The sequence below is a fragment of the Pseudomonas sp. PAMC 29040 genome (genome assembly GCF_003994535.1).
GTDB classification, from domain to species: domain Bacteria; phylum Pseudomonadota; class Gammaproteobacteria; order Pseudomonadales; family Pseudomonadaceae; genus Aquipseudomonas; species Aquipseudomonas paraversuta.
Genome location: NZ_RZAA01000005.1, coordinates 169,910 through 226,239 on the forward strand (window position 1 = coordinate 169,910; position 56,330 = coordinate 226,239).

The window sequence follows — 56,330 nt, forward strand, 5'->3', positions numbered from 1 at the left end:
CAAGCCAGCGAAAATACCGCATGGGCCAAAACCCACCACAATCGGGCGTTCGCGTAAATCCTGGGGCGCGTGGCCGACAACTTTGTAGCTGACGTCCGGAGCAGGATTGACGTTGCGGTCATCCGCGAACCGCAGCAACAGCGGGGCTTCATCGCGCACGCTCAGGTCGATGGTGTAGATGAAGCACAATTCGGAGGTTTTTTTGCGCGCATCGTAGCTGCGCTTGAACAAGGTGAAATCGAGCAGGTCATCGCTGGCGATGCCCAGGCGCTGCACGATGGCAGGGCGCAGGTCTTCTTCGGGATGGTCGATCGGCAACTTGAGTTCGGTAATTCGTAACATGACAGTGTCCAATAGAGGGGCCAGGCAAACCCCGGCAGCCTTAACGCGAACCGGCGATTATAAGCTGCCTGGAGGTCAGACCGTCAGCAACATTTGTCGTTTAGTCGTTACGTGCGCCACCGAAGTAGCCACAACCACGCTGTACCTGACCGTTGACCCGCAGTTCAGCGCCCAGATGCTGAATGCTGCCGTTGACACTGTCCGTGCAGCGTTGCGGGGCGACCCAGAGTTCGATGTGTTGGTTGTTGGCTTCTGTGGACAGGGAGAAGCGACCGTCGCCGACCTGTTCCTCAACAAAAGGCAGTGCCAGTTGTGGCTGGCCTTCGCGTTTTAGCACCATGCCCTTGGCGCCTGCCTGGACTTCCCACGCCGGGCCATTGCCGTTGGCATGCACGGTGATTTGTTTGAAGTTGGGGTCTTTGCAGGCGGAACTGTTGCGCTCCAGGCGATACAGTTGTTGCAGCTGAACTTCGCCGTCAGTGCCGGGGACTTTACCGGTGACAAAGCTGCCGCGAATGTCGGCGAACAACTTGCCGGGCTTGTCAGGCATGTCCGTGGCGTCTTGCACCAGGGTGGTACTGGCACTGTCACGCACCACATAGCGCTGTTGCCCGACGCATGGCTGAAAAATTAACTGGCCATTGGCCGAAACCAGCTCACCTTGCAGACGGGTCATGCCGGCATTGCTGTCAGCGGGTTTACTGTTGAACATTTGGCAGCCCGCAAAAAGGGGCAACAGGGCGAACAAAACCAAGGAACGAGCAGCACGCATCATTGAGACTCCTGACTAGTGCTGCCACGTTACTTAGGCGCGAAGTGCTGCACAAGGGGCGATCTTTTTTTCCGCCGGGCAGGCCCTGCGCGAGCATGCCCGTTCGAGATTTTTTGATCCGCAAAGCCCGCCCCTGCAAAGAGACTGGTCGATTAGCCGACCTGATAGGTTTGCCCGGTGTGCAGGCCTTCTACGCTTTTGGCGTAGGCCAACGCCACCTCAGCTGCTGCGACCGACTTGAATCCGCGGAAGTATGCGGCATATTTGCCCATGGCTTCGGTCAGCACGGTAGGGCTCACCGAGTTCACCCGCAGGCCGCGGGGCAGTTCGATCGCCGCGGCTTTTACGAAGCCATCCAGTGCGGCGTTTACCAGCGCTGCGCTGCTGCCGGTACGAATCGGCTCACGGTTGATTACACCGCTGGTGAACGTAAACGAAGCGCCGTCGTTAGCAAATTCACGACCGATCAGCAGCAGATTGACCTGCCCCATCAGTTTGTCCTGCAAGCCCAGGGTGAAGTCTTTTTCGCTCATCTCGGCCAATGGCACGAAATTGACGTTGCCTGCAGCGCACACCAGGGCGTCGAAGCGACCGGTCTTTTCAAACAGTTGCCGAATCGAAGCGCTGTTGCTGATATCAACCTGGAAATCGCCACTGCTGCGACCAATGCGCACGATTTCATGGCGGGGCGACAACTCGCGGTCAATGGCTGAGCCTATGGTGCCCGTAGCGCCGATCAACAGAATCTTCATTGCCATGTTCCTTCAGTGATGGGGTGTGGGTTGAGTCTAATGCTGGTGTTTTAAGGTGATAAGCGCACTAATGGGCAACCTTTGGTTTTCATATGGAAACAATCAATGAGCGAAGTGGATGACCTGGCGGCGTTCGCGGTGTTGATCGATGCCGGCAGTTTTACCCTGGCGTCCCAGCAGCTGGGGTGCAGCAAAGGGCAGTTGTCCAAGCGCATCAGCCACCTTGAAGCGCAGTTCTCGGTGGTGTTGCTGCACCGCACTACCAGGCGCCTGAGTCTGACTGCAGCCGGCGCTGCATTGCTGCCCCAGGCTCAGGCGCTGGTAGTACAAGTGGAGCGTGCGCGTCAGGCATTGGCACGGCTCAAGGATGACATGGCAGGTCCGGTGCGTATGACTGTGCCCGTGTCACTGGGTGAAACCTTCTTTGATGCACTGCTGCTGGAGTTCTCCCGGGATTACCCGCAGGTGCAGATTGAGCTGGAGCTCAACAACAGTTATCGCGATTTGGCGCGGGACGGTTTTGATCTGGCGATCCGCTCGCAAGTGAGCAGTCACGAGCGGTTAGTGGCCAGGCCCGTGCTGACCTGGCATGAAGTCACTTGCGCCAGCCCGGCCTATCTTGAGCAACACGGCGAGCCGGATACTCCGCAGCAACTGGTGGAGCATCAGTGCTTGCTGAACAGTCACTACAGTGGGCGTGAGGAGTGGCAGTACCACCAGCAGCATGATTTGCATCGGGTTCGGGTATCGGGGGTGTTCGCCAGTAATCACTACAGTTTGCTGAAAAAAGCCGCCCTGATCGGTTCGGGAATCGCCCGTTTGCCGTCTTACATGCTCCAGGCTGAGCTGGCGGACGGGCGTTTGCGCGGCTTGTTGCGTGATTATCAGACCCGCAGCAATCCCATGTATCTGGTGCATCCCTATCAGGGGGGCTTGCCCAGGCGCACCCAGGTGCTGGCGGACTACCTGACGGGCTGGTTTAAGCGTAGCGGTGAGGCATTAGACCGGCTTCAGCCATAGCGGCGCGCAATCAGCCGGTCAATTGAACAGGCGCCCGGACCTCTTGCCATCAGGTACAACAGAATTGCGATCCAGGTGCCGTGGGTCGGGTAAGCATCGGGGTAGACGAACAACTGAATGGTCAGGGTCATGCCCAGCAGGGCCAGCGCCGAAAAGCGGGTAGCGAAACCCAGCAGGATCAACACCGGGAACAGATGCTCACTGAGGGTCGCCGCGTATGCAGCTACATCAGGGGGCAGCAGTGGCAGCTGGTAATCGGTGCTGAACAGGTAGGTGGTGGACGCGGCCAGGTGCGGTACGCCGAGCTGGAACGTACCGTTAACCAGGTCGATGGCAAAACCTTCGACTTTGGTCTGGCCTGACTTCCAGAACACGGCGGCAATGGAAAAGCGTGCGATCAAAGCGATCAAACTGTGGGGGATGCGCTGCATGAGTGCAATTGCGTACTCGATCCAACGGCGTAACAGGCAGGAGGTTGCGACAGGCGTGTTCATGGTGAAATCTCGGGAGCAGGGGACAAATCAGTGATGGCGTCATGGGTAATCAGCAGCGCCAGGGCCTGGCTCAAGTCAAAGTAAGGATCAACCTGCAGGGCATGTTCCGCGGCGGGCCCCAAGGCATGGCCGCTCTGCAGATGCCTGATAAAGGCCGTGTAACCGGGTCTGACGGCGAATACCTCGACAGATAATCCATAACGCAGCACCACGGTGCTTTGTGGCAGGCTCAGGTCAAGTCCCTGGCTTAGTTCCTCGTTTTGATGTGCGGCCCATAAATCGGCTACGGCGTAAGGCGAGTCCAGGGTTGCAACGCCGGGGTGCAGCTGCAGGTGCAACTGACCGAGACTTTCTGGCACCTTGAGCATCCGGGCCAGTACCTGCGGATCCACCGCGCAGGCGTCTGCTGCGTGATAGGCCGCTACACACAAGCGCTCAAGACGTGCGGTATCTGCCAGGTAGGGCAGGCTCCTGGCGGGCTCGAAATCGCCAATGAAGTCAGCAAAACGGACGCCATAGGTGCTCATTATCGGACTGTCAGGCGGGCTTTTTTTAATGAATAGCCGTGCCATTTCCTGAAAAAAATACTCGCCCACCAACCTGGCCACTACGGGATAACTGAATGCCAGCGCATTGATCAACCCTCTCTGGACATTGTTGCGATACACCGCGAAACGGCTCTCGATGTGCCCGTTGCGCGATACCAAACCTCGCGGGCATGGCTGTTGGGAGTCAAGCACGGCTGCGCTGAACGCTTCTTGTAGTCTCATGTTCGCTCCCGGGTCGTTAGCAGGTAACAGTCAGCGAGCTCGGCCTGGGCGAGCAGTTCGCTGAAAACAGGCAATTGGTTGTCGCGCTCGATCAGCGTGGCCACCGGGCCAACGCATTCCAGTACCTGCTGGTACAACGCCCAGACAGCCTGGTCGACGGGGGCGCCATGGCTATCGATCAGCAAGCGCTGCCCTGACTGGTCGATATCTTCTGCAAAGCCTGCCAGATGAAGTTCGCCCACCGCGTGCAAGGGCAGTGCATTGATATAGGCCAGGGGGTCGCGGTCATGGTTGACGCAGGACACGTACACATTGTTAACGTCCAGTAACAGGCCGCAGCCGCTACGGGAGATGACTTCATGAATGAAGCTCGCTTCGTCGAAATGTGTCTGGTCGAACTCCACATAGGTCGCGGGATTTTCCAGCAGTATCTGGCGCTGCAAGGTGTTTTGAACCTGATCTATATGTGCGCAGACCCGCTGCAGGGTGCTCAGGTCATAGCGCAAAGGCAGCAAGTCGTTGAGAAAATGCGGCCCGTGGCTGGACCAGGCCAGATGTTCTGAAAACACCCGGGGCCGGTAGCGGGCAAGTAAAGTTTGTAAACGTTGCAGATGCTCGATATTGAGTGGGGTGTCGCTGCCAATCGACAGGCCGACCCCATGAATCGACAACGGGTAGCGTTCTCTGATCAGACCCAGGTAATGATGGAAGGGGCCGCCTGCCACCATGTAGTTTTCTGCATGTACTTCAAAGAACCCGACATCAGGCAGGGATTCCAGTACATCCTTGAAGTGTTCGGCCTTGAGCCCCAGGCCCGCACGCGGCGGGAGCTGGGAGATACGAGGCGCGATGAGCGAAGCAGTTGAACTGTGCATCATCAGGACCCATGGCTGGATATCAGGATTTGGCAGTGAAAGCGGCAAGTTGGCCAAAGCCGGTGGATGAGGTGTGGCTGGCCGTTTTATCGCAGGTACCTTTAGGCACGAGTTTCCAGGCATCGCCCTGGTAGTCGGTTTTGGAGGTGCCTGCGCAGGTGGTGCCCGCGCCTGCGGCACAATCGTTTTGGCCTTTCAAGGCAACCCCGAAGCACTTCTCCATATCGCCGGCCGCCTGGGCTGGCAAAGCGGCAACGGTCAAAGTAGAGCCCAGGGCAAGAGCCAGGGCTGCAGCGGAAAAAGTGCGGGTGGTTTTGTTGTTCATGGTGAGTCTCCAGGGGTGATATTTACTACGCCGGCCACTGAATGCTGCCGGCTTACCCCACTAGAGAGAGCAGCCCGGGATTTGTTACAGGCGACTGAAAAGAAGTTAGGGTTCCGGTCGGCGCAGCCTTTTCCGGCGCCCATGAAAAACGGCCCCGAAGGGCCGTTTTGTGTCGCAGGCAGCGTCAGCCGCCCAGATAGGCATCACGCACTTTTGGATCGTTGAGCAATTGCTCTCCGGTGCCTTGCATCACCACCCGGCCGTTTTCCAGCACGTAGGCGCGGTCAGCAATTTTTAGCGCCTGGTTGGCGTTCTGTTCCACCAGAAACACCGTCACGCCCTCATCCCGCAGTTGTTCAATAATGTCGAAAATCTGCTGAATGATGATCGGAGCCAGCCCAAGTGATGGTTCGTCGAGCAACAGCAACTTGGGTTTACTCATCAGCGCCCGGCCGATCGCAAGCATTTGCTGCTCGCCACCGGACATGGTGCCGCCCCGTTGATTGAAACGCTCTTTCAGGCGCGGGAACAGGTGCAGAACCTTGTCCATTTGCTCCTGGTATTCGTGCTTCTCAGTAAAGAACCCGCCCATGGCAAGGTTCTCTTCCACGGTCAGGCGGGCAAATACCCGCCGGCCTTCCGGTACCACGGCAATGCTCTTGCGCATGATCTGCGCCGAAGTCAGCCCCACCAGTTCTTCGCCCAGATAGCGAATGCTGCCGCTTTGGGCCTGGGGCGAGCCGCACAGGGTCATCATCAAGGTCGACTTGCCAGCGCCGTTAGCGCCGATCAGGGTCACGATCTCGCCCTGACGTACCTCGACATTCACCCCGTGCAGTGCCTGGATCTTGCCGTAAAAGGTAGAGACGTTTTCAAATTGCAGCATTTACGCTTCCCCCAGATAGGCTTTGATCACTTCAGGGTTATCGCGGATCTGCTCCGGAGTCCCGTCGGCCAAAGGTGTGCCCTGATTGATCACTACGATATGGTCGGAAATGCTCATGACCAGTTTCATGTCATGTTCAATCAATAGCACCGTAGCGTTGTGCTCGTTGCGTAAAACGCTGATCAGCGCCTTGAGGTCTTCGGTTTCCTTGGGGTTGAGACCGGCTGCCGGTTCGTCGAGCATGAGGATGCGCGGGCGCGTCATCATGCAGCGAGCGATTTCCAGGCGCCGTTGCTGGCCGTAGGCCAGGGTGCCCGCCGGGCGGTTGGCGAACTCGGTCAGGTTGACCTTGTCCAGCCAGTACGCGGCGTAGTCCATGGCATCGCGCTCGCTTTTACGGAACGCCGGGGTTTTGAACAGCCCCGCGAGGAAGTTGGTGTTGAGATGGCGATGTTGAGCAATCAACAGGTTCTCAACGGCTGTCATGTCCTTGAACAGGCGCACGTTCTGGAAGGTACGCACCACGCCCTTGCGGGCAATTTCATGGCCTGCCAGGCCTTCAATGGGTTCGCCATCCAGCAGGATGCTGCCCGACGATGGCTTGTAGAAGCCGGTCAGGCAGTTGAACACCGTGGTTTTGCCGGCGCCGTTAGGGCCGATCATTGACACTACCTGTTTTTCCTTGACGGTCAGCGCGACGCCATTCACCGCCAGCAAGCCGCCAAAGCGCATGCACAGGCCACTGACTTTCAGTATCTCGCGGCTCATTTTCGCAGCTCCAGATGAGGACGTTGCATTGGCAGCAGACCTTGCGGACGCCAGATCATCATCAGCACCATCAGGGCGCCGAACAGCAGCATCCGGTACTCACTGAAATCACGCATCATTTCCGGCAGCAGGATCATCACCACGGCTGCCAGAATCACGCCCAGTTGCGAGCCCATGCCACCCAGTACCACGATGGCCAGAATGATCGCCGACTCGAGGAAGGTGAACGACTCCGGGGTCACCAGGCCCTGGCGGGCGGCAAAGAAGCTGCCGGCAAAGCCTGCAAAGGTGGCACCCAGGGTGAAGGCCGACAGCTTGATGATGGTCGGATTCAAGCCCAGTGCACGGCAGGCAATTTCGTCTTCACGCAGGGCTTCCCACGCGCGACCGATCGGCATGCGCAGCAGGCGGTTGATCACGAACAGTACGATAAGCACCAGCACCAGCGCGATCAGGTACAGGAAAATCACCTTGTTGATCGAGTTGTACGCGATGCCAAAGTATTCGTGGAACGTCTGCATGCCCTCGGCTGCGGTTCTGTCGAAGCTCAGGCCGAAGAGGGTCGGTTTCGGGATGTTGCTGATGCCGTTCGGCCCGCCGGTGATGTCCGTCAGGTTACGCAGGAACAGGCGGATGATTTCACCAAAGCCCAGGGTCACGATGGCCAGATAGTCACCGCGTAAACGCAAGACCGGGAAACCCAGCAGGAAACCAAAGGTGGCTGCCATCAAACCGGCCAGCGGCAAGCAGATCCAGAAGCTCAGGCCGAAGTAGTGCGCCAGCAATGCATAGGTGTAGGCACCCACTGCATAGAAGCCCACGTAACCCAGGTCGAGCAGCCCGGCCAGGCCGACCACGATGTTCAGGCCAAGGCCCAGCATCACGTAGATCAGGATCAGGGTGGCGATGTCCACGGCACCGCGGGAACCATAGAACGGCCAGATCAGGGCCACGATCACCAGACCCAGAATGATCCAGCGCTGGGTGCTGGGCAGGGTCAGGAAGTCAGTGGCTCTGGACGGCACTTTTGGCATGTTGGGCGAAGCCTTCCAGGCCGCGCTCAGTTGCTGGTTGAACAACACGCGCACAAACATCAGCAGCGAGCAGATCGCAATCACGCTCAGGGTAAAGGTGCTGGTGTTGTGAACTTCGATGTTGATTCCGACGATAGTCAGTTTCAGACCGAGTACCGGGTAGGCGACGGCCCATACCAGCAGGGCGCTGAAGAACGCCGATTTAAGATTCCTAGTCATACTTTTTCAATCTCCGGACGTCCCAGAATGCCGGTCGGACGGAACAGCAGTACCAATACGAGCAGGCCGAAAGCCACTACGTCTTTGTACTGGTCGCCAAAGATATCGGCACCAAAGGCTTCAGCCACACCAAGCACCAGACCACCAAGCATTGCGCCGGGGATACTGCCGATCCCGCCCAATACTGCAGCAGTGAAGGCTTTAAGCCCCACGAGGAAACCGGAGCCGGGGTTGATCACGCCGTATTGCACGCTGATCAGAACGGCGGCAACGGCTGCCAGAGCGGCGCCGATCACAAACGTCAGGGCAATCACGTTGTTGGTGTTGATGCCCAGCAGGTTGGCCATCTTCATGTCTTCGGCGCAGGCGCGGCAGGCGCGGCCAAGGCGTGAACGGGAGATGAACAGGGTCAGGCCGAGCATGGCCAGGAGGGTGACCACGAAGACTACGATTTGCATGTAGGAGACAACGACTTCGCTAGCCCCGCCCGGACCGAAGGTGAAGCCGCCGGGGATCAGGTTAGGGATCGATTTGTCTTTCGAGTCCTGGGACAACAGCACCATGTTTTGCAGGAAAATCGACATGCCGATGGCAGAAATCAAGGGGATCAGGCGGTTACTGCCACGCAGAGGACGGTAAGCCACCCGTTCAATGCTGTATCCATAAGCACTGGTGACCACGATGCTGGCGATAAACGCCCCGGTCAGCAGTAATGGCACGCTGTCCAGACCCATCATGGTCAGGCCGGCGATGGCGATAAACGCAATGTAGGAACCAATCATGTACACCTCGCCGTGGGCGAAGTTGATCATTCCAATAATGCCGTAAACCATCGTATAGCCGATGGCGATCAGGGCATAGGTGCTGCCAACGTTGAGGCCGTTAACCAGCATTTGGAAGAAGTGATAGATGTCAGGCATTACAAAGCTCCTAAAAACCTGAGACGCATTTCACTGGTGGAGTCATTTTCCGGCCTGGGTCATGGGGTTTTTCACCCACTTTGAGCGCAGGTCTTCTGCCAGCGAACCGCTGGTGACGGTTTTAAAGATTTTCAGGTGGGCAGACTTCCGGATCACGAAAGCGCGGCCCCTTTTCTGTGAATCCAGGGTTCGTAAAACAAAACCCACTGCTCGCGCAGTGGGCTTCGTTGTCAGATCAGGAACCGGGACTTACTGAGGGCTAACCTCTGTTTTAGGTTTGCCGAAGTGCCATTCGTAGACCACGAACTTGAAGTTCTTCAGGTCGCCTTTGTCATCAAAGCTCAGGTCGCCCATCGGGGTCTTGAATGTCCCGTCATGGATGGCTTTGGCCACTTTTGCAGTGTCTTCGCTTTTGGCTTGTTCAATACCCTGGGCAATGACTTCAACTGCGGTGTAGGCAGGGAATACAAACGGACCGGTCGGGTCTTTTTTGTCTGCGACGAACTTCGCTACCAGTGCCTTGTTTTCAGGCTGTTGGTCGAATGCTTGTGGCAGGGTCACCAGCAAACCTTCGGAAGCGCCCTGGGCGATTTGCGAGATGGAGTCGTTACCCACGCCTTCCGGGCCCATGAACTTGGCGTTCAGGCCTTTTTCCTTGGCCTGACGCAGGATCAGGCCCAGCTCAGGGTGGTAACCGCCGTAGTAAACGAAGTCGACATTGGCTTGCTTGAGCTTGGCAATGACCGCCGCGAAGTCTTTATCGCCAGCGTTGACGCCTTCAAAGACTGCGACTTTGACGCCTTTGTTTTCCAGAGTCTGTTTGACCGCGGTGGCGATACCTTCACCGTACTGCTGCTTGTCGTGCAGCACTGCGACGACTTTCGGTTTGACGTGATCGGCGATGTAGTTACCGGCCGCAGGGCCTTGAGCGCTGTCCAGACCGATGGTGCGGAAGATGTTCTTGTAACCACGGGCGGTGATTTCCGGCGCGGTGGCGGCGGGGGTAATCATGATGATGCCTTCGTCTTCGTAGATGTCCGAAGGAGGCTGGGTAGAGCTGGAGCACAGGTGACCGACTACAAACTTGACGCCGTCGTTGACGATTTTGTTGGCTACTGCAACGGCTTGTTTTGGATCGCAGGCGTCGTCGTATTCCTTGGCTTCAAGCAGGAGCTTTTTGCCGTCGACGTCAACTCCGCCTTTGGCGTTGATGTCTGCAATAGCCTGTTTGGCGCCAGTGAACTGCATGTCGCCATACTGAGTAACAGGGCCTGTTTTAGGACCCGCAATACCGATCTTGATGGTGTCTGCTGCAAACGAATGGCTGGCAACCCCGGCCAAAACCATCGCGGCAAACAATTTGGTAATTTGCTTAGTAGCCATCTCTATTGGTGCTCCACTCTTCTGTTGTAATTTTTATAGTCCTGGAAGCCAAGGCAGCCGGACCGGGTCTTTTCTAGCGAAATTCCCGGCCAATCCCCCCTGCAACTGTACCGGTACAGTGTAGAGCGCCGGTTTAGCGCTTGAATAGCGTGTATCCGAGGGGAAAAGCAGGAAATGTCGCTTAAACGAAAGAAAGAGACAGAATGGCGGCGGAATATGCTGATGTTTTTTATCTGAATGTTGCCAGATCAGCCTTGCCGTCCTTAGCCCTTACTCTTTCTTGACGTCTCCACCTTTATTCGGGTTTTTCTACCCGGTGAGCGGCGCTATCATTACGCCGATTTTTTACCAGGTGAAACCCATGAACCAAGAACCTAGCACCCTCTATGCCAAGCTGCTTGGCGAGACCTCAACTATTGAATGGGATGCCTTGCAGCCGTTCTTCGCCAAAGGCGATCTGTTGTGGGTTGATCCTGCACTGGACCTGATCGAAGCGGCGCAGGCCGTGACTCAGGATGATGCAGAGAAAGTGGCCGCCTGGATGGCGTCCGGAGTGCTTGGAAAGATGACCGAAGCGCAGGCGCTAGACGTTCTTGAGCGTAACCCGCAGTTGTGGGCAGTGGTGGTTTCCCCCTGGGTTATGGTCCAGGAAAGGGCAGAGAAATAATATAAAGCACCAAGTTAGAGCGTTTTTTGCCGTAGGCATTTCAGGTCGTGAGTGTGTAGGGCAGTAACTGGTTTCGCCGTAGTGGCCAGTTGCCGTAGAGAAACGCCACAGTCCCGACTGTGGCGTTTTTTTGTGCCTGCCAGATGGGTTCGGGCTTACTGGCTCGAGAGTTGAAAGGCTGTGTGACCGGACTCGGGCAGGGAGCGTTTATTCAGTTCATCGAGCAACTCATGCAGAGCCTCAAAAGGTACCGGGCGGCTTAGCAGAAAGCCCTGGACATAGTCGCAGCCGTATTGCCTGAGGAACTCGAATTGCTGATTGGTTTCAACGCCTTCGGTGACCACCTGCAAGTGCAGGGTGTGGGCCATGACGATAATGGCCTGGACGATTTCCATGTCCTGGCTGGAGGCCGGGATTTCCTGAATGAATGAACGGTCAATTTTTAACGTGTTCAGAGGCAGGCGCTTTAAATAGGCGAGGGAGGAATACCCGGTGCCGAAGTCATCAATCGACAGTGACACGCCGAGGGCGCGAATCTGCCGAAGCAGTTGCGAGGTGCTGTTGATATTTCCCATCAAGGCGTTTTCTGTGACTTCCAGCTCCAGTCGATGGGGGGCGATGCCGGATGTTCGCAGGGCATTTTCAATCTCGTCGGCCAGCTCTACCCGTACCAGATTCAGTGCCGAGCAATTAACCGCGACCCCCAGTTGCTGCCAGCCCATGCGTGACAGGGCAGCCAGGTCCTGACAGGCCTTGCGCAACACCCAGTGGTCCAGTTCGGCGATCAGACCGTTGGCTTCGGCAATGCTGATGAAACGGTCCGGGGCGAGCAAGCCATGCTCAGGGTGCTGCCAGCGCACCAGGGCTTCGAGTTTGGCGACACGGCCTGTCTTAAGGTCAAAGATGGGTTGGTAATGCACCAGTAATCCGCTGCCATCGATCAGTGCATTGCGCAGTTCTTCTTCTATCTGCAGTTCCAGCGACGCGCGGGCTTTCAGGTTCGAGCTGAAGAAGGTCAGGCTATTGCGACCATTGCCTTTGGACTGGTAGAGCGCCAGATCTGCGTGTTTGAGCAACTCGGTACTGGTGGTGCCGTCGTCCGGAAACACACTGATGCCGATGCTGGTGGTCATCACCATGCGTCTGCCGGCCAACTCGATGGGCTCTTTGAGTTTAAGCATGATGCGCTGGGCCATGCTTTGAGCTTCATCGCGGTGGTTGAGGCTGACTAAAATGCAGAATTCATCGCCGCCAAAACGCGCGACCACATCATCATGGCTGCGGGTGGCACTTTTGATTTGGGTGGCGATGGTCTTGAGCAACTGGTCCCCGGCATCATGGCCCAGGCTGTCGTTGATGCGCTTGAAGTGATCAATGTCGAGAAACATCACCGCCAGCTTGCCGTTGTGTGCCGTGCGCTCGATCAGCTTTTCGGCAAAAATCTGGTTGAACCCGCGCCGGTTGATCAGATTGGTCAGCGGGTCGTAAAGCGCCACCTGCTGCAAGGACACGCGGGCCAGGTCAAGTTGGCTGAGCAGGGCGTTGACCCGTTTCAGGTCATGCTCTTTGTGCTGCAGTTTCTTGTCGACCAAGGCTGCGCTGATGCTGCAGCCAATCAGCAACAAGCTGATCAGGGCCACCATCAAGGCCAGTTGCCAGTGGTTGTTTTCAATGAGTGCCTGACCGGTGTCGCCAGCAGGCGAGTAGGTGTGCATCGCCCACATGCCGATGAAGTGCACGCTGAGCAGGGCTGCACCGGCAGCGAGGCTGATGGCGTATTTGAAAAGCTGATGGGGCAAACCGCTGGTGGAGAGCAGGCAAGAGGTCATCAGCAGCGCGCCATAGCTTGCTGCGACGGCCGTGAACAAGGAGAGAGCGATCAGCTGCGGTTGATAATGGCTCAGGTTGTTGGAGTGCATGGCTGACATGCCGACATAGTGCATGCAGCAAACAGCCACCCCAAAAACCAGCGCCGCCAGCTGTAGCCGGGCACGACTGGGGGCAGGGGTATTGAGGATTTGCATGGCGATGAGGGTACCAATCCATGCAATGAACAGCGAGACGCTGGTGATGCCAAGGTCGTAGTGGGTTTCGGACCGGGATTCAAATGCCAGCATGCTGATGAAATGCATGGCCCAAATACCGCCTGCCAGGCAGCTGGCGCCAAGCCATCGCCACACGGTTTTTGCCATGGTTTTTTCGCTGTTGGCAGTACGTTCCACCATGTGCAGCACAGCTAAAGCAGCCGCGCAGGCCACCAGATAGGCGAGAAATACCAGATAAGGGTTATGGCTGCTGTAAAGCAGTTGTCGCCCGTTATCCATGTGCGGACCAAAAAACTGCAAGTCCAGCCATTCCATAGCGCGCCTCGGCACTGATTGCAGATTTGCTAGTCGTCAGGCGCTAGCTCGGTCTCAAGTATAGAGGCTGGAATTTTGGCTGCAGCAATGATGGCAAGATGATGTCTATCATTTTGTTATGAGGATTACGATCGCTATTCCTCTTAGCGCTAAGGCGGTAAGGGGCAAGCCTCGCGCTGTTGATCACGAGGCTTGAAGCCTGCTGCGTGAGCAGGTTGGGCTCCTGCTCAGGGGGAATCAATAAACCCGCTTGCCTTGCGCAAGCGGGTTTTCAATCAGCCTGCGACCAATACGCGAATGGCTTCAAGACGCAGGGCGGCTTTCTCAAGCATGGCCAGGCTTTGTTCCCGTTGCTTGCGCAAGGCAACCAGTTCGCTGTCACGAACGCTCGGGTTAACCGCTTGCAATGCTGTCAGGCGTGCCAACTCTTCTTCAGTATCGGCGGCCAGGCGACGCTGTGCTTCGGCAACACGTTCTGCGTGGCGTGGCGCGATCTTGGCTTCACCGGCGTTGATCTTCGGCGTGAGGTTGTCACGCTGGGCCTGAATGAACTTGTTGGCGCTGGCACGGGGCACGCTTTCCAGTTGTTCGTTCAAGGTTTCGAAGGCCACGCGTGATGACAGGTCATTGCCGTTGGCGTCCAGCAGGCAGCGCAGAGCGGCAGGTGGCAGGTAACGGCCCAGCTGCAGCGAGCGCGGGGCAACCACTTCGCTGACGTAAATCAGTTCAAGCAGTACGGTTCCGGGCTTGAGTGCCTTGTTTTTGATCAGTGCGACAGCGGTGTTGCCCATCGAACCGGACAATACGAGGTCCATGCCGCCCTGCACCATCGGGTGTTCCCAGGTGATGAACTGCATGTCTTCGCGCGACAGGGCCTGGTTGCGGTCGTAGGTGATGGTCACGCCTTCGTCGTCGCCAAGGGGGAAGCTGGCGTCGAGCATTTTTTCGCTTGGCTTGAGGATCAGGGCGTTTTCCGAGTGGTCTTCACTGTCGATGCCAAAGGCGTTGAACAGGGTTTCCATGTAGATCGGCAGGGTGAATTGATCGTCTTGTTCAAGGATCGCTTCAACCAGCGCTTCGCCTTCGCCCGAGCCGCCGGAGTTCAACTCCAGCAGGCGGTCGCGACCGGTGTGCAGTTCTTGCTCCAGACGCTCGCGTTCGGTGCGGGCTTCGTCGATCAATGCCTGCCACTCTTCATCGTCAGCAGCTTCAAGCAACGGCAGCAGGCGCGGGCCAAACGTGTGTTGCAGTGCGTTGCCGGTAGGGCAGGTATTGAGGAAGGCGTTCAGCGCTTCGTGGTACCACTGGAACAGGCGCTGTTGCGGGCTGGTCTCAAGGTACGGCACGTGGACTTCGATAATGTGTTTCTGGCCGATCCGGTCCAGACGACCAATTCGTTGTTCCAGCAGGTCCGGGTGGGACGGCAGATCGAACAGCACCAAATGATGAGCAAACTGGAAGTTACGACCTTCACTGCCGATTTCCGAGCAGATCAGTACCTGGGCGCCGAACTCCTCGTCTGCGAAGTAGGCCGCTGCGCGGTCGCGCTCAAGAATGTTCATGCCTTCGTGGAAGACCGTTGCAGGGATGCCGGAGCGCACGCGCAGGGCGTCTTCCAGGTCCATTGCGGTCTCGGCGTGGGCACAGATCACCAGCACTTTTGTGCGTTTGAGCATCTTCAGCGTGTCGGTGAGCCACTCTACCCGAGGGTCAAAGCGCCACCAGCGTTCTTCTTCACTGGCGTCCGGCTGGGACTGGAAGCTGACTTCGGGGTAGAGCTCGGCATGTTCGCCCAGCGGCAGTTCCAGGTATTCGTCCGGGCATGGCAGCGGATAAGCATGCAGCTTGCGCTCCGGGAAGCCCTGAATGGCTGCGCGGGTGTTACGGAACAGGACGCGGCCGGTGCCGTGACGGTCGAGCAGTTCGCGCACCAGGCGTGCGCTGGCTTCGGCATCGCCATCGTTAACGGCAGCCAGCAAGGTATCACCCTCGGCGCCGAGGAAGCCGTGAATGGTTTTGTGGGCTTCAGGCGACAGGCGGCCTTTGTCCAGCAGCTCCTGCACGGCCTGGGCGACCGGGCGATAGTTCTCGCTCTCGGCACGGAAGGCGGCCAGATCGTGGAAGCGGTTGGGGTCGAGCAGGCGCAAGCGGGCGAAGTGGCTGTCCTGGCCCAGTTGTTCCGGGGTAGCGGTCAGCAGCAATACGCCCGGGATCACTTCTGCCAGTTGTTCAATCAAGGCGTATTCCGGGCTGACCTGGTCTTCGTGCCACACCAGGTGATGGGCCTCGTCGACCACCAGCAAATCCCAGTCCGCTGCAAACAAAGCGTCTTGAGCCTTGGGGTCGTCGACCAGCCATTCCAGTGCAACCAGCGCCAGCTGGGTATCTTCAAACGGGTTGCTGGCATCGCTTTCGATGAAGCGCTCTTCGTCAAACAGCGCGACTTCAAGGTTGAAGCGCCGGCGCATCTCCACCAGCCATTGGTGCTGCAGGTTTTCCGGCACCACGATCAGCACGCGGCTGGCGCGGCCACTGAGCAGCTGGCGGTGGATGACCAGACCGGCTTCGATGGTTTTACCCAGGCCTACTTCGTCAGCCAGCAGGACCCTTGGTGCAATCCGGTCGGCAACTTCGCGGGCGATGTGCAACTGGTGGGCAATAGGTTGTGCACGCACACCGCCCAGGCCCCACAGTGGCGACTGCAACTGGCGGCTGGTGTGTTCAAGGGTGTGGTAACGCAGGGAGAACCAGGACAGCGGATCGATCTGGCCGGCGAACAAGCGGTCGCTGGCCAGACGGAACTGGATGAAGTTCGACAGTTGGGTTTCTGGCAGGGTAACAGGCTCGTTTTGCTCGTTGAGCCCGTGATAGACCATCAGCCCGTCGACATCGTCGACTTCGCGCACGGTCATCTTCCAGCCTTCGAAGTGGATGATGGTGTCACCCGGCGAGAACCGTACGCGCGTGAGCGGTGCGTTGCGCAGCGAATATTGGCGGGTTTCGCCAGTGGCCGGATAGAGCACGGTCAACAAGCGACCGTCCTGTGCCAGAACGGTGCCTAAACCTAGCTCTGCTTCGCTGTCACTAATCCAGCGTTGCCCCGGTTGATACTGCTGCGCCATGCTGCCTGACTCCCGCTTCGAAAAAGCCGAGTATATTAACGGATCAGGGGCCTCAGTCCAAAGGACTCTCATAAAAAGCTGTTCGGCTTTACTTGGGCCGGTAGCGGTTTTCGATGAGTGGCTCACGTTGATCGAGCATCAGGAATAGGAGAACAATCGCCATGTTGCCGCCCATCCTGCCTCTGAGTGTAGTCCCCGTGACGTCTCAACAAGATCCGGTGCGCCCACGGCCGGACATTCCACCAGTAGTGCCCGCCCAGGCAGCTGCGGGTGAAAGCGCGATCAACCTGAGCGATCATGATAGTGAGCAGGCCACGCTGTTGCTGCGCGAGGAGCAGCAGCGTCAACAGCAAAAGCGTCGCAGTGAAGCAGAGGAACAGGAGACTCAAAGCCCCTCTGATGCTGAAGATGCAGGGCCGCAATTGCCAGCGGTCGATGGCACACAGCGCTTGGGTTTGTGGGTTGATATAAAGGTCTGAGGCGATTTTTTCTGGTCAGGGGTGGCGCGGCGTCGCATTATTGGCCCATTGCCTGAGACCTTTGCGGTCTGCGGTGCACCGACTCAAACACTGACAGTGACCTGATTGCGCTATGAGCCAAGACAACAAGCTGGTCGACCTGGGTGCCGAACGCGCCAAACGGGTGCACGACCTTAAAGAAAAGAAGCTGAATGAAGTACGGCAAGCCTTCGAGCAAGCAATGCCGTTGGCAAAACCCGCAAAAAAGCCGAAGAAAAAACCTAGAAAGCGCTGAACAGCGGCGTTTTAGATGATCTGTGTCAAATATCCCGTCCAAGTCCCTGTCGCCGTGGATCACTATTGATCCTGGTCAAGTTCTACGCCTGCGCGTCTGGTTAATCTAGCTGCAACACACAACAGACCCGCAGGAGGCCGTCATGTTTCTCGATAATGTGGTTATCGCTGGAGTATTTACCGTCGGCCTCATGGTCTTGTTTTTCGCGGGACTGGGCATTTTTATCTGGAAAGACTCCCGCAAGCGCAAATAGCGCAGGTCTTTTCGGGGTATGAGCACGCAAGGCATTTTGGGCGACTTCGGTCGCCTATTTTTTTGCGTGGGTTTTTTGCCCGTACCCCAGGCATAAAAAAAGGTACGACCCGTGAGGGGCGTACCTTTTTTGTTCGACGCTAAATCAGGCGAGCATTTTCGATGCCAGCCAGAACAGCCCCGCAGACAGTGCGATGGTGGCCGGTAAGGTCAGCACCCACGCCATCAGGATGGTTTTGATCGTACTGCTTTGCAGGCCGCTCTTGTTGGCGACCATGGTGCCGGCAACACCCGATGACAGGATGTGTGTCGTCGATACCGGCAGGGCGAAGACATTGGCCAGGCCAATGGCAAAGGCCGTGGTGATCTGGGCCGCCATGCCTTGTGCATAGGTCATGCCTTGCTTGCCGATCTTCTCGCCGATGGTTTTCACCACGCGCTTCCAGCCAACCATGGTGCCCAGCCCGAGAGCCAGAGCAACTGCCAGAATCACCCAGAATGGCGCGTATTCAGTGGTGGCGGTCAGATCTTTGCGCAGTTTTTCGAGGTCCGCTTTTTCACGGGCTTCAAGTGCTGGCAACTTGCTGACTTTCTTCGCGGTGTCGTCCAGGCAAAGCAGGTAGCGACGGATCTCGATACGCTTTTCAGACGGGAGCGAGTGGTAGTCTGCTACGCCTTTAAGCGAGCTCAGTAGCGCGGCGATGGTCGGCTCGGTTTGCTGCGGGTTGCAGCTGAACTGATCCGGCAAGTCGTCTTTTACGCTTTTGCCCAGTGCCAGGAACTCGCTCAGGGAGGCGTTGTTACGCTGATAGAACTGGCTCAGGTGCAGGGTTGCATCGCGAGTCCGCTCGATCTGATAGGTGGTGCTGTTGAGGTCCAGAACGAACGCACTTGGCACGATGCCGATCAGAACCAGCATGATCAGGCCGATGCCTTTCTGGCCATCGTTGGAGCCGTGAACGAAACTCACCGCCATGGCCGAGATCACCAGAACCAGACGGTTCCAGAACGGCGGATGCTTTTTGTCGTCCAGTTTGCGGCGTTGCTCCGGGGTCTTGTGCATCTTGGAGTTAGGACGCCACCACTTGAGACCAACCAGCAACAGTCCCGCAATCACGAATCCGGCCATTGGCGAGAACACCAGCGAGGCGCCAATGTCGATGGCCTTCTGCCAGTTAACACCTTCACTCACCGGAATTCCGTTGATCAGGGCATTGGCCAGGCCGACACCGAGGATAGAGCCGATCAGGGTGTGTGAACTCGACGCGGGAATCCCGAAATACCAGGTTCCCAGGTTCCAGGTAATGGCAGCGGCAAGCAGCGAGAACACCATGGCCAGGCCATGTCCGGTGTTTACATTGACCAGGAGCTCTACCGGAAGCAGGTGGACGATGGCATACGCCACACCGACCCCGCCCAGCAGAACGCCGAGAAAATTGAACACACCGGAAAAGAACACCGCCAGATGAGGCGGCATGGCTTTGGTGTAGATGACTGTTGCTACCGCATTCGCGGTGTCATGAAAGCCGTTTATGAACTCAAATGCGAGAACAAAGGCTAGGGCGAAGAAGAGGCTGATAAGAACCCAGGCGTCCAATCCGCTTAATAGATCGATCATGAAGGTTTTCTGACACGGTCATAAAGGGGTGCGGATTATGCCAGAAAACCCCGCTAATCGATGCACTAGCTGTCCGTTGGTAACATCTATAAATGAAAAAACCAGTGAGGGCTATTCCCGGCAGAGAACCTGAACTCCTCTCCAAGCCGCTGATATCAAAGGCTGTACGCGTTCTTGCGGGGCTGATACCTGCCCTTGTGAAGGCTACGACTGAAGGATGAAATTTCTTCAATCCGGCCCGTGAGAAGGGGTAGTTTCAGCCTCGGCGTCACAAACCACTGCAAAGCGCGCGCGAATGGCCAGTCGTCAGGGACCTCCAGCCGCGCTCAATAGCTGCATTCAGGCCAAAGGTTCAGGGTTCCTCTGGCTTGAGCTCTTGTTCAATTTTTTGAATTTCCTGGGAAAATGCCTGATCCAGCAGGCTGGCCCGTTTGCGCCAGGGTTTGCGCTCCGGTTCTGGCTGGGCAGCGTAGATAGTCACTTCGCCACCGTAAACATCCTTGTAACGTTGCTCCTGACGCTCAAGTTCTGCGCGCAGTTCGTCTTTCGTCACAGTATTACCTAATTGAGTTGAGATTAAATCCGGTGAACCATCGTGTACGAGAGGGCGTTCGATTTAACGTGTGTGCTCGCCTTGTGCACGGCCTGTAAGCAATGACAAGGTTAAACAAGCCGTTCTTTGCACGCCGCATGTCATCAACTAAAAATGCAGATCGCCACGGTAAGTGTTCACCCTCGAGGGGGACAACATGCAGTGCACTTGAATGTTAAGCCGCGGGGCTTGTTGAATTCACTCAGCGACTTGGATCCAATAACTGAGGGTGCTTGATTCTGTGCACTCACTTACTTAGGAAGCATGCTGGCCCAAGTAATGTTGCTACTATCGCCCAATAACTTCGGGCGCGTCAACTTTCGGGTGATCGGCGAGTCACGGCACTAAAAGCTTAACTAGATATGATACGAACCTTATCTATTAGTTGAGGGGGCGGGGAGTTGGCTGCACAAGTTTCAAGTCGGCGCCCGGGTTTAATCTGTGCGCTTTATACAGACGGTTTCTATCTGTGTCGGGCGCTTGACACATGAAATGTGAAAGGGCTGGTTTTTTAATAAAGACCGCAGGCGTTGATTAAGTGCGCTGATTGAAGATCATCGATCGGCATGTAAATGATCTCTCCATTACCCGCGCGGGCAATGGCAGGGCAATGCCGAGTCGATTGCGATTATCGCCCGACAGTTCGATAATCGCCCTCTGTTGTGTGGGTCAAACGCGTTCTGCGGGTTGGACAGGTGGTTAATAACAATAAATTCAAGCAGGGGGATTGAAGATGAATGATGTATTGCGCAATGCCGCTACCTGTATCGCGCCTCCGATTGTGGCGTCGCCCGCCAAGCGTATCCAGGCGTTCACCGGCGATCCCGATTTTATGGCGTCATTGGCCCGGGGGCTGGCGGTGGTGCAGGCCTTTCAGGAGCGCAAACGCCATCTGACCATTGCCCAGATCAGCCATCGCACCGAGATTCCACGGGCCGCAGTGCGCCGCTGCCTGTACACCCTGATCAAGCTCGGTTATGCCACTACTGATGGCCGTACTTATTCGTTACTGCCCAAAGTACTGACTCTCGGTCATGCCTACCTGTCATCGACACCTTTGGCGGTGTCGGCCCAGCCGTATCTGGACCGCATGAGCGAGCAGCTGCATGAGGCCTGCAACATGGCGACCCTCGAGGGTGACGACATTCTGTACATTGCCCGTTCGGCTACCACTCAGCGTCTGATATCGGTAGATCTTTCCGTGGGCGGGCGGTTGCCGGCGTATTGCACCTCCATGGGCCGCATCCTCCTGGCGGCACTGGATGATGTGACATTGCACGAGTACCTGGCCCATGCTGAGTTTCAGGCCAAGACCAGCCGTACTCTGCATACGCCCGAAGCGTTGCTTGAGTGTTTGCAGCAGGTGCGGGAACAAGGCTGGTGTGTGGTTGATCAAGAGCTGGAGCAGGGCCTGCGCTCCATTGCAGTTCCGGTATATGACGCTTCCGGGCAAGTGCTCGCAGCCTTGAACGTCAGTACCCATGCTGCAAGAGTGAGCCGTACCGAACTGGAGCAGCGCTTTCTGCCGATCATGCTGAGCTCCAGTCGCGACCTGAGTGCCCAGCTGTTCAGCTGAGGTGGGCGCACTAAGCGTTCGATAAACGCACAGTTAAGCGTTTATCGAATTGCATGCCGGCGGCGGGCTGATTATTGTCCGGGAGCGCCCTGGAATGCAGTCTGCCCAAGCATTCAACCAGGATTCGCCCACTATAATAAAGAAGAGGCCGAACGCCATGAACACCCCCCACTTCCTGATCTGGAAGCAGTCTTCGACGGTCCTCCCAAGACCGGTTTGACATCCTCTTTTAGGTTTCTTGTGTGAGCAGCCGCTCCTTGGCAGGCTTTCGTTCACCTGCGTTTTCCCGGAATAAAAATAATGAATTCGTCTCAGTCTGCAGCAGGAAACTGCCTTGATGTGCAGTCCTTTATCAATACTCAGCCGCTCTCGCGTTACCAGTGGAGAGTAGTCATTCTGTGTTTTCTGATTGTCTTTCTGGATGGTCTGGACACCGCAGCCATGGGCTTCATCGCTCCGGCCCTGTCGCAGGACTGGGGGATAGACCGCGCCAGCCTTGGCCCGGTCATGAGCGCGGCGCTGATAGGCATGGTATTCGGAGCCTTGGGTTCGGGGCCGCTGGCTGACCGTTTCGGGCGAAAAGTGGTGCTGGTGGGGGCCGTGCTGGTGTTTGGCGGGTTTAGCCTGGCCTCGGCCTACAGCACTAATGTCGATCAACTTCTGGTCTTGCGCTTTTTAACCGGCCTGGGCCTTGGCGCCGGGATGCCGAACGCCACCACCTTGCTGTCTGAGTACACACCGGAGCGCCACAAGTCGCTGTTGGTGACCAGCATGTTCTGCGGTTTCAATCTGGGCATGGCAGGCGGAGGTTTCATCTCGGCCAAATTGATCCCGATGTACGGCTGGCACAGCCTGTTGCTGATCGGCGGGATCTTGCCGTTGCTGCTGACATTGGTTCTGGTGGTGTGGCTGCCGGAATCTGCGCGTTTTCTGGTGGTACGCAATCGAAGTATTGAGCTGATTCGTAAAACCCTGGCACCCATTGCTCCGGCCATTGTTGCCGGCGCCACCCGCTTCAGCGTGCCCGAGCAGCAGACCGTCAAGGCGCGCAATGTATTTGCCGTGATCTTCTCCGGGACCTATAGCGCCGGCACCTTGTTGCTGTGGCTCACCTACTTCATGGGGCTGGTGATTGTGTATCTGCTCACCAGCTGGCTGCCGACCCTGATGCGTGACAGCGGGGCCAGCATGGAGCAGGCCGCGTTTATTGGTGCGCTTTTCCAGTTCGGCGGAGTCTTGAGTGCCGTGGGTGTGGGATGGGCGATGGATCGATTCAATCCGCACAAGGTAATAGGTGTGTTCTACCTGCTGGCTGGGGTGTTTGCCTACGCAGTAGGGCAGAGCCTGGGCAATATCACGATCCTGGCCACTCTGGTTCTGGTGGCCGGTATGTGTGTAAACGGCGCGCAATCTGCGATGCCGTCCCTGGCGGCGCGTTTTTACCCGACCCAAGGGCGGGCCACGGGCGTTTCGTGGATGCTCGGGATTGGTCGCTTCGGCGCCATTCTGGGGGCCTGGATGGGCGCAACCCTGCTGGGCTTGGGCTGGAACTTCGAGCAAGTGCTGACGGCGCTGGTGATTCCGGCAGCTCTGGCGACCACCGCGGTACTGATCAAAGGCATGGTCAGTCACGCCGATGCAACCTGATTGCGGGTTGATTAGTCAGCAAGCTAACTATGTGTTCGATTAGCGCACACATAGTCGATTATCGGATTGTTCAGGTTGAGTCGGCGGCTTAACCTGCCAGACATCATTTCGTTGCACTACGCCGTCAAGCATGTAATTGCCGCTCACCGCGGGCCGCTCGATGTTGAACTCAGCGGCTTGCGTGACCGCGCCTACAGCGCTGGCCCGTGGCCAACACCAGGAGAAGCCTGATGCGTGAAGTTTTTATCTGTGATGCGATTCGCACCCCCATTGGCCGTTTTGGCGCAGGTCTGGCCGCAGTGCGTGCCGATGACCTGGCGGCAGTGCCGATCAAGGCGCTGATCGAGCGTAATCCCGGGGTTAACTGGAACGAAGTTGATGAAGTATTTTTCGGTTGTGCCAACCAGGCCGGCGAAGACAATCGCAACGTGGCACGCATGGCTGCTCTGCTGGCCGGGCTGCCGGAAACCATTCCGGGCGTGACCCTTAACCGGCTGTGTGCCTCGGGTATGGATGCCATTGGTACAGCCTTCCGGGCGATTGCCAGCGGCGAGATGGAGCTGGCGATTGCTGGCGGCGTCGAGTCGATGTCCCGCGCGCCCTTTGTGATGGGCAAGGCGGACGCTGCCTTCTCGCGCAACATGAAGCTCGAAGACACCACCATCGGCTGGCGTTTTATCAACCCGCTGATGAAAGCTCAGTACGGTGTCGACCCGATGCCGCAAACCGCCGATAACGTTGCCGATGACTATCACATCTCCCGCGCCGATCAGGACGCCTTCGCCCTGCGCAGCCAGCAACGCACAGCCGCAGCCCAGGCTGCCGGCTACTTTGCTGAAGAGATAGTGCCGGTGCGTGTTGCGCACAAAAAGGGTGAAACCGTCGTTGAACACGATGAGCATCCGCGCGCCGATACCACCCTTGAAACCTTGAGCAAGCTCAAGCCGGTCAATGGTCCGGACAAAACCGTGACTGCCGGCAATGCTTCAGGGGTGAACGATGGTGCCGCGGCACTGATTCTGGCCTCGGCTGATGCCGTCAAACGTCACGGCCTGACCGCCCGTGCCCGGGTACTGGGCATGGCCAGCGCCGCAGTGGCACCGCGGGTAATGGGTATCGGTCCGGTGCCTGCAGTGCGCAAGCTGGTTGAACGCCTGGGCCTGGCCGTCAGCGATTTTGACGTGATTGAACTCAATGAAGCCTTCGCCAGCCAGGGCCTGGCGGTTCTGCGCGAGCTGGGGCTGGCGGACGATGCGCCACAGGTCAATCCCAATGGCGGAGCAATTGCCCTGGGCCATCCTTTGGGCATGAGCGGTGCGCGAATTGTACTGACCGCATTGCATCATCTTGAAAAAACCGGTGGCAAAAAAGGGCTTGCCACCATGTGTGTTGGTGTCGGGCAAGGTCTGGCACTGGCCATCGAGCGGGTTTGACAGTCAGGCATTGAGCACAGGGCCGAACCACTGTCTCAGTCGTTCGGCTTACTTGTGGTTGCGGTGATAGTTGTTGCAAGGTATGTCTAACTGCAACTAAACCTGATGAGTAAAAAACATGACAACAGAAGCTCACTACACGGGAGAGGAACGTAGAAAAAGGATTTTTGCGATTGTCGGTGCCTCCTCCGGCAACCTGGTCGAATGGTTCGACTTCTACGTTTATGCCTTTTGCGCAATCTACTTCGCCCCGGCTTTTTTCCCCTCCGATGACCCGACCGTGCAGTTGCTCAACACTGCTGGCGTGTTTGCGGCAGGCTTTTTGATGCGTCCCATCGGTGGCTGGCTGTTTGGCCGGGTTGCCGACAAGCACGGGCGCAAGAACTCGATGATGATTGCGGTACTGATGATGTGCGCCGGCTCGCTGGTGATCACCTTCATGCCCACCTATGACACGATCGGTGCATGGGCTCCGGCTTTGTTGCTGGTGGCCCGACTCTTTCAGGGCTTGTCAGTGGGCGGGGAGTACGGCACCACCGCCACTTACATGAGTGAAGTGGCGCCCAAGGGCGAGCGCGGTTTTTTCGCCTCCTTCCAGTACGTGACCCTGATCGGCGGGCAACTGCTGGCAGTGTTGGTGGTGGTCGTGCTTCAGCAACTGCTGTCAGAGGACGAACTGCGGGCCTGGGGCTGGCGCATTCCGTTCTTCATTGGCGCCGTGGCGGCGCTGATTTCGCTATTGCTGCGTCGTACCCTTAAAGAAACCACGAGCGAGGAGTCGCGCAAGAACAAGGACGCCGGGAGCGTTGGCGCTTTGTTTCGTGATCACAAAGCGGCATTTATTACCGTGCTGGGCTACACCGCCGGCGGCTCGCTGATTTTCTACACCTTCACCACTTATATGCAGAAATTCCTGGTGAACACTGCCGGCATGCAAGTCAAAACTGCCAGTTACATCATGACTGGTGCGCTGTTCTTTTATATGTGCATGCAGCCGTTGTTTGGCATGCTGGCCGACAGAATCGGTCGGCGTAACTCGATGTTGTGGTTCGGTGCGCTGGGTACCTTGTGCACGGTACCGATTTTGCTGACATTGAAAACCATCACCAGTCCATTTCTGGCCTTTGTGCTGATTACCCTGGCCCTGGCTATCGTCAGTTTTTACACATCCATCAGCGGGTTGGTGAAAGCCGAAATGTTCCCTCCGCACATCCGCGCGCTGGGTGTCGGTATGGCCTATGCCGTGGCCAACGCCCTGTTTGGCGGTACGGCCGAGGTGCTGGCTTTCGCGCTGAAAGCCAAAGGTATGGAAAACACCTTCTACTGGTATGTGACAGTCATGATGGCTATCGCCTTCCTGTTCAGCTTGCGTCTGCCGAGGCAGCCCAAGTATCTGCACCACGATCTGTGATGTACCGCGCGTGTCCATAACCGGCGCGCGCCTTCAAAGGAAGGCTTATGAGTGACCGAAGGAGCAATCAACTGTTCGATGCCTACTTCACGGCCAAGTCCATGGGTGAAGTGTTTTCTGATCATGGCCGGGTGCAGGCCATGCTCGACTTTGAAGCGGCGCTGGCCCGGGCGCAGGCGCGGGTTGGCCTGATCCCCCAGGCAGCCGTTGCGCCGATTGACCGGGCGTGTCGCGCTGAACTGTATGACTTTGCGGCGTTGGGCCAGGCGATCGCCAGCGCCGGCAACTCGGCAATTCCATTGGTCAAGGCGCTGGGCAAACAGATTGCCAGCGCCGCACCTGAGGCCGAGCGTTATGTGCATCTGGGTGCCACCAGCCAGGATGTGATGGACAGTGGCCTGGTGCTGCAATTGCGCTCAGCCCTGGGCTTGATTGAGCAGGATCTGGCGCAATTGGGAGCCGTGCTTGCGCAACAGGCTTTGCGCTATGCGACCACGCCTCTGGCGGGGCGAACCTGGTTGCAGCAGGCGACTCCGGTCACCCTCGGCATGAAAATCGCTGGCTGGCTGGGTGCGGTTACTCGCAGCCGTCAGCGCCTCAAGGAATTAAAGCCGCGCTTGCTGTGCCTGCAATTTGGCGGTGCTTCGGGAACCCTGGCCGCCTTGGGCGATCAGGCGATGCCGGTGGCGCAGGCGTTGGCCGAGGAACTGGGGCTGAGCCTGCCGGATCAGCCGTGGCACACCCAGCGTGATCGGCTGGTGGAGTTTGGCGCGGTGCTGGGGTTGATTGCCGGCAGCCTGGGTAAGGTGGGGCGTGATCTCAGCTTGCTGATGCAGACCGAAGCAGGGGAGGTGTTTGAGCCCGCGGCACCGGGCAAGGGCGGCTCTTCGACCATGCCGCACAAGCGCAACCCCGTGGGCTCGGCGGTGTTGATCAGCGCCGCCACCCGGGTTCCGGGCTTGCTGAGTACCTTGTTCAGCGCCATGCCCCAGGAGCACGAACGTAGCTTGGGCTTGTGGCACGCCGAATGGGAAACCCTGCCCGAGATTTGCTGTTTGGTCTCGGGGGCACTGGTGCAGACGTTGAATATTGCCCAGGGACTGGAAGTGGATGCCGAACGCATGCTGCACAACCTTGATTTGACCCATGGGCTGGTGCTGGCCGAAGCGGTCAGTATCGTGCTGGCACAGAGGGTAGGGCGTGAAACCGCGCACCATCTGCTGGAGCAATGCTGCAAGCGTGCGGTGGCCGAGCAGCGTCATCTGCGCTCAGTGCTGGACGACGAGCCGCAAATAAGCGCGCAGTTGAGCGCACAAGATCTGGATCGCTTGCTTGATCCGGCCAATTACCTCGGCCAGGCGGTGACATGGGTGGAGCGTGCCCGGGCTGAACATTTTGCATTGACGCCATAAAAGGAGAAGTTCGTGGGACCTATACAAGAAGGTGAACTGAACTACCGGCTTGACGGCCCGCAAGGCGCGCCGGTGCTGGTTCTATCTAACTCGCTGGGCACCGACCTGGGGATGTGGGACGCGCAAATCCCGGCGTTTACCGAGCATTTTCAGGTGCTGCGTTATGACACCCGTGGTCATGGCCAGTCACTGGTCAGCGAGGGCCCCTACAGTATTGAACAGCTGGGGCGTGACGTACTGGCGCTGCTGGATGCGCTGCATATCGAGCGTGCGCACTTTTGCGGGCTGTCGATGGGCGGGTTGATTGGTCAGTGGCTGGGCATCCATGCCGGCGAGCGCCTGAACAAGCTGGTGGTGTGCAACACCGCGGCCAAAATAGGCGAGCCGTCGGTGTGGAACCCGCGAATCGAAATGGTACTGCGCGACGGTCCTGCGGCGATGGCCGGTCTGCGCGATGCCTCGATTGCCCGCTGGTTCACCGCCGATTACGCCCAGGCACATCCCGAGCAGGTCAAGCGCATCACCGACATGCTGGCTGCGACCTCGCCCCAAGGCTACGCCGCCAACTGCGCAGCGGTTCGCGATGCTGATTTTCGTGATCAACTGGCGGCCATCAAGGTGCCTACCCTGGTTATTGCCGGTACCGAGGACGCCGTAACGCCGCCTTCCGGCAGTCACTTTATTCAAGAACAGGTAGCGGGCGCCCAGTACGCCGAGTTCCATGCCGCGCACCTGTCCAACGTGCAGGCGGGTGATGCCTTCAGCCAAAGAGTGCTGGCCTTCCTGTCAGCCGTTTAAGGAGCTGTTTTGTGGACGAGAAACAACGTTACGACGCAGGTCTGAGCGTACGCCGTGAAGTGCTGGGTGATGCCCATGTCGATCGCAGCCTCAATGCCCTGACCGAGTTCAATAGCGAATTTCAGGAAATGATCACCCGCCACGCCTGGGGTGATATCTGGACCCGCCCCGGCCTGACGCGTCACACCCGTAGCCTGATCACTATTGCGATGCTGATCGGCATGAACCGCAGCGAAGAGCTCAAATTGCATTTGCGTGCGGCGGCCAGTAACGGCGTGACCCGTGCCGAGATCAAGGAAGTGCTGATGCAGAGCGCTATCTATTGCGGTATCCCGGCGGCCAATGCCACCTTCCATCTGGCGGAGTCAGTGTGGGACGAGCTGGGAGTCGAATCGCGGGAATAACAGCGCCTTCCTGCATTTCTGCAGGAGCGAGCTTGCTCGCGAGCTTTTAACAGCTCGCGAGCAAGCTCGTTCCTACAGGGGCAGCACTACTCAGAAACAACAAACCCGCCAATTGGCGGGTTTGTTGTTTAACCAGAGTGCATCAGGCCTTCGGTGGCTGATCCGAAACAGGCCGATTTTGCCCGGTTTGTTCGAACCAGCCGCCACCCAGAGCCTTGTACAGCGTGACTTCACTGGTCAGCTGTGACAGGCGGTCGGTGATCAACGATTGCTGCGCGCTGAACAATGAACGCTGGGCATCGAGGAAGGTCAGGTTGCTGTCGATGCCAATCCGGTAGCGACGCTCAGCCAACCGGTAGTAATCCTGGTTGGCGTTCACGAAGTCGGTTTGTGCCTGCAACTGCTGGTTGTAGGTCTGACGTGCTGCCAGGCCGTCAGAGACTTCCTGGAAGGCCGTCTGGATGGTTTTTTCGTACTGTGAAACGGTGATTTCTTTCTGGATTTTCGAGTAGTCCAGGCTGGCGCGCAAAGCCCCTGCGTTAAAGATCGGCAGGTTGATTTGCGGCGAGAACAACCAGGTACCCGAACCGCCTTTGAACAGGCCCGACAGATCCGGACTCAAGGTCCCGGCATTGGCCGTGAGGCTGATGCTCGGGAAGAACGCTGCACGCGCCGCGCCGATGTTGGCGTTGGCGGCCAACAGCTTGTGCTCGGCCTCGAGGATGTCCGGGCGACGTTGCAGCAGGTCGGATGGCAGGCCGGCCGGTACTTCGCTCAACAGATCAGCTGCCAGTGGCTGGCTGGCCGGCAAGTTGTCCGGGATGGTGGTGCCGAGCAGCAGCGCGAGGCTGTTCTGATCCTGAGCGACCTGGCGGGTGTAGCGCGCCAGTTGCACCCGGGCATTCTCGACCGAGGTGCGCGACTGACTGACATCCAGTGCCGAGGCAACCCCTACTTCATTGCTGCGCAGGGTGAGCTTGTAGCTCTGATCGAACGCCTTGAGGGTGTCTTCGGTCAGCTTCAGCAGCTCTTTGTCAGCCTGCCAGGTCAGGTAGGCATTGGCGACACTGGCCACCAGACTGATCTGGGTGGTGCGTCGGGCTTCTTCGGTTGCAAAGTAGTTCTGCAACGCCTGGTCGCTCAGGCTACGTATCCGGCCGAACAGGTCCAGCTCGTACGCGCTGACCCCGAGGGTCGCCGAATACTGGCTGGTGATACCGGCTTCGCCGGTTTGCGACAGGTTCGCCGGGGTCCGTTGACGGCTGCCGCTGCCATTGGCGCTAACCGCCGGAAACAGGTCGGCACGCTGGATACGGTACTGCGCGGCATACGCGTCGATGTTCAACGCGGCGACCCGAAGGTCGCGGTTGTTGACCAGGGCCGTTTGAATCAGCTGCTGCAGGGCCGGGTCATGGAAAAACTGACGCCAGCCTTGTTCTGCAGCGGCCTGGTTGGCCGCCTCGTTTGGCGAGTAGGCCGGGCCCTGCGGGTATTGCGCCGCTACCGGCGCCTCAGGGCGCTGGTAGTCCGGGATCAGCGAGCAGCCGCCCAGGGTAAATGCGGCGACAGCGAGGGCTAGAAGGGACTTGCTCATTGGCCAGCCTCGTTGTTTGGTGTTTTAGTCAGGTCCACTTTCTTCTCGGAATCTTTTTTGCTGCCAAAGGACGATACGGCGACAAAGAACAGCGGCACCCAGAACACGGCCAGTACTGTGGCGGTGATCATGCCACCGATTACGCCGGTACCAATAGCGTGCTGGCTGCCCGAGCCTGCGCCCGTGGAGATGGCCAGCGGGATCACACCCAGGACAAACGCCAGCGAGGTCATGATGATTGGCCGCAGACGCATGCGGCAGGCCTCAATGGCCGCCTCGGTCAGTGTTCGTCCCTGTTCATGCAGTTCCTTGGCAAACTCGACGATCAGAATGGCGTTTTTCGATGCCAGACCGATGGTCGTCAGCAGGCCTACCTGGAAGTACACGTCGTTGGACAACCCCCGCAGGCTGGTAGCCATAAGTGCACCGATAATCCCCAGCGGAACAACCAGCATTACCGCAATCGGGATCGACCAGCTTTCATACAGGGCTGCAAGGCACAGGAATACCATCAGCAAGGAAATTGCGTACAAGGCAGGTGCTTGCGAACCTGACAGACGTTCCTCGTAAGACAGACCTGTCCAGGAAATACCTACACCGGGCGGCAGCTTCTTGGCCAGGGCTTCGACTTCAGCCATGGCTTGACCGCTACTGTAGCCCGGGGCCGGAGCACCGAGTATTTCCATTGCTTCCACGCCGTTATAACGCGACAGCTTGGGCGGGCCGTAGATCCATTCGCCCTTGGCGAAGGCCGAGAAAGGCACCATGGTTCCCTGGTCGTTGCGCACATACCACTTCTTCAGGTCTTCGGGGTTCATCCGCGAGTCAGCTTCGCCTTGCAGGAATACCTTCTTGACCCGACCGTGGTCGATGAAGTCGTTGACATAACTGGCACCCAGACCGATGGACAGGGTGTTGTTGATGTCCGAAAGACTCAGGCCCAGGGCGCGAGCGGCTTCATCGTCGATCAGCAGTTTGTATTGCGGCTCATCGTTCAAGCCGTTTGGACGCACACCGGCCAGAATCTTGCTTTGAGATGCCATGCCCAGGAACTGGTTGCGGGCCTCCATCAGCTTCTCGTGACCGATACCGGAACGGTCTTGCAGATAAACGTCAAAACCTGTGGCGTTACCCAGCTCCATTACAGCTGGCGGGGCAAAGGCGAAGACCATTGCATCGCGGTAGCTGGAGAACACTTTCTGCGCCCGTGCGGCCAGCGCAAACACGCTGTTGTCCGCATCTCGTTCGCCCCATGGCTTGAGCATGATGAACGCCAGACCAGAGCTCTGGCCACGGCCGGCAAAGTTGAAGCCGTTCACGGTAAACACCGAAGACACAGCGCCCGATTCATCGGTCAGCAGGTATTCGCGCATCCGGTCTACCACCTGCTGAGTGCGCTCTGCAGTGGTGCCCGCGGGAGTTTGAACCTGTGCAAACAATACGCCCTGGTCTTCTTCCGGGAGGAAGGAGGTAGGGATACGGGTGAACAGGAACACCATACCAACCACAATCAGGACATAAGCCAGGAAGTACGGAGCCTTGTGACGCAGAATGCTGCCGACACCTTTCTCGTAGCGTTTCACGCCACTGTCGAAAGTACGGTTGAACCAGCCGAAGAAACCGCGCTTGTTCTCGCCGTGATCTCCCTTCTGGATCGGCTTGAGCATGGTGGCGCACAGGGCCGGGGTGAAGATCAGTGCAACCAGTACCGACAGGCCCATCGCCGAAACGATGGTGATCGAGAATTGGCGATAGATCACACCGGTGGAGCCGCTGAAGAAGGCCATCGGCAGCAGTACCGCCGACAGTACCAGGGCAATACCCACCAGGGCGCCCTGGATCTGCTCCATGGATTTCTTGGTGGCTTCCTTGGGCGGTAGTCCTTCTTCGGACATTACCCGCTCAACGTTTTCAACTACCACAATCGCATCGTCCACCAGCAAGCCGATGGCCAATACCATGCCGAACATGGTCAGGGTGTTGATGCTGAAACCTGCAGCGGCCAGGATCCCGAAGGTACCCAGCAATACAACCGGTACTGTCATCGTGGTGATGATGGTGGCACGGAAGTTCTGCAGGAACAGGAACATCACCAGGAACACCAGGGCGACAGCTTCGACCAGGGTTTCGAGAACCCCTTCGATCGATGCCGAAACCACTGGCGTGGTGTCATACGGGTAAACGACTTTCATGCCTTCCGGGAAGAAGGGTTCCAGACCGTTGATGGTTTCACGCAATGCCTTTGCCGTGTCCAGGGCGTTCGAGCCCGGGGCCAGCTTGATCGCGATACCCGATGCCGGTTTGCCGTTGAATTGCGCGCTGACGCTGTAGTTTTCACCACCCAGGGCAACATCGGCGACATCGCTCAGGCGTACCTGGGAACCGTCGGTGTTGACCTTGAGCAGGATCTTCTTGAACTCATCTGCAGTTTGCAGACGGGTTTTACCGATGATGGTCGCGTTCAGCTCCTGACCTTTTACCGCAGGCAAGCCGCCCAGTTGCCCGGAGGACACCTGTACGTTCTGTGCGCTGATGGCCGATTTAACGTCCACCGGAGTCAGGTTGTACTTGTTCAGCTTGAGCGGGTCGAGCCAGATACGCATGGCGTACTGGGCACCGAACACCTGGAAGTCGCCCACACCTTCGGTACGGGAGATCGGGTCCTGCATGTTGGAAACGATGTAGTTGGACAGGTCGTCCTTGTTCATGCTGCCGTCTTCAGACACCACACCGATAACCATCAGGAAGTTTTTCACTGCCTTGGTTACACGGATACCTTGCTGCTGAACCTCTTGAGGCAGCAGGGGCGTTGCCAGGTTGAGCTTGTTCTGCACCTGAACCTGAGCGGTGTCAGGGTCGGTACCTTGCTCGAACGTGGCGGTGATGCTCATGCTGCCGTCGGAGTTGCTTTCCGAGGACACATAACGCAAGTGGTCAATACCGTTAAGCTGTTGCTCGATTACCTGAACCACGGTGTCCTGCACAGTTTGCGCCGAAGCGCCCGGGTAGGTCACAGCGATCGAGATGGCAGGCGGTGCAATGCTCGGGTACTGGTTGATCGGTAGTTTGAGGATCGATAGAGCCCCGACCAGCATGATCACCAGGGCAATTACCCAAGCGAAAATCGGACGGTCGATAAAAAATTTCGACATGGTTTACTCCCCTTTACTGCCTGCAGCTTTTTCTGTTGCCGGGGCAGATGCCGGGGTTTCGCCTTGTGGTTTTTCCATGATTTTCACTTCAGCACCAGGCTTGATGAATTGCAGCCCGTCGACGATCAGGCGATCACCAGCGTTCAGGCCTTTTTCTACCAGCCAGTTGCTGCCCACGGTGCGCGAAGCTTGCAGCACGCGCAGTTCTACCTTGTTGTCCGGCCCAACGATCAAAGCTGTCGGTTGGCCCTTGAGGTTGTGGGTCACGCCGATTTGAGGCGCGAGAATCGCATCGCTGTTGATGCCAGCTTCCAGTTGCGCGTGGACAAACATGCCCGGCAACAGAGTGTCGTCAGGGTTCGGGAACACCGCGCGCAGGGTTACGGAACCGGTGGTTTCGTCAACCGATACTTCGGTGAACTCAAGGCGACCTTCTTGCTGGTACTCACTGCCGTCCGGAAGGGTCAATTTGACCTTGGCGGCGTTATCTCCGGCCCTCTTCAAGCGGCCACTGGCCAGATCGCGGCGCAGCTCGAGCATTTCGACCGAGGATTGGGTCACGTCAACATAGATCGGGTCCAGTTGGGTGATCACTGCCAATGCGTCTGCCTGGCCACTGGTCACCAGTGCGCCCTCAGTAAACAGCGAGCGTCCGATACGGCCGGACAGCGGTGCCAAAACCTTGGTGTAGCGCAGGTTGACCTGGGCGGTATTCAAAGTTGCTTCGGCTTCGAGGCGGGCGGACTCGGCGTTGTCGTATTCCTGACGGCTTACGGCTTGTTCTGCAACCAGCTGCTTGTAGCGCTCAGCCAGGGACTTGGCCGACTGCAAAGTGGCCTTGGCGCTCAGGACGTTGCTCTCGTAGATGGCTGGATCGATCTGATACAGCTGCTGGCCGACTTTGACGTCACTGCCTTCTTTGAACAGGCGCTTGAGAATAATCCCGTTCACCTGGGGACGAACTTCTGCCGAGCGATAGGACGTAGTCCGGCCTGGCAGGTCATTGGTCAGGGTAAAAGGTTGGGTTTTCAGCGTCACGACGCCGACCTGAGGGATTTGTGGGGCAGGTGCCGCCTCTTCCTTTTTACATCCGCTGAGCAGCGAAGCTAGGGCGATGGCAGCAACCAGAGCGGTAACAGCTGGCTTGAATTGCATGAAAATCCTCGGGTCAGGCACGCGAAAGCGCACAAGAATAGTGGAAGGGTAAAGAAAGCTGTTCCGGGTGGATAAGTAGCTTGCTAAGGAATATACTTACATTCACGTCTGTTTGTAAATAGCGGCGGCGTGCCGCAGCATGCGTCACAAGGCCCTTTTCTATGTTTGAAGTAGTCCGGGATAAGGCATAACAAACGCCACCCGATGTTGGTTTGGACGAGCGGCCGCAATTGTCCAGATCCTCCTGATTGAGGTTTGTATTGCCATGGTCCGTCGTACCAAAGAAGAAGCTCAGGAAACCCGGAGCAAAATCCTCGAAGCTGCCGAGCAGGCCTTTTATGAGCGGGGTGTTGCGCGTACCACGCTGGCTGATATTGCAGCACTGGCGGGTGTAACCCGTGGCGCGATTTACTGGCATTTCAGTAACAAGGCCGACCTGGTGCAGGCCATGCTGGACAGCTTGCATGAGCCTCTGGATGAACTGGCCAAAGCCAGTGAAAGTCAGGACGAACTTGATCCGCTCGGGTGCATGCGCAAGCTGCTGGTTCATTTGTTTCGCCAGGTTGCCATCGATCCTCAAACCCGGCGTATCAATGAGATTTTGTTTCATAAGTGCGAATTCACTGACGAAATGTGTGACCTGCGCCGTCAACGCCAAGTGGCGAGTGTCGACTGTAACAGTCGAATCGAGCTTGCCCTGAATAATGCCATCCATCGCGAGCAACTCCCGAAGACCCTTGACGCCCGCCGCGCGGCTATCTGTCTGCACGCCTATATCGACGGTATTCTCGGCCAATGGCTGCTGGTCCCCGATAGTTTTGAGCTGCACAAGGAAGCTGAGACCTGGGTCGACACAGGGATAGAGATGCTGAGCCTGAGCCCAAGCTTGCGCAGCCGAGAGCAAATTGGTGAAGAGTCTAGTCCGATCGAACGATAAGGCGAGGGAAGATTCAACTCTACTTTCGGTATGGCTTCGAGATGCCTTTATATACGTCTAGGGCGCGGCTTTAAAGGTAGCGAGCTATGTATTTTGTAATGCAATTGTTAAGCCCCCTGTCGATCCTGGGTCAAGTCGGCTCAGTCTGTACGTCAGTGCTGACAACCTGGGGGCTGCGGGTATTTATTTCTGCGCCTCTATCACTCATCCCTAGAGTTCGCGCGTCTGCTTCCCCTACACTCGAAGAGCGCTTGGGTCGGTGGCCGGAGCAGCCAAAATCGCAGAGCGGGCGACTGCCAGCATGTTTGTGCGCTCTGGACGAAAGCAAAGATGCTGCGACCGGGATGCAGGCGTCGTGGCCAATTCGAGGAATAACCAGTGAACAAGATCTACTCGAGTGCCGAATCCGCCTTGCAGGGGATCGTCGAAGACGGGATGACCCTGGCAGTGGGTGGTTTTGGGTTGTGCGGCATCCCGGAGGCCCTGATTGCAGCCTTGCGTGACACGGGCAAGCGTGAGTTGACGGTTATTAGTAACAATGCGGGCGTGGACGGGTTCGGACTTGGCCAACTGCTGACGACCCGTCAGATCCGCAAAATGATTTCTTCTTATGTAGGCGAGAACAAAGAGTTTGAGCGCCAATACCTGGCCGGCGAGCTTGAACTGGAGTTTACCCCCCAAGGTACTCTGGCCGAGAAGTTGCGTGCAGGCGGCGCGGGTATCCCGGCGTTTTACACCAAAACCGGTTACGGCACCCTGGTGGCAGAAGGCAAGGAAACGCGTGAGTTCGATGGCGAGTGGTTTGTCATGGAGCGTTCACTGCGTGCCGACGTAGCGCTGGTCAAAGCCTGGAAGGCCGATAAATCCGGCAATCTGTTATTCAACAAAACCGCGCGCAATTTCAACCCGCTGGCTGCAATGGCGGCCAAGATCTGTGTGGTTGAAGTAGAAGAAATCGTCGAAACAGGTGAGATCGAACCTGATCAGGTGCATTTACCGGGGATTTACGTACAGCGTCTGGTACTTAATCCCACTCCGGAAAAACGCATCGAACAACGCACTGTGCGGAGCGCCTGAACATGGCCTGGACTCGTGAAGAAATGGCGCATCGCGCCGCCCAAGAATTGCAGGACGGTTTTTACGTCAACCTTGGTATCGGTTTGCCGACTTTGGTAGCCAACTATATACCCGAGGGCATGGATGTCTGGCTGCAAAGTGAAAACGGCCTGCTGGGCATTGGCCCGTTTCCTGGTGAAGACGAAGTGGACGCGGACCTGATCAACGCCGGCAAGCAAACCATCACCACGTTGCCTGGCAGCAGTTTTTTCAACAGCGCCGACTCGTTCGCGATGATTCGCGGCGGGCATATCAACCTGTCGATCCTGGGGGCGATGCAGGTCTCCGAAAAAGGCGATCTGGCGAACTGGATGATTCCGGGCAAGATGGTGAAAGGCATGGGCGGTGCCATGGATCTGGTCGCTGGAGTCAAACGTGTGGTGGTGCTTATGGAACACACCGCCAAGGGTGGCACGCACAAGCTGCTCAAGCAGTGCGATCTGCCGCTGACAGGGGTGGGGGTGGTTGACCGTATCATCACCGATCTGGCCGTGCTTGATGTGACCGATCAAGGGCTAAAGCTGGTTGAACTGGCCTCAGGCGTGACGCTGGAACAGCTCAAAGAGGCGACCGGCTGCGCCATTAATGGCTAACCGGATGACTGGCGGGCGGCGGCATCGCCGGCAAGCCGGCTCCCGCACTGGAGCTGTGGCGGGCTGAGGGATTGATATCCCGCCCGCTGCTTGTGGGAGCCGGCTTGCCGGCGATACAGGCGGTGCGATAGCTGTGCCAAAAACGCAAAAAGCCCCGGCTCGCAGGAGACGGGGCTTTTTGCTGCAGCGTGAATCAGCGTTCCAGATCTTTGATCTTGCCTTTCACACCATCAAACTCTTCCGCGTCCGGCAGAGCGTCTTTCTTCTCAGTGATGTTTGGCCAGATTTCAGCCAGCTCAACATTCAACTGAATGAATTCTTGCATGTCAGCGGGCACTTCATCTTCAGAGAAGATGGCTTGCGCCGGGCATTCAGGCTCACAAAGCGCGCAGTCGATGCACTCATCCGGGTGAATCACCAGGAAGTTCGGGCCTTCGTAAAAGCAGTCCACCGGACAGACTTCTACGCAGTCGGTGTACTTGCACTTGATGCAGTTGTCGGTGACGACGAAGGTCATTTCTAATTTTCTCCTCAGGCGGCGGCAGCGAATCCCTTCCAGGACGGGTTCGCCGGGCTCGGGAGTGATATCTACAGACCAGGCTAAAAGGTCAGTAGCATCCCGAACCGCGCGCGATTCTATCAGCTTGAACGCATCAGCGTTAGATGCGTGTCTTTAATGTGTAGAGCAAATCAAGTGCTTTACGTGGCGTCATGTTGTCCAGATCGAGCTTGGACAGGTCGTCCAGCACCGGATGCGGCAGGCTGGCAAACATGTCGCTTTGCTGTGGCGGTGATTTTTTACCGGGCGTCGGACGGGGTGCTTCATGGGGCAGACTGGTGGTCTCCAGACGGCTCAAGTGCTCGCGGGCCCGGGTGATGACTTCGGGCGGCACGCCGGCCAGCTGGGCTACCGCCAGGCCATAGCTCTGACTCGCCGGGCCCGGCAATACATGGTGCAGGAACACGATTCGCTCATTGTGCTCGGTTGCGCTCAAGTGCACGTTGGCCACCAGCGGCTCATTTTCGGGCAGTACGGTCAGCTCGAAATAGTGCGTGGCAAACAGGGTGTAGGCGCGCAATTGGGCGAGACGTTCTGCCGCAGCCCAGGCCAGTGACAGGCCGTCGAAAGTACTGGTGCCGCGTCCAACTTCATCCATCAGCACCAGGCTGCGCTCGGTGGCGTTATGCAGGATGTTGGCGGTTTCGCTCATTTCAACCATAAAGGTCGAACGCCCGCCCGCCAGGTCATCGCTGGAACCGATTCGGGTGAAGATCCGGTCCACCAGCGACAGCTCGCAACTGGCAGCAGGAACGAAGCTGCCTATGTGCGCCAGCAGTACGATCAATGCGGTCTGGCGCATGTAGGTCGATTTACCGCCCATGTTAGGACCGGTAATCACCAGCATGCGGGTGTTGTCATCCAGCGCCAGGTCGTTGGCCACGAACGGCGTAGTCAACACTTGCTCTACCACCGGATGGCGGCCCTGGTTGATGCGCATGCAGGGTTCGTCAACAAAGCGCGGGCAGTTCAAATCGAGGTTCAGCGCGCGTTCGGCCAGGTTGCTCAGGACATCCAGCTCAGCCAGGGCAGCGGCGGTGTCCTGCAGCGGCGGCAGCTCACCGATCAGGGTTTCGAGCAATGCTTCGTAGAGCATTTTCTCCCGGGCCAGTGCACGGCTTTTCGCCGACAGGGCTTTGTCTTCGAAAGCTTTGAGTTCCGGGGTGATAAAACGCTCGGCGCCTTTTAGCGTCTGGCGGCGGATGTAATCAGCCGGGGCTTGCTCGGCCTGCTTGCTTGGCAGCTCGATAAAGTAGCCATGTACCCGGTTGTAACCGACCTTGAGGTTGGCCAGGCCGGTTCGGGCTTTTTCCCGGGCTTCCAGATCGATCAAAAACTGTCCGGCGTTTTCGCTCAGTGATTGCAGCTCATCCAGCTCGGCGTCATAACCGGTTTTCAATACCCCGCCATCGCGGATCACCGCCGGCGGGTTGTCGTTAATTGCTTTTTCCAGCAATGCCGCCAGCTCGGGATAGGTACCGGTGCTAGTGGCCAATTGCTGCAGGTGTGGTGCTTCGAGCCCGATCATCGCGTCTTGCAGTTCGGGCAGGGCACCCAAGGCATCGCGCAAGCGCGCCAGATCTCGCGGGCGCGCATTACGCAGGCCGATACGGGCCAGAATGCGCTCCAGATCGCCAATCTCTTTAAGCTGCGGCTGCAGTTTTTCGAAACGGTAGCCATCCAGCAAGCAGGTAATCGACGACTGGCGGGCCAGCAGCACAGGCAAATCGCGCAATGGGCGGTTCAGCCAGCGGGTCAGCAAACGGCTACCCATTGACGTCTGGCAGCGGTCCACCACGGACTGCAATGTATTGTCGCGACCACCGGCCAGGTTGGTGTCCAGCTCCAGGTTGCGTCGACTGGCACCGTCGAGCACCACGGTATCGTCGAGGCGTTCATGACGCAGGCTGCGTAAATGGGGCAGGGCGGTACGCTGGGTTTCCTTGGCGTAACTGAGCAAGCAACCGGCAGCGCCAATGGCCAGGGTCAGGTTCTCGCAACCGAAGCCTTTAAGGTCCTGGGTTGAAAACTGTTGGCACAGACTTTTCAGCGCCGAGTCGCGCTCAAAGTCCCAGGGTGCACGGCGTCGAACGCCACGGCGTTTTTCCGCAGGCAGGCCTTGGGGCCAATCGTCCGGGATCATCAATTCAACCGGGTTGATGCGCTCCAGCTCGGCCAGCAGGTTTTCCCAGCCTTTGATTTCCAGTACCGAGAAATTGCCACTGGTGATGTCCAGTACCGCCAGACCAAACAAGCGTTCGTCGCCCAGCACCGCTGCAATCAGGTTGTCACGACGCTCATCAAGCAGCGCCTCATCGCTGACCGTACCCGGGGTGATGATGCGCACCACCTGGCGGTCAACCGGGCCCTTGCTGGTCGCCGGATCGCCGACCTGTTCACAAATCACCACCGACTCGCCGAGTTTTACCAGCTTGGCCAAATACCCTTCGGCGGCATGGTAAGGAATCCCGCACATCGGAATCGCCTGTCCGGCCGACTGCCCGCGCGCCGTGAGGGTGATGTCCAGCAACTTGGCGGCCTTCTTCGCGTCTTCATAGAAGATCTCGTAGAAGTCGCCCATGCGATAGAACATCAACTGATCAGGGTGCTGGTTTTTCAGGCGCCAGTACTGCTGCATCATCGGTGTGTGGCTGGAGAGGTCGGAGCTGTTTTTACTCATGAGAGGCTTAGGCGGATTCGTTTTGAAAGTGGGGAAAGGCAGGCGCGCAGCCTGAGATTTTCATAATGGTCGCAAGGTTAACATGTCAGCTACCCGCATCTACAGGGGGACTCCGGGCTGCTATTAATAGAAGAAATTGCGTTTGCCATCTGCAAACAGCGCCAGCACTATTCCCGTCATGTCTAAACGAACTGTTTCAACTGTCCTCAACGAACTGCTGGTTCGTCACCGGATCAGCGCCATGGCGCTGCACCGCAGTACCGGTGTGCCGCAGTCCACGCTGTCGAGAATTTTGAGCGGCAAGATTGCCGATCCCTCTGATCGGCACATCTCCAGAATTGCCGAATACTTCCGCATCAGTACGGATCGGCTGCGGGGTCGGGACGATAGTCATCTGCTTGTCCCGAGCGAGCACCTGCACCCGGAGTTGCATGATATCTGTCTGTGGGATGACGACACCCCGGTGGCGGATGACGAGGTCTCCATTGCGTTCCTGCGTCAGGTGGAGCTGGCAGCCGGGACGGGGCGCTTTGCCATTGAAGAGAGCGAGCGTGCCCGGCTGCGTTTTGGCAAGCGCAGCCTGCGCCACAATGGCGTGGAGTTTGACCAGGCAAAGTGCGTGACAGTGCGCGGCGACAGCATGCTGCCGGTGTTGCGCGATGGGGCAACGGTTGGCGTCAATGCAGGCAAGCGCATGCTCGATGAGGTCGTCGACGGTGATCTGTATGCGATCAATCACAACGGTGAGCTGCGGGTAAAGCAGCTCTATCGTCTGGCAGGCGGGATTCGTTTGCGCAGCTTCAACAGGGATGAATACCCGGATGAAGACTATGCCTACAACGATCTGGAGGATGAGCAACTGGTGATCCTCGGACATGTGTTCTGGTGGGGGATGTACGCTCGCTAGCGCTAATTTCAAAAAAAGCCCACATGAACGTGGGCTTTTTTTGTCTTTTTAAAGACCAATCCTACGGTCTGCGCCCTCTTTGTTGGCTTGTACAGGTGCGCTGAAAAATATATGCACTGATGCATTGACTGTATATCCATACATGCATAGTCTTTGCTTCATGGCAGTTTTCAAGTGCAGGGAGGCGACGTAACCGATAGCGCCCGCTTTCAGTCCAGGCCAGAAACTGGCGCTTATCAATTAAGGAATCAGGAGTGATGACATGCTGAATGAACCGCAACTACTGCTGGAGATGCCGGTTTTGCTGGTCATTCTTCTCGCCCTGGTGGGTGGCATTTTTGGTGAAATGTGGCGGGCCGACAAAGACGGCGCCAGCGGATGGTTGCTGGTGCGGCGCCTGGCCCTGCGTTCGGGGGCCTGCATGGTGTGCGGTGTCTCGACTTTCATGCTGCTGTACGCGGCAGGGATGTCTATCCTGGCGGCCGGTGCTTTTGGTTGCCTGACCGCTTTGGCCGGAGCGGATGCAGCCATCAGTCTGTACCAGCGCTGGGCGGCCAAGCGGCTTGGAGTCGATGGCTCTGCCGATTCTCGGATTGAACCGTAAGAGCGGTAGCTTTTTCCTGTGGGATGTCTGTCATGACAGTGGAGCCGTCTTGCAACACCCGGCTGCTCGTGTAGGTTATGGCGCTTACTGACCCCATCGGGAGAGAACCATGGACCCAATATCTCGACTCGCAGCTGAACTTGGGCACCAGTTACAAACTCTGAACGCTCAAGTAACGACCGCCGAGTCCTGCACCGGGGGGGGCATTGCAGAAGCCATCACCCGAATTGCCGGCAGTTCCGCCTGGTTTGAGGCGGGTTTTGTAACCTACTCCAATCAGCAAAAGACCCGGCAGCTGAATGTCCCGCAACCTTTGTTTACCCAGGTAGGCGCAGTCAGCCGCGAGGTCGTCGAGGCGATGGTGCGTGGCGCGCAGGTGCAAAGTGCTGCGAGGTTTGCCGTAGCGGTAAGTGGTGTTGCCGGGCCGGGCGGCGGTTCGCTGGACAAGCCGGTTGGTACTGTCTGGCTGGCGTGGGGGGTTGGCAATGAGGTTTCGGCCGAGCGCAGGCACTTTGCCGGGAATCGCGATGAAGTGCGTCGGCAAACGGTGATTGCCGCTCTGGAAGGGCTAATACGCCGAACGGTACGAGAAATAAAAAATCAGGGGTAGGCGATCGTTTATCGCTGTGGAATAATACTGGCTACTTATACAGTTATCGGCCGTCAGGCCTTATTGATTACGAGAGGACTTTAATGGACGACAACAAGAAGAAAGCCTTGGCTGCGGCCTTGGGTCAGATCGAACGTCAATTCGGCAAGGGCGCCGTGATGCTCATGGGCGATCAGGAACGCCAGGCAGTTCCGGCGATCTCTACCGGTTCGCTGGGTCTGGACATTGCACTGGGCATTGGCGGTCTGCCTAAAGGCCGTATTGTTGAAATCTACGGTCCAGAGTCTTCGGGTAAAACCACGCTCACCCTGTCGGTGATTGCCCAGGCGCAAAAAGCCGGTGCAACTTGCGCCTTCGTTGATGCCGAGCACGCTCTTGATCCTGAATACGCAGCCAAGCTGGGTGTGAACGTTGATGACCTGCTGGTCTCCCAGCCAGACACCGGTGAGCAGGCTCTGGAAATCACCGACATGCTGGTGCGTTCCAATGCAGTAGACGTGATCATTATCGACTCCGTTGCTGCACTGACGCCCAAAGCTGAAATTGAAGGCGACATGGGTGACATGCACGTCGGCCTGCAAGCCCGTCTGATGTCGCAAGCGCTGCGTAAAATCACCGGTAACATCAAGAACGCAAACTGCCTGGTGATCTTCATCAACCAGATCCGGATGAAAATCGGCGTGATGTTCGGTAGCCCGGAAACCACCACGGGTGGTAACGCGCTGAAGTTCTACGCTTCGGTTCGTCTGGATATCCGCCGCACCGGCGCGGTGAAAGAAGGCGACGTGGTTGTCGGTAGCGAAACCCGTGTCAAAGTGGTCAAGAACAAGGTTGCCCCGCCATTCCGTCAGGCTGAGTTCCAGATTCTTTACGGCAAGGGCATCTACCTCAATGGCGAGATGATCGACCTGGGCGTTTTGCACGGCTTCGTCGAGAAAGCGGGCGCCTGGTACAGCTATAACGGCAGCAAGATCGGCCAGGGCAAGGCCAACTCCGCCAAGTTCCTGGAAGATAATCCTGATATCAAGGATACCCTTGAGAAGCAGCTGCGTGAAAAACTGCTGGGTCCAAAGACCGATAGTGAGCTTGCAGAAATGAAGAGCATGCCAAAGATGAAGAAGGCTGCCAAAGAAGCTGCAGCGCTGGCTGAAGCCGAAGAAATGGAAAACGCTACCGACAGCGATAACTGATAGACACCATGACGGCTGTTCTGGATAACCTCGTCGCGGTACGACGAACTGCAATGGACCTGCTCGCGCGACGTGAGCACGGTCGAGTCGAGCTGACGCGCAAGCTGCGTCAGCGAGGCGCTTGCCCCGACATGATCGATATCGCCCTCGACCGTTTAACGGAAGAGGGGCTGTTATCGGAGTCGCGTTACCTCGAAAGTTATATTTCCTACCGTGCCGGTTCTGGTTATGGCCCTTTGCGTATTCGCGAAGAGCTTAACCAGCGTGGCTTGCCCCGTGGGGATGTCGAGGAAGCGTTGCGCGAATGCGGCTTCAACTGGCAAGAAAAGCTGGAAGATACCTGGCGGCGCAAGTTTTCCGGGCAGATGCCGGACGATGCAAAAGAGCGTGCTCGCCAGGGGCGCTTCTTGAGTTACCGGGGTTATCCGCTTGAAATGATCGGCCGTCTGCTAAGTGGCCGAGAGTTCGATGACTGATAGCACTCAGTGTTGCTCTGTCATATAGCCTTCTGCTGCATTCCGGGCACAAGGGTGCTACTTGTCGGCGCGAACTTGTTGCAGGAGCGAGTTTGCTCTGCGAGCTGATCCTGAGTTGAAACACTCGGATCAGCTCGCAGAGCAAACTCTGTTCCTGCAGGACGTTTGAAGTGTTTGACGAACGCTTACCTTTTACCGAGTTACTGACTCACTCAGTACTGGCCCGGGTCCATTATCTACTTCAGCCCAGTTCTGCGGCAGGTTGATAAAATCGATCAACTCTCGCAGTCGCCCTTGATTACGGCCACTAAATGCAAAGCTCAGGCAGGTGAGGTGGCTGAACTTGGGATCTTCATGTTCAAAGCCTTCATAGCCCTGTTGCACGTAACTGCCGCTCAGGCAGATATCGGCAAATGTCTGCTGTATATGTTGCAGAGCCGAAATGCTCACGGGGCGCTTCATGCGTATCACAAAGTCTTTGGTCAACCAGCGACTTGAATGGAAGTTGCTGTAGAACTGATTGATCTCGGCCACGGCCTCCTCGGCTGTATGGACCAGGCGCATCAACTTCAAATCATTGGGCAGAATGTACTGGTGGGCCTCCAGTTGATTGCGAATGAAGTCCAGGGCGCTTTGCCAGAATGTTCCACCGGGCATATCCAGTAACACCACGGGTACCAGGGGCGTTTTGCCGGTTTGCATCAATGTCAGTACTTCCAACACTTCATCCAGGGTGCCAAAGCCGCCCGGGCACATGACCAGCGCATCTGCTTCTTTTATGAAAAACAGCTTGCGGGTAAAGAAGAAGTGAAATGCCAGCAGGTTGGCCGTGCCGTTGATGGTGGGGTTGGCCCGTTGCTCAAACGGCAGGGTGATATTGAAGCCCAGGCTGTGTTCCAGCCCTGCGCCTTCATGGGCCGCCGCCATGATGCCGGCGCCGCCTCCGGTAATCACCATGAAATCTGACTTTGCCAGGGTTGCGCCCACCTGGCGGGCCAGTGCATACAGCGGGTGCTCAACGGGTGTGCGAGCCGAGCCGAAGACTGTCACTTTACGCTGGCCCTTGAACTGCTCCAGCACGCGGAAGGTTTTTTCGAGTTCGCGAATGGCTTGCAGGGTTATCTTGGCATTCCAGCGATCAAAGTCGTCGTGGGCCATGCGCAATATGGTCAGGATCATCTCGCGATAAAGCGGGCGATTAGGGCTATTTGACGCAATCTGCTGCAATTGTTCATCGACCTGTCGCGCAAGGTCCAGGCCCTGGCTTTCGAGAAGCGCGAGTGGCTCATTGGGTTGATCAGGCATGTACTTCTCCTTGTGTACAACATCCAGGATGGCGCCGCAAACGGGGCTGGCGCGCAGACACTTAGTGTCCAGCTGATGGCTTGATCATGGTCTTGCCGCATCCTGACTGGCAATAGCTAATTGCCTGATGTGCATGAAGAATGGTCGCTGCAGTGCAAGGGGGAGGAGGCAGGGTTCACACGCCGTATGGAGTTACGGCGTGTTGACGCAATGAAGAGAAAATCAGTTTTTCCGCTGGCAATTGTCAGCGCCGATGTCCTGGACCAAGACCGACTTGCCGGTTTTATATTCCGTGATAGCGAAGCGCATTGTGGCGCCCTTGGCCATCAGTTTGCGGAAGTTCGGGTTGCTGCACACGCTGCGGCCCAGTTGTGGCACTGCGGCTTCCGGGGCGGAACGCATTTGTGCAGCCAGGGTCGGGCTGGCTTCCAGATTATTGATCAATACCGTGCCATCGACGGTAAAACCTTTATCCAGAAGGTCGGCATTGATTGCGCGCGGCTTTCCTTCATTACTTTTTTCAGCCACCTGCTGCAGGTTTTTATTCAGATTGAATTCTGCAAGAGAGGCCGCTTGTGCGCCCAATGGCAGTGCAAGCAATAGAGCTACGGCTGGAATAATGGTGCGCAACATGAATCTCTCCTGATTGACGTGACGCAGGGTTTGACCCGTCATAGATCTGTGCGTTCAGTGGCGCAGGAGTATAAGGCCAGCATGAGCTGACAGGAAATGCCAAAGGTCATGGGGGCGAGTGCCGGCGCTCTGCCTCTGTTAGACTTCGCGCCTTTCTATTGTTTATCTGCTTGTGCGCCACTCATGGCGAATAAGCGGTTGGCGCCTTAAGTAAAAAACCATGACCCAGATGACCTTTTCCCCTAATGCAGTGGCCCGTTTACGAGACGAGCGTGAAGAGGAGAGCACCAAACCCTATTTGTCGCGGGGGTCACGGGCACCGCGTTGCCATACCTGTCGCGTGATAGAAAGCCATTGCCTGTGCAGTTGGCGGCCCAGGGTTAACGCGCGCTCGGGTGTGTGCCTGATCATGACCAAAAAGGAAGTGTTCAAGCCCAGCAATACAGGCTGGCTGATCGCTGATGTGGTGAGTGACAACTTCGCCTTTATCTGGTCGCGAACCGAGACCGATGAGGCGTTGCTCGCTTTGTTGTCTGATCCGCAGTGGCAACCCTATCTGGTATTCCCCGGAGAATATGTCGAGCCAGGACGTGTGACCCACACGGTGGATATCGACAGCAGCAAGCGCCCGCTGTTTATCTTGCTCGACGCTACCTGGACTGAAGCGCGCAAGATATTTCGCAAGAGTCCGTACTTCGATGCCTTGCCTATTTTAAGCCTGCTGCCGGAAAAACTCTCACGCTACCGTTTGCGCAGATCCACCCGCAGTGAGCACCTGTGTACCGCCGAAGTGGCCAGTTTGTGCCTCGATCTTGCGGGCGATAGCGACGCATCCACGGCGCTGGACGCGTATTTCGATGTCTTCAGCCAGCATTATCTGGATGCCCGGAATCAACTGCCGATGAATGAGTCCAGCGCGGCGCATCTGGAACTGGGTACTTTTTGTAAAAGACCTTCCCAGGAATCGGTCTCAATAGACTAAAGAAGTAGCGCTACAATTTTCGCGCAAATGCAGTTGAGTGCCCGAGAGGGTGAGGATGATAGCGTCGTGATGGCTTCAGTTTGGATCGGGACCTCAAGTTTTCAACTTGACCACCCCAGTCGTGCTGGGCATGCTTGGCGCCGATTCGGCTGCAACTGCTGCTAAAGCGCCCATATTTTCCGACGTTTAGCGTAAATCGCGCCCTTTGATGCACAGTATTTGCGCTGTTGCTCGAATTGCCTTAGCGAGTACTGGAATACATCAGGGCTCGCCTGAAAAACAGGATCATTTAAAAAATGGCCACATACGAAATCCTGATAGCCGACGACCATCCACTGTTTCGCAGTGCCTTGCATCAAGCCGTGACTATGGGGCTGGGTTCTGATGTTCGTCTGGTTGAAGTCGCCAGTATTGCCGAGCTTGAAACACAGCTGGCAGTAAAGGCCGATTGGGATCTGGTACTGCTCGACTTGAACATGCCCGGCGCCTATGGTTTTTCCGGGCTGGTATTGCTGCGTGGCCAGTACCCGCAAATTCCGGTGGTGATGGTTTCAGCCCAGGAGGAAGCCTCGATCATGGTGCGCTCCCGTGAGTTTGGAGCCAGTGGCTTTATCCCCAAGTCCAGCTCGCTGGAAGACATTCAGAAGTCGGTACGGGCTGTGCTGGATGGCGATGTGTGCTGGCCGCCCCAGGCGTTTGAGGATGTACAGGTGTCAGCCGAGGCCAAGGCTGCGAGTGAGGGCCTTGCCAGTCTCACGCCCCAGCAGTTCCGGGTGCTGACCATGGTCTGCGAGGGTCTGCTGAACAAGCAGATCGCCTATGAGCTGAGTGTTTCCGAAGCGACCATCAAGGCGCACGTAACCGCCATTTTCCGTAAACTGGGGGTTCGTACCCGGACCCAGGCCGCGTTACTCTTGCAGCAACTTGAATCAATTTCGAGCCATTAAACTTGCCGCTCTTCACGTTTTTTTGACAAAGCGTGAACTAGCGTTCCCCTCTCATTTTTTACGCAGTTGCCTCTCTATGTCGCCTTTTAAAGGTAAAACCGGATTTAAACGGATTTTGAATGCCGGCGGCTACTCGCTGGACGGTTTGCGCGCGGCCTTTACCGGTGAAGCCGCTTTTCGCCAGTTGGTACTGCTCAATGTCGTGTTGATCCCGCTGAGCTTCTTTCTGAATGTCAGCCGGGTAGAGCGCGCCTTGTTGATCGCGGTATGCCTGCTGGCACTGATCGTTGAATTGCTGAACTCGGCGATCGAAGCGGCCATCGACCGCATCTCGCTCGATCTGCACCCGCTGTCCAAAAACGCCAAGGACATGGGCAGCGCCGCCCAGTTTGTGGTGCTGACCATGATTGCCGTGGTGTGGGCAGTGATTCTGCTTTAAGCGATTGTCGGCAATACGATCTCGTCGCTGCGCTGCACCCCCGCGGTGAAAGCGCGGCACAGTTCCAGAAATTCGCGCATGGCCGAGGTCTGATACTTCTTCTTGTGCCAGATAAAGAAGAACTGCCGGGCCAGATCCAGGTCGGGGGTCTCTACAGCGACCAGACTGCCGCGTCGAAAGGCGTCACGTAATGCCAGGCGAGAGATGCAGCCTATCCCCAGGCCTGACTCCACGGCGCGTTTGATTGCTTCGGTATGTTCCAGTTCGAGACGGATATTGAGCGTGCTTTGGTGATGGCGCATCGCCTGATCAAATGTCAGACGGGTGCCGGAGCCTTGTTCGCGCAGAATCCAGGCTTCATGGGCCAGCTCTTGCAGGGAGGCATGGCCGCGCGCAGCCAGTGGATGTTGTGGGGCGCAAAACACCACCAGTTCATCTTCAACCCAACTCTGGACTTCGATGTCGGGGTGGCTGCAATCGCCTTCAATCAGACCCAGATCAATTTCATAATGCGCAACTTGCTGCACGATATGCGCAGTGTTTTGCACAATCAGTTTCACCTGGCTTTCCGGGTGAGCCTGCATGAAGCTGCCGATCAGCAAGGTGGCCAGGTAATTGCCAATGGTCAGGGTCGCGCCCACGGTCAATGACCCAAAGCCGGACTTGCCGTTGAGCAGGTCTTCGATTTCCTTGGCCTGATCCAGCAGGGCGACTGCCTGTGGCAGCAGTTGGCGGCCCAGCGCGTTTAGGCTTAAGCGTTTGCCTGCGCGATCGAACAACTGGCAGCTGGTCTGGCGCTCGAGTTCGGTGATTGAAGTACTGGCAGCAGATTGAGATAGGGCCAACAAGCCGGCAGCGCGAGACACGCTCTCCTGTTGGGCGACGGCAACGAATACCTGGAGTTGTCTGAGAGTAAATCGCATATCGATATAACCGATAACCCTTATCTTAATAATTCAGTTAACAGATATTGTCGTCGCCATTAGAATGTTATGCAATCGCGCCCATAGTCAGCGCTGGCGAATTTAGGAGCCCCGTACATGAGCAACATGAACCACGAACGTGTCCTCAGTGTTCATCACTGGAACGACACCCTGTTCAGCTTCAAGTGCACCCGCGACCCGGGCCTGCGCTTTGAGAACGGTCAGTTCGTGATGATCGGCCTGCAACAGCCCAATGGCCGTCCGCTTATGCGTGCCTATTCGATTGCCAGCCCGAACTGGGAAGAGCATCTGGAGTTCTTCAGCATCAAGGTGCCGGATGGCCCGCTGACTTCCCAGTTGCAGCACTTGAAGGAAGGCGACGAGATCATCATCAGCAAAAAACCGACAGGCACCCTGGTGCTTGACGATTTGAAGCCGGGCAAGCATTTGTATCTGCTGAGCACCGGTACGGGCCTGGCGCCATTCATGAGCGTCATCCAGGATCCGGAAACCTACGAGCGTTTCGAAAAAGTGATCCTGTGCCACGGTGTCCGTTACGTCAACGAAGTTGCTTATCGCGAGTTCATCACCGAGCACTTGCCACAGAACGAGTTCTTCGGCGAAGCGCTGCGTGACAAGTTGATCTACTACCCGACCGTGACCCGTGAGCCATTCGAAAACGAAGGCCGCCTGACCGATCTGATGCGCAGCGGCAAGCTGTTCAGCGATATTGGTTTGCCACCGATCAACCCGCAGGACGACCGCGCCATGTTGTGCGGCAGCCCGAGCATGCTTGATGAAACCAGCGAAGTGCTCAACAGCTTCGGGCTGAAAGTTTCGCCGCGTATGCGCGAGCCGGGTGACTACCTGATCGAGCGCGCCTTCGTCGAGAAGTAAGCGTCGCCGATTGAAAAATGTGGGAGCTGGCTTGCCAGACTCCCACATTTTGTTTGCGGCTATTGCTTCGGGATCACTTCCAGCACACGTATCACATCCGGCTGCGGGTAATGCCAGCGTACGTCCAGATCCCAAATGCGGGCACCGTATTCGCGCTCTGGAGCAGGAATCTGGTAGGCCGGGCGTGGGTCCTGGGCCAGGCATTGTTCAATCAGCTCCACCAGCGGCTCTTGCAGGCGCAGGGCCTGGCTGTGTGCCTGTTGCAGGGCAGAGTCAGTCCAGTGCACGGGAATCAGCACCGGCGCGGCGCTGGCCATGCTGTTGCTGGCACTATCGATGATATCGGCGTAGGGCACGTACGGTTTGATGTCGAGAATAGGCGTCCCGTCCAGCAGGTCAATTCCCGAGATAAACAGCCGACCGGCTTCAACCCTGTCCAGCTTCACCACGGACTGGCCTATGCCATTGGGGCGATGGGTGGCGCGGGTGGCAAACACCCCCAGCGACTTGTTGCCCCCCAGGCGCGGCGGACGCACCTTGAGCCGGGGTTTGTCTTCCAGTGCCTGATGGAACACAAACAGCAGCCAGACATGGCTGACCTGCTCCAGGCCCTGCACGGCATCGCCTTGATCGAAGGGCGCGACCAGCTCCAGCACGCCACGGGCGGCCGGGGCCAGTTGCGGCTGGCGCGGAATGGCGAATTTCTCTTTGAAGCAAGAGCGCACAAAACCGATCGGGGAGACGCTGTAGGTCAAAAGTCATGCCTCTGTAGGAGCGAGCTTGCTCGCGATCGCATCACTGCGGTTATCCAGAACAATCGGGTTGTCTGCATCGCAGGCAAGCCAGTTCCTACAGGATTTATGGCGCCTGAAGGCCGAGTATCAGCCGCGAATGCGCAGGGTCAGACCCTTGAGGAAGTTGCGCAGCAACTGGTCGCCACAGGTGCGGTAGTTGGTGTGGCCGAATTTACGGAACAGGGCGCTCAGCTCGGGCTTGGAGACTGGAAACTCCGAAGCCTTGAGGATGGCGTGCATGTCGTCTTCCTTGAGTTCAAAAGCGACGCGCAGTTTTTTCAGGATCACGTTGTTGGTCACCGGCACTTCAATCTTGACCGCTGGACGGCTGTCATCCTTGCCGCGCTTGAAAATCACCAGACCATCAAGGAAGTGCGCCATCACTTCGTCAGGGCAGCGCACAAAACCTTCTTCTTCGTCTTTTTTCAGGTAGGTCAGGACGTCTTCTTTAGTGACGTCCAGGCCACCCAGTTTGATGATTTCCACGACCTTGTTGTCGCTGATGTCGAGCATGTAGCGCACGCTGCGCAGTACGTCGTTATGAATCATTTGGTCAATCCTGATATTCAGCAGTGAGCACCGCAGGCGTTGCTGCGGTGTCGAAATGTTCGGGGCGGTGCGCTATTTAGAACTTTTCTTTGGTCGTCATGTAGCGCCATTGGCCTGTAGGCAGCTTGCCCATCGAGACCCCGCCAATGCGAATTCGGCGCATGGAAATGACGGTAAGGCCTACAGCCTGACAGAACAGTGCAATAACGCCCGGTTGAGGGTTTTTCATTGCAAAGCGTAGGCGGTTTTCACTCTGCCAGCTGGCTTTAACCGCAGGCAGCTCGCGACCTTTGTAGGTCATGCCGTGATTGAGCCGGTTCAAACCGTGGGGAGCCATCTCGCCAGAGACTTCGACCACGTATTCCTGCTCGATTTTGTTGGCGTCGGCGGTCAGCTTGCGGACGATTTTCCAGTCCTGGGTAAACACCAGCAGGCCGCTGGCGTTGGCCTGGAGTTCGTTGCCAACGCTCAGGCGCAGAAAGTGGCCCTTGAGCGGACGCTTGCCGTAGCGGTGCTCTTCGCTCAGTGACTCGGGGCCGATCAGGGCCATGGCGCTGTCAGTATCAAGGCCTGGCGGAGCGTTCAGCAAAATGGTCACAGGCTCGGGGGCCGTGGCCTTGGCTTGCGGGTCCAGCTCGACTTTTTGGTTGTCGACCTTGAATTGCGGCTCGTCGATGACTTCGCCATCTACCGTGACCCAGCCACCTTCAATGAACAGTTCGGCCTCACGGCGGGAGCAGCCGACGAGTTCGATGAGGCGTTTGGAGAGACGTATCGGTTCAGACATGACAGGGGCCGTAAAGGAATTGGGCGGCTATTGTACCCGCCTGGCGCCGGTTAAGCCCGGCAACATTTGCCTTATGCGCGTGTTGGGCGCTTATACCGCAGGTGCAGTAGCGGATAAGGCTGGCCCATGCCGTCTTTTTCGCTGCGCCCGACCACCTCAAAGCCCTGCTTGAGGTAAAAGCCGATGGCTTGCGGGTTTTGCTGATTGACGTCCAGTGCCTGTGCATTCAGTTCGTCGATGGCGAATTTGAGCAGGCACTTGCCAATGCCCTGGCCCCGGAAGTGCGGGTGGATGAAGAGCATTTCAACCTTGCCCGCAGCTACTCCGGCAAAACCGCTGATGCGTTTGCTGACAGGATCCTTGCAGCAGATCAGCATCACGGCGTCCAGATACTGGTCTTTGACCAGTTGGCGCAGTTGTTGAATATAACTGTCGGGCAAAAAGTCATGGGTGGCGCGAACCGAGGCTTCCCACACGTCGGTCAATTCTTCGAAGTCCGTAAGGCGGGGTGTATGGATAGCCCATTTCTGTTGCATCGTGCATGTCTCCTGACGATGGAAGCGACAGGTTTACGATAGCCGTAAAAAAAGCCCTGACGCCAGGGCGGCAGGGCTTTTTGAGACGCGGTCGCTGTTTAGATGACTTCAGCCCACAAGTCATACTCGTCAGCATCGGTCACACGGCACATGATCTTGTCGCCGGGCTTGATGTCTTTTTCGGTGGCGATAAATACGTTGCCGTCGATTTCCGGAGCGTCGAAGAAGCAACGGCCAACAGCGCCTTGCTCGTCTACTTCGTCAATCAGGACTTCGATTTCCTTACCGATTTTCATCTGCAGGCGGGCCGCGCTGATGGCCTGCTGGTGGGCCATGAAGCGGTCCCAGCGGTCCTGCTTGATGTCATCCGGCACGATGGCCGCGTCCAGCAAATTGGCCGGAGCACCTTCCACAGGGGAGTACTGGAAGCAGCCTACGCGATCCAGTTGTGCTTCTGTCAGCCAGTCGAGCAGGTACTGGAAGTCCTCTTCGGTCTCGCCCGGGAAGCCGACAATGAAGGTCGAGCGGATGATCAGGTCCGGGCAGATGACGCGCCAGTTCTTGATGCGGGCCAGGGTCTTGTCTTCAAATGCCGGGCGCTTCATGGCCTTGAGCACTTTCGGGCTGGCGTGCTGGAACGGGATGTCCAGGTACGGCAGGATCTTGCCGGCGGCCATCAGCGGAATCAGCTCGTCAACGTGCGGGTACGGGTAAACGTAGTGCAGGCGTACCCAGACACCCAGCGAGCTCAGTGCTTCGCAGAGTTCGGTCATGCGGGTCTTGACCGGCGCGCCGTTCCAGAAACCGGTACGGTATTTCACGTCTACGCCATAGGCGCTGGTGTCCTGGGAAATCACCAGCAGCTCTTTGACGCCGGCCTTGACCAGGCGCTGGGCTTCGTCGAGGACGTCGCCTACCGGGCGGCTGACCAGTTTGCCGCGCATCGACGGGATGATGCAGAAGCTGCAGCTGTGGTTGCATCCTTCGGATATCTTCAGGTACGCGTAGTGACGCGGCGTCAGTTTGACACCTTGAGGCGGCACCAGGTCGATCAGCGGGTTGTGGTTCAGGTTGGGCGGCACGGCGTCGTGCACGGCGTTGACCACTTGCTCGTACTGCTGCGGGCCGGTGACGGCCAGCACGCTCGGGTGAACATTGCGGATGGCGCTTTCTTCCACGCCCATGCAGCCGGTCACGATAACCTTGCCGTTTTCCTTGATGGCTTCACCAATCACTTCCAGTGATTCAGCCTTGGCGCTGTCGATGAAACCGCAGGTGTTGACCACCACGACATCGGCGTCCTGGTAGGTAGAGACGACATCGTAGCCTTCCATACGCAGCTGCGTGAGGATGCGTTCGGAGTCGACCAGGGCTTTGGGGCAACCCAGGGAGACGAAGCCGACCTTGGGGGCGGCTGGCGTGGTAACGGTGGACATGGCGAACCTCGGTATGTAGTGACGTTACATGCCCGTAAAGGCTGCACGACGAACGGGCGCTTGATGCGCCTCTGATCAAAAAAAGTGCGCAATTTTAGCTATGGTCAACGCAGTTGACCAGCGTTATACAGGGATTTACGACGAGTGCTGCGCTATGCTGCGCGCCGTTGCGAAAATAGGGTTTTTAAACAGCGTAATTTCGTCAATGTGAGTCGGAAAATCAGCGCATGCTGCTGATCAAAAGTGGCGCAAACCATTAAGAAGCACGGTCCGTGATCGTAGGAGTGGTTGATGGGGCAGGTAAGTAGTCAGGCTGCAGAAGACGGTCACGCAAAGGTAAAGCCCATCGGGATGCTGGTTGCTGCAGTTGGCGTGGTGTACGGCGATATCGGCACCAGTCCGCTGTACACCCTTAAAGAGGTGTTTTCGGGCGGCTACGGAGTACAGGTCAGCCACGATGGCGTGTTCGGCATTTTGGCGTTGATCCTGTGGTCGCTGATCTGGGTCGTGTCGATCAAGTACGTTCTGTTTATCCTGCGGGCCGACAACGAGGGCGAGGGCGGGATCATGGCCCTTACCGCGTTGGCGCGACGGGCTGCTGCGCCTTATCCCAGGCTGCGCTCGGTGCTGGTCATTCTGGGGTTGATCGGGGCTTCGCTGTTTTACGGCGACAGCATGATCACTCCGGCGATCTCGGTACTGTCTGCCGTCGAAGGGCTTGAGCTGGCGTTCACCGGGCTGGAGCGCTGGGTGGTGCCCCTGTCCCTGGTCATCCTGATTGCGCTGTTTTTGATCCAGCGCCGGGGTACCGCCATGCTGGGCAAGCTGTTTGGCCCGATCATGGTGCTGTGGTTTGTGGTGCTGGGCGGACTCGGGATACACGGCATCTTGCAGCATCCTGAAGTGCTGAACGCGCTGAACCCGGTGTGGGGTGTACGTTTCTTTGTCACTCACCCGGGCATGGGCGTTGCCATTCTGGGCGCCGTGGTGCTGGCTTTGACGGGGGCCGAAGCGCTGTATGCCGACATGGGGCACTTCGGGCGCAAGCCGATTGCCCGGGCCTGGTTCATTCTGGTATTGCCGGCGCTGGTGCTGAACTACTTCGGCCAGGGGGCTTTGTTGCTGGAAAACCCGGAGGCGGCCCGCAACCCTTTCTATCTGTTGGCACCCAGCTGGGCATTGATCCCGCTGGTGGGCCTGGCTACGCTGGCGACCGTGATTGCATCCCAGGCCGTGATTTCCGGTGCGTTCTCCTTGACCCATCAGGCCATTCAGCTGGGTTATGTACCGCGTATGCATATCCAGCACACCTCCAGTGCCGAGCAGGGGCAGATTTATATCGGAGCAGTGAACTGGTCCTTGATGGTCGGGGTTATTTTGCTGGTGCTGGGCTTTGAGTCCTCCGGCGCTCTGGCTTCGGCCTATGGTGTGGCCGTGACCGGGACCATGCTGATCACCAGTATTCTGGTATCGGCGGTGATGCTGCTGCTGTGGAAGTGGCCGCCAGTTCTGGCGGTCCCGGTGTTGATCGGCTTTCTCCTGGTGGACGGCCTGTTCTTTGCCGCCAACGTGCCGAAAATTGTCCAGGGCGGTGCATTCCCGGTACTGGCGGGGATTGTGCTGTTCATCCTGATGACCACCTGGCGGCGCGGTAAACAGCTATTGGTCGACCGTCTTGATGAAAGCGCGTTGCCGCTACCGCTATTCATCAGCAGCATTCGGGTGCAGCCGCCGCATCGGGTACAGGGTACGGCCGTGTTTCTGACCGCCCGGCCAGATGCCGTGCCCCACGCGCTGCTGCACAACCTGTTGCACAACCAGGTGCTGCATGAGCAGGTGGTATTGCTGACCGTGGTCAACGAAGATTCGCCGCGGGTGCCTGCCCAGAGGCGTTTCGAGGTGGACTCCTATGGCGACGGCTTCT

At 57.4% G+C, this 56,330-nt stretch carries 54 protein-coding genes (2 of these 54 running past the window's edge); 25 read left to right on the top strand and 29 right to left on the bottom strand.

Going from position 1 to position 56,330, the window contains the following annotated elements; translation table 11 throughout:
* The 3 genes from WG29040_RS10775 to WG29040_RS10785 all read right to left on the bottom strand — a co-directional run.
* On the bottom strand, nt 1-342 hold the 5' portion of the coding sequence (locus tag WG29040_RS10775) for an NAD(P)/FAD-dependent oxidoreductase (protein WP_003443140.1). It extends 1,269 nt beyond the left edge of the window; 342 of the gene's 1,611 nt are visible here — the first part of the coding sequence; the start codon lies at nt 340-342; its stop codon lies beyond the left edge, outside the window.
* A gap of 100 nt (nt 343-442) precedes the next feature.
* Complete coding sequence (locus tag WG29040_RS10780; RefSeq protein WP_003443139.1) at nt 443-1,114, bottom strand: COG3650 family protein; 672 nt, start codon at nt 1,112-1,114, stop codon at nt 443-445.
* Between the two features lie 152 nt (nt 1,115-1,266).
* Nucleotides 1,267-1,866, bottom strand: coding sequence for a short chain dehydrogenase (locus tag WG29040_RS10785; RefSeq protein WP_127196130.1), 600 nt, complete (start codon nt 1,864-1,866; stop codon nt 1,267-1,269).
* Nucleotides 1,867-1,971: 105 nt separating this feature from the next.
* Between WG29040_RS10785 and WG29040_RS10790 the strand changes: the two genes are divergently transcribed.
* Nucleotides 1,972-2,886 (top strand): LysR family transcriptional regulator, encoded by a 915-nt coding sequence (locus WG29040_RS10790; protein WP_010655675.1) that lies wholly within the window; start codon nt 1,972-1,974, stop codon nt 2,884-2,886.
* Here the strand turns inward: WG29040_RS10790 and WG29040_RS10795 are convergent.
* The 9 genes from WG29040_RS10795 to WG29040_RS10835 all read right to left on the bottom strand — a co-directional run bounded on the left by WG29040_RS10795 (nt 2,877) and on the right by WG29040_RS10835 (nt 10,566).
* Complete coding sequence (locus WG29040_RS10795; RefSeq protein ID WP_127196131.1) at nt 2,877-3,380, bottom strand: DoxX family protein; 504 nt, start codon at nt 3,378-3,380, stop codon at nt 2,877-2,879. The genes WG29040_RS10790 and WG29040_RS10795 overlap by 10 nt on opposite strands.
* Nucleotides 3,377-4,150, bottom strand: a complete 774-nt coding sequence (locus WG29040_RS10800) for a DNA-binding domain-containing protein (protein ID WP_003443135.1) — start codon at nt 4,148-4,150, stop codon at nt 3,377-3,379. Before WG29040_RS10800 ends, WG29040_RS10795 begins: the two co-directional genes overlap by 4 nt.
* Entirely contained in the window at nt 4,147-5,025 is an 879-nt protein-coding gene (locus tag WG29040_RS10805) for a DUF692 domain-containing protein (RefSeq protein ID WP_127196132.1), read from the bottom strand. Before WG29040_RS10805 ends, WG29040_RS10800 begins: the two co-directional genes overlap by 4 nt.
* Before the next feature lie 22 nt (nt 5,026-5,047).
* Nucleotides 5,048-5,350, bottom strand: coding sequence for a DUF2282 domain-containing protein (locus tag WG29040_RS10810; protein ID WP_127196133.1), 303 nt, complete (start codon nt 5,348-5,350; stop codon nt 5,048-5,050).
* Nucleotides 5,351-5,534: 184 nt separating this feature from the next.
* Nucleotides 5,535-6,236: an ABC transporter ATP-binding protein gene (locus WG29040_RS10815; RefSeq protein WP_003443115.1), complete on the bottom strand. Its 702-nt coding sequence runs from the start codon at nt 6,234-6,236 to the stop codon at nt 5,535-5,537.
* Nucleotides 6,237-7,004 (bottom strand): high-affinity branched-chain amino acid ABC transporter ATP-binding protein LivG, encoded by a 768-nt coding sequence (gene livG, locus WG29040_RS10820; protein WP_003443113.1) that lies wholly within the window; start codon nt 7,002-7,004, stop codon nt 6,237-6,239.
* Nucleotides 7,001-8,257 carry a high-affinity branched-chain amino acid ABC transporter permease LivM gene (locus tag WG29040_RS10825; RefSeq protein ID WP_127196134.1) on the bottom strand — a complete coding sequence of 419 codons (1,257 nt, stop codon included), beginning with the start codon at nt 8,255-8,257 and terminating at the stop codon, nt 7,001-7,003. Before WG29040_RS10825 ends, livG begins: the two co-directional genes overlap by 4 nt.
* Entirely contained in the window at nt 8,254-9,177 is a 924-nt protein-coding gene (gene livH / locus WG29040_RS10830; protein ID WP_003443109.1) for a high-affinity branched-chain amino acid ABC transporter permease LivH, read from the bottom strand. Before livH ends, WG29040_RS10825 begins: the two co-directional genes overlap by 4 nt.
* Before the next feature lie 249 nt (nt 9,178-9,426).
* Entirely contained in the window at nt 9,427-10,566 is a 1,140-nt protein-coding gene (locus WG29040_RS10835) for a branched-chain amino acid ABC transporter substrate-binding protein (RefSeq protein WP_269465423.1), read from the bottom strand.
* Nucleotides 10,567-10,921: 355 nt separating this feature from the next.
* Here WG29040_RS10835 and WG29040_RS10840 point away from each other — a divergent pair, with 355 nt between their 5' ends.
* Nucleotides 10,922-11,227: a DUF2288 domain-containing protein gene (locus WG29040_RS10840; protein ID WP_003443105.1), complete on the top strand. Its 306-nt coding sequence runs from the start codon at nt 10,922-10,924 to the stop codon at nt 11,225-11,227.
* A gap of 155 nt (nt 11,228-11,382) precedes the next feature.
* On the opposite strand, the gene WG29040_RS10845 is transcribed toward WG29040_RS10840, so the two are convergent.
* Nucleotides 11,383-13,587, bottom strand: a complete 2,205-nt coding sequence (locus WG29040_RS10845) for a bifunctional diguanylate cyclase/phosphodiesterase (protein ID WP_127196135.1) — start codon at nt 13,585-13,587, stop codon at nt 11,383-11,385.
* A 275-nt stretch (nt 13,588-13,862) separates the two neighbouring features.
* Nucleotides 13,863-16,709: an RNA polymerase-associated protein RapA gene (gene rapA / locus WG29040_RS10850; RefSeq protein WP_127196136.1), complete on the bottom strand. Its 2,847-nt coding sequence runs from the start codon at nt 16,707-16,709 to the stop codon at nt 13,863-13,865.
* A gap of 161 nt (nt 16,710-16,870) precedes the next feature.
* On the opposite strand from rapA, the gene WG29040_RS10855 reads away from it, so the two are divergent.
* The 3 genes from WG29040_RS10855 (at nt 16,871) to ccoM (ending at nt 17,715) form a co-directional block, all read left to right on the top strand.
* Nucleotides 16,871-17,188, top strand: coding sequence for a hypothetical protein (locus tag WG29040_RS10855; RefSeq protein WP_003443100.1), 318 nt, complete (start codon nt 16,871-16,873; stop codon nt 17,186-17,188).
* A 112-nt stretch (nt 17,189-17,300) separates the two neighbouring features.
* Entirely contained in the window at nt 17,301-17,462 is a 162-nt protein-coding gene (locus WG29040_RS24320) for a hypothetical protein (RefSeq protein WP_165878353.1), read from the top strand.
* 142 nt (nt 17,463-17,604) lie between these two features.
* Nucleotides 17,605-17,715 carry a cytochrome c oxidase subunit CcoM gene (gene ccoM, locus WG29040_RS24640; RefSeq protein WP_003443097.1) on the top strand — a complete coding sequence of 37 codons (111 nt, stop codon included), beginning with the start codon at nt 17,605-17,607 and terminating at the stop codon, nt 17,713-17,715.
* Between the two features lie 144 nt (nt 17,716-17,859).
* On the opposite strand, the gene WG29040_RS10860 is transcribed toward ccoM, so the two are convergent.
* On the bottom strand, nt 17,860-19,332 hold the full coding sequence (locus tag WG29040_RS10860) for an inorganic phosphate transporter (protein ID WP_003443096.1): 1,473 nt from the start codon (nt 19,330-19,332) through the stop codon (nt 17,860-17,862).
* Nucleotides 19,333-19,684: 352 nt separating this feature from the next.
* Nucleotides 19,685-19,885 carry a hypothetical protein gene (locus WG29040_RS10865; protein WP_003443094.1) on the bottom strand — a complete coding sequence of 67 codons (201 nt, stop codon included), beginning with the start codon at nt 19,883-19,885 and terminating at the stop codon, nt 19,685-19,687.
* A 772-nt stretch (nt 19,886-20,657) separates the two neighbouring features.
* On the opposite strand from WG29040_RS10865, the gene pcaR reads away from it, so the two are divergent.
* The 7 genes from pcaR to pcaC all read left to right on the top strand — a co-directional run bounded on the left by pcaR (nt 20,658) and on the right by pcaC (nt 28,605).
* Entirely contained in the window at nt 20,658-21,500 is an 843-nt protein-coding gene (gene pcaR, locus WG29040_RS10870; RefSeq protein ID WP_003443092.1) for a pca regulon transcriptional regulator PcaR, read from the top strand.
* A gap of 300 nt (nt 21,501-21,800) precedes the next feature.
* Nucleotides 21,801-23,147, top strand: a complete 1,347-nt coding sequence (locus WG29040_RS10875) for an MFS transporter (RefSeq protein WP_003443090.1) — start codon at nt 21,801-21,803, stop codon at nt 23,145-23,147.
* 227 nt (nt 23,148-23,374) lie between these two features.
* On the top strand, nt 23,375-24,580 hold the full coding sequence (gene pcaF / locus WG29040_RS10880) for a 3-oxoadipyl-CoA thiolase (RefSeq protein WP_177412971.1): 1,206 nt from the start codon (nt 23,375-23,377) through the stop codon (nt 24,578-24,580).
* A gap of 118 nt (nt 24,581-24,698) precedes the next feature.
* Nucleotides 24,699-25,991, top strand: coding sequence for an MFS family transporter (locus WG29040_RS10885; protein WP_003443087.1), 1,293 nt, complete (start codon nt 24,699-24,701; stop codon nt 25,989-25,991).
* Between the two features lie 47 nt (nt 25,992-26,038).
* On the top strand, nt 26,039-27,403 hold the full coding sequence (locus tag WG29040_RS10890) for a 3-carboxy-cis,cis-muconate cycloisomerase (RefSeq protein WP_127196138.1): 1,365 nt from the start codon (nt 26,039-26,041) through the stop codon (nt 27,401-27,403).
* A gap of 12 nt (nt 27,404-27,415) precedes the next feature.
* On the top strand, nt 27,416-28,201 hold the full coding sequence (gene pcaD, locus WG29040_RS10895) for a 3-oxoadipate enol-lactonase (RefSeq protein ID WP_003443079.1): 786 nt from the start codon (nt 27,416-27,418) through the stop codon (nt 28,199-28,201).
* An 11-nt stretch (nt 28,202-28,212) separates the two neighbouring features.
* Nucleotides 28,213-28,605, top strand: coding sequence for a 4-carboxymuconolactone decarboxylase (gene pcaC / locus WG29040_RS10900; RefSeq protein WP_003443064.1), 393 nt, complete (start codon nt 28,213-28,215; stop codon nt 28,603-28,605).
* A 142-nt stretch (nt 28,606-28,747) separates the two neighbouring features.
* Here the strand turns inward: pcaC and adeC are convergent, their stop codons facing one another.
* From adeC to WG29040_RS10915, 3 genes are read right to left on the bottom strand one after another with little or no spacing between them, the layout of a single operon-like run.
* Nucleotides 28,748-30,199 carry an AdeC/AdeK/OprM family multidrug efflux complex outer membrane factor gene (gene adeC, locus WG29040_RS10905; protein WP_003443061.1) on the bottom strand — a complete coding sequence of 484 codons (1,452 nt, stop codon included), beginning with the start codon at nt 30,197-30,199 and terminating at the stop codon, nt 28,748-28,750.
* The gene (locus WG29040_RS10910; protein ID WP_003443058.1) at nt 30,196-33,351 is read right to left on the bottom strand and encodes an efflux RND transporter permease subunit; all 3,156 of its coding nucleotides are present in this window, start codon (nt 33,349-33,351) and stop codon (nt 30,196-30,198) included. The genes adeC and WG29040_RS10910 overlap by 4 nt, the downstream gene beginning before the upstream one ends.
* 3 nt (nt 33,352-33,354) lie before the next feature.
* On the bottom strand, nt 33,355-34,506 hold the full coding sequence (locus WG29040_RS10915; protein WP_003443055.1) for an efflux RND transporter periplasmic adaptor subunit: 1,152 nt from the start codon (nt 34,504-34,506) through the stop codon (nt 33,355-33,357).
* Nucleotides 34,507-34,771: 265 nt separating this feature from the next.
* Here WG29040_RS10915 and WG29040_RS10920 point away from each other — a divergent pair, with 265 nt between their 5' ends.
* The 3 genes from WG29040_RS10920 to WG29040_RS10930 all read left to right on the top strand — a co-directional run bounded on the left by WG29040_RS10920 (nt 34,772) and on the right by WG29040_RS10930 (nt 37,152).
* Nucleotides 34,772-35,443 (top strand): TetR family transcriptional regulator, encoded by a 672-nt coding sequence (locus tag WG29040_RS10920; protein ID WP_003443052.1) that lies wholly within the window; start codon nt 34,772-34,774, stop codon nt 35,441-35,443.
* 378 nt (nt 35,444-35,821) lie between these two features.
* Entirely contained in the window at nt 35,822-36,520 is a 699-nt protein-coding gene (locus WG29040_RS10925; protein WP_127196139.1) for a CoA transferase subunit A, read from the top strand.
* Nucleotides 36,521-36,522: 2 nt separating this feature from the next.
* The gene (locus tag WG29040_RS10930; protein ID WP_003443048.1) at nt 36,523-37,152 is read left to right on the top strand and encodes a CoA transferase subunit B; all 630 of its coding nucleotides are present in this window, start codon (nt 36,523-36,525) and stop codon (nt 37,150-37,152) included.
* Between the two features lie 193 nt (nt 37,153-37,345).
* Here the strand turns inward: WG29040_RS10930 and fdxA are convergent, their stop codons facing one another.
* Nucleotides 37,346-37,669 carry a ferredoxin FdxA gene (gene fdxA, locus WG29040_RS10935; RefSeq protein WP_003443045.1) on the bottom strand — a complete coding sequence of 108 codons (324 nt, stop codon included), beginning with the start codon at nt 37,667-37,669 and terminating at the stop codon, nt 37,346-37,348.
* Nucleotides 37,670-37,811: 142 nt separating this feature from the next.
* The gene (gene mutS / locus WG29040_RS10940; protein WP_010655682.1) at nt 37,812-40,391 is read right to left on the bottom strand and encodes a DNA mismatch repair protein MutS; all 2,580 of its coding nucleotides are present in this window, start codon (nt 40,389-40,391) and stop codon (nt 37,812-37,814) included.
* A 178-nt stretch (nt 40,392-40,569) separates the two neighbouring features.
* Here mutS and WG29040_RS10945 point away from each other — a divergent pair, with 178 nt between their 5' ends.
* From WG29040_RS10945 to recX, 5 genes are all read left to right on the top strand, one after another.
* Nucleotides 40,570-41,298: an XRE family transcriptional regulator gene (locus tag WG29040_RS10945; RefSeq protein ID WP_083912790.1), complete on the top strand. Its 729-nt coding sequence runs from the start codon at nt 40,570-40,572 to the stop codon at nt 41,296-41,298.
* Nucleotides 41,299-41,560: 262 nt separating this feature from the next.
* Nucleotides 41,561-41,902 carry a phage holin family protein gene (locus WG29040_RS10950; RefSeq protein WP_003443035.1) on the top strand — a complete coding sequence of 114 codons (342 nt, stop codon included), beginning with the start codon at nt 41,561-41,563 and terminating at the stop codon, nt 41,900-41,902.
* Nucleotides 41,903-42,011: 109 nt separating this feature from the next.
* The gene (locus tag WG29040_RS10955; RefSeq protein WP_003443032.1) at nt 42,012-42,512 is read left to right on the top strand and encodes a CinA family protein; all 501 of its coding nucleotides are present in this window, start codon (nt 42,012-42,014) and stop codon (nt 42,510-42,512) included.
* Nucleotides 42,513-42,595: 83 nt separating this feature from the next.
* Complete coding sequence (gene recA, locus WG29040_RS10960) at nt 42,596-43,702, top strand: recombinase RecA (protein ID WP_010655684.1); 1,107 nt, start codon at nt 42,596-42,598, stop codon at nt 43,700-43,702.
* Nucleotides 43,703-43,710: 8 nt separating this feature from the next.
* Complete coding sequence (gene recX, locus WG29040_RS10965; RefSeq protein ID WP_003443026.1) at nt 43,711-44,178, top strand: recombination regulator RecX; 468 nt, start codon at nt 43,711-43,713, stop codon at nt 44,176-44,178.
* Nucleotides 44,179-44,370: 192 nt separating this feature from the next.
* Here recX and WG29040_RS10970 read toward each other — a convergent pair whose 3' ends face one another.
* Together WG29040_RS10970 and WG29040_RS10975 are read right to left on the bottom strand one after the other, a co-directional pair.
* Nucleotides 44,371-45,483, bottom strand: coding sequence for a TIGR00730 family Rossman fold protein (locus WG29040_RS10970; RefSeq protein WP_003443023.1), 1,113 nt, complete (start codon nt 45,481-45,483; stop codon nt 44,371-44,373).
* Between the two features lie 222 nt (nt 45,484-45,705).
* Nucleotides 45,706-46,116: a PA3611 family quorum-sensing-regulated virulence factor gene (locus tag WG29040_RS10975; RefSeq protein WP_003443021.1), complete on the bottom strand. Its 411-nt coding sequence runs from the start codon at nt 46,114-46,116 to the stop codon at nt 45,706-45,708.
* A 229-nt stretch (nt 46,117-46,345) separates the two neighbouring features.
* Here WG29040_RS10975 and WG29040_RS10980 point away from each other — a divergent pair, with 229 nt between their 5' ends.
* The 3 genes from WG29040_RS10980 (at nt 46,346) to WG29040_RS10990 (ending at nt 48,484) form a co-directional block, all read left to right on the top strand.
* On the top strand, nt 46,346-47,098 hold the full coding sequence (locus WG29040_RS10980; protein ID WP_029612271.1) for a tRNA-uridine aminocarboxypropyltransferase: 753 nt from the start codon (nt 46,346-46,348) through the stop codon (nt 47,096-47,098).
* A gap of 296 nt (nt 47,099-47,394) precedes the next feature.
* Nucleotides 47,395-48,045 (top strand): response regulator transcription factor ErdR, encoded by a 651-nt coding sequence (gene erdR / locus WG29040_RS10985; protein WP_003443017.1) that lies wholly within the window; start codon nt 47,395-47,397, stop codon nt 48,043-48,045.
* 76 nt (nt 48,046-48,121) lie between these two features.
* A complete protein-coding gene (locus tag WG29040_RS10990; protein ID WP_003443016.1) occupies nt 48,122-48,484 on the top strand; it encodes a diacylglycerol kinase in 363 nt (120 codons plus the stop codon).
* Here WG29040_RS10990 and WG29040_RS10995 read toward each other — a convergent pair.
* The gene (locus tag WG29040_RS10995; RefSeq protein ID WP_003443015.1) at nt 48,481-49,407 is read right to left on the bottom strand and encodes a LysR family transcriptional regulator; all 927 of its coding nucleotides are present in this window, start codon (nt 49,405-49,407) and stop codon (nt 48,481-48,483) included. The genes WG29040_RS10990 and WG29040_RS10995 overlap by 4 nt on opposite strands.
* Before the next feature lie 117 nt (nt 49,408-49,524).
* Here WG29040_RS10995 and fpr point away from each other — a divergent pair, with 117 nt between their 5' ends.
* Nucleotides 49,525-50,304, top strand: coding sequence for a ferredoxin-NADP reductase (fpr, locus tag WG29040_RS11000; RefSeq protein ID WP_003443014.1), 780 nt, complete (start codon nt 49,525-49,527; stop codon nt 50,302-50,304).
* Nucleotides 50,305-50,363: 59 nt separating this feature from the next.
* Here fpr and tsaA read toward each other — a convergent pair whose 3' ends face one another.
* From tsaA to rimO, 5 genes are all read right to left on the bottom strand, one after another.
* Nucleotides 50,364-51,059 (bottom strand): tRNA (N6-threonylcarbamoyladenosine(37)-N6)-methyltransferase TrmO, encoded by a 696-nt coding sequence (tsaA, locus tag WG29040_RS11005; RefSeq protein ID WP_127196140.1) that lies wholly within the window; start codon nt 51,057-51,059, stop codon nt 50,364-50,366.
* 126 nt (nt 51,060-51,185) lie between these two features.
* Complete coding sequence (locus WG29040_RS11010) at nt 51,186-51,647, bottom strand: DUF1456 family protein (protein WP_003443012.1); 462 nt, start codon at nt 51,645-51,647, stop codon at nt 51,186-51,188.
* Between the two features lie 76 nt (nt 51,648-51,723).
* A complete protein-coding gene (locus WG29040_RS11015; RefSeq protein ID WP_003443011.1) occupies nt 51,724-52,434 on the bottom strand; it encodes an rRNA pseudouridine synthase in 711 nt (236 codons plus the stop codon).
* 71 nt (nt 52,435-52,505) lie between these two features.
* Entirely contained in the window at nt 52,506-52,970 is a 465-nt protein-coding gene (locus WG29040_RS11020; protein ID WP_010655688.1) for a GNAT family N-acetyltransferase, read from the bottom strand.
* 98 nt (nt 52,971-53,068) lie between these two features.
* Nucleotides 53,069-54,406 carry a 30S ribosomal protein S12 methylthiotransferase RimO gene (gene rimO, locus WG29040_RS11025; RefSeq protein WP_003443009.1) on the bottom strand — a complete coding sequence of 446 codons (1,338 nt, stop codon included), beginning with the start codon at nt 54,404-54,406 and terminating at the stop codon, nt 53,069-53,071.
* Between the two features lie 291 nt (nt 54,407-54,697).
* Between rimO and WG29040_RS11030 the strand changes: the two genes are divergently transcribed.
* Nucleotides 54,698-56,330: the 5' portion of a potassium transporter Kup gene (locus WG29040_RS11030; RefSeq protein ID WP_127196141.1), read on the top strand. It continues 269 nt past the right edge of the window; only the first 1,633 of its 1,902 coding nucleotides appear in the window; its start codon is at nt 54,698-54,700; its stop codon lies off the right edge, out of view.

Bases quoted from the DNA above. Each gene is read 5' to 3' on its own strand.
- WG29040_RS10825 (WP_127196134.1), bottom strand. From the start codon at position 8,257: ATGACTAGGAATCTTAAATCGGCGTTCTTCAGCGCCCTGCTGGTATGG.
- WG29040_RS10950 (WP_003443035.1), top strand. From the start codon at position 41,561: ATGCTGAATGAACCGCAACTACTGCTGGAGATGCCGGTTTTGCTGGTC.
- WG29040_RS10810 (WP_127196133.1), bottom strand. From the start codon at position 5,350: ATGAACAACAAAACCACCCGCACTTTTTCCGCTGCAGCCCTGGCTCTT.
- WG29040_RS10930 (WP_003443048.1), top strand. From the start codon at position 36,523: ATGGCCTGGACTCGTGAAGAAATGGCGCATCGCGCCGCCCAAGAATTG.
- WG29040_RS10970 (WP_003443023.1), bottom strand. From the start codon at position 45,483: ATGCCTGATCAACCCAATGAGCCACTCGCGCTTCTCGAAAGCCAGGGC.
- adeC (WP_003443061.1), bottom strand. From the start codon at position 30,199: ATGAGCAAGTCCCTTCTAGCCCTCGCTGTCGCCGCATTTACCCTGGGC.
- fdxA (WP_003443045.1), bottom strand. From the start codon at position 37,669: ATGACCTTCGTCGTCACCGACAACTGCATCAAGTGCAAGTACACCGAC.
- livH (WP_003443109.1), bottom strand. From the start codon at position 9,177: ATGCCTGACATCTATCACTTCTTCCAAATGCTGGTTAACGGCCTCAAC.
- WG29040_RS10975 (WP_003443021.1), bottom strand. From the start codon at position 46,116: ATGTTGCGCACCATTATTCCAGCCGTAGCTCTATTGCTTGCACTGCCA.
- WG29040_RS11010 (WP_003443012.1), bottom strand. From the start codon at position 51,647: ATGATTCATAACGACGTACTGCGCAGCGTGCGCTACATGCTCGACATC.
- WG29040_RS10945 (WP_083912790.1), top strand. From the start codon at position 40,570: ATGTCTAAACGAACTGTTTCAACTGTCCTCAACGAACTGCTGGTTCGT.
- ccoM (WP_003443097.1), top strand. From the start codon at position 17,605: ATGTTTCTCGATAATGTGGTTATCGCTGGAGTATTTACCGTCGGCCTC.
- WG29040_RS10785 (WP_127196130.1), bottom strand. From the start codon at position 1,866: ATGAAGATTCTGTTGATCGGCGCTACGGGCACCATAGGCTCAGCCATT.
- WG29040_RS10860 (WP_003443096.1), bottom strand. From the start codon at position 19,332: ATGATCGATCTATTAAGCGGATTGGACGCCTGGGTTCTTATCAGCCTC.
- rapA (WP_127196136.1), bottom strand. From the start codon at position 16,709: ATGGCGCAGCAGTATCAACCGGGGCAACGCTGGATTAGTGACAGCGAA.
- WG29040_RS10890 (WP_127196138.1), top strand. From the start codon at position 26,039: ATGAGTGACCGAAGGAGCAATCAACTGTTCGATGCCTACTTCACGGCC.
- WG29040_RS11015 (WP_003443011.1), bottom strand. From the start codon at position 52,434: ATGTCTGAACCGATACGTCTCTCCAAACGCCTCATCGAACTCGTCGGC.
- WG29040_RS10920 (WP_003443052.1), top strand. From the start codon at position 34,772: ATGGTCCGTCGTACCAAAGAAGAAGCTCAGGAAACCCGGAGCAAAATC.
- rimO (WP_003443009.1), bottom strand. From the start codon at position 54,406: ATGTCCACCGTTACCACGCCAGCCGCCCCCAAGGTCGGCTTCGTCTCC.
- WG29040_RS10955 (WP_003443032.1), top strand. From the start codon at position 42,012: ATGGACCCAATATCTCGACTCGCAGCTGAACTTGGGCACCAGTTACAA.
- WG29040_RS11020 (WP_010655688.1), bottom strand. From the start codon at position 52,970: ATGCAACAGAAATGGGCTATCCATACACCCCGCCTTACGGACTTCGAA.
- WG29040_RS10815 (WP_003443115.1), bottom strand. From the start codon at position 6,236: ATGCTGCAATTTGAAAACGTCTCTACCTTTTACGGCAAGATCCAGGCA.
- WG29040_RS10980 (WP_029612271.1), top strand. From the start codon at position 46,346: ATGACCTTTTCCCCTAATGCAGTGGCCCGTTTACGAGACGAGCGTGAA.
- WG29040_RS10875 (WP_003443090.1), top strand. From the start codon at position 21,801: ATGAATTCGTCTCAGTCTGCAGCAGGAAACTGCCTTGATGTGCAGTCC.
- WG29040_RS10915 (WP_003443055.1), bottom strand. From the start codon at position 34,506: ATGCAATTCAAGCCAGCTGTTACCGCTCTGGTTGCTGCCATCGCCCTA.
- fpr (WP_003443014.1), top strand. From the start codon at position 49,525: ATGAGCAACATGAACCACGAACGTGTCCTCAGTGTTCATCACTGGAAC.
- WG29040_RS10845 (WP_127196135.1), bottom strand. From the start codon at position 13,587: ATGGAATGGCTGGACTTGCAGTTTTTTGGTCCGCACATGGATAACGGG.
- WG29040_RS10780 (WP_003443139.1), bottom strand. From the start codon at position 1,114: ATGCGTGCTGCTCGTTCCTTGGTTTTGTTCGCCCTGTTGCCCCTTTTT.
- WG29040_RS10795 (WP_127196131.1), bottom strand. From the start codon at position 3,380: ATGAACACGCCTGTCGCAACCTCCTGCCTGTTACGCCGTTGGATCGAG.
- WG29040_RS24320 (WP_165878353.1), top strand. From the start codon at position 17,301: ATGAGCCAAGACAACAAGCTGGTCGACCTGGGTGCCGAACGCGCCAAA.
- recA (WP_010655684.1), top strand. From the start codon at position 42,596: ATGGACGACAACAAGAAGAAAGCCTTGGCTGCGGCCTTGGGTCAGATC.
- WG29040_RS10990 (WP_003443016.1), top strand. From the start codon at position 48,122: ATGTCGCCTTTTAAAGGTAAAACCGGATTTAAACGGATTTTGAATGCC.
- pcaR (WP_003443092.1), top strand. From the start codon at position 20,658: ATGAATGATGTATTGCGCAATGCCGCTACCTGTATCGCGCCTCCGATT.
- WG29040_RS10790 (WP_010655675.1), top strand. From the start codon at position 1,972: ATGAGCGAAGTGGATGACCTGGCGGCGTTCGCGGTGTTGATCGATGCC.
- WG29040_RS10995 (WP_003443015.1), bottom strand. From the start codon at position 49,407: ATGCGATTTACTCTCAGACAACTCCAGGTATTCGTTGCCGTCGCCCAA.
- recX (WP_003443026.1), top strand. From the start codon at position 43,711: ATGACGGCTGTTCTGGATAACCTCGTCGCGGTACGACGAACTGCAATG.
- mutS (WP_010655682.1), bottom strand. From the start codon at position 40,391: ATGAGTAAAAACAGCTCCGACCTCTCCAGCCACACACCGATGATGCAG.
- WG29040_RS10855 (WP_003443100.1), top strand. From the start codon at position 16,871: ATGTTGCCGCCCATCCTGCCTCTGAGTGTAGTCCCCGTGACGTCTCAA.
- WG29040_RS10910 (WP_003443058.1), bottom strand. From the start codon at position 33,351: ATGTCGAAATTTTTTATCGACCGTCCGATTTTCGCTTGGGTAATTGCC.
- WG29040_RS10885 (WP_003443087.1), top strand. From the start codon at position 24,699: ATGACAACAGAAGCTCACTACACGGGAGAGGAACGTAGAAAAAGGATT.
- erdR (WP_003443017.1), top strand. From the start codon at position 47,395: ATGGCCACATACGAAATCCTGATAGCCGACGACCATCCACTGTTTCGC.
- WG29040_RS10800 (WP_003443135.1), bottom strand. From the start codon at position 4,150: ATGAGACTACAAGAAGCGTTCAGCGCAGCCGTGCTTGACTCCCAACAG.
- WG29040_RS10805 (WP_127196132.1), bottom strand. From the start codon at position 5,025: ATGCACAGTTCAACTGCTTCGCTCATCGCGCCTCGTATCTCCCAGCTC.
- WG29040_RS10840 (WP_003443105.1), top strand. From the start codon at position 10,922: ATGAACCAAGAACCTAGCACCCTCTATGCCAAGCTGCTTGGCGAGACC.
- livG (WP_003443113.1), bottom strand. From the start codon at position 7,004: ATGAGCCGCGAGATACTGAAAGTCAGTGGCCTGTGCATGCGCTTTGGC.